The following is a 57671-nucleotide window of genomic DNA, read 5'->3' as shown; positions in this document are numbered from 1 at the left end:
GTCTTCGGTCACGCCGGACCCAAATTCATAGGCGATGTATTCCTCCAGCGTGGCCCGTGCGGATTGGTCGCGATTCCAGTAGAACTGGAGAACGATGGCCTTGCTCATGTCTTCATAGATGCCTTCGCTGTAGGGAAAGCCGCCCTCGACCTTGTGCTTCACCTGGTCCCACAGGCGCTGGAAGCGGGCGGGCAGGGGATGGGCGCCGACACCGCCCCAGGGGGAGTTGCCCCACATGCTGATTTCGGGAAAATTGATGAGGGGCAGGTTGCCCGGCACGGTAACGTCCAGCGGATAGCGGGGGAAGTCCTCGTGGGAATCGGCCAGTATGTAACTTGCCCAGTCATTCTGCCTGGCCAGCACGTCCGTCAGGCCCTGCCACTCGCCTTCGGGTGGCGTGTCAAACATCCAGGTGCTCACGATGGTTTTGAGATTCGGAAAGTACTTCCGGCCAAGCAACGTAAGGTCTCGTGAGATCTTCACGTAGCCATTGCTGCCCCAGGGCGCGCATTGATCGCAGGAGCAGCCCCCTTCGTCGTAGGGCCACATGCAGACCAGATCCAGACCCACATCCGCCAGTCTTTGATAAAGCTTCTCCGTGTTCTCCATGAGGTAGGCGTGCCCTTTGGGATTGCTGGGGCAGATGGGATGGCCGCTGTTGCCCCGCCGCTTTGTCGGGTCGGGCAGGCGACCGGCGCGGATGTCCTGGGGTGCGCCGATGAACATGCAGTTGTTCAATCCGGTGACAAATTGCAGCCCCAGTTCTCGTGCGGAGACCACATACTGGCGCAGCTTCGCCATCGCGGGTTCCGCTTCGGGGTCATCCCAGCCCTGAAGATTGATCATGGGGAAGATGACCATGATGGCGTTCACGCCCCAGAGCGAGAGGTCTTCCATGTAACGAATCACTTCCGCCTCCGGCGCCTCGTGATACCAGTTGTGGAAGTGAGAGGCAAAGTACATGCCCCGCAGGGAGCCCTGCGGCGCCGAAGTGCCGCGCCAGCTCGAGGGCTGAAAGCCGCCATCGTAGCCGCTGGTGCGAAGGAACTTCCCAATGCCATAGAGCAGGCCGCTCGGCGAGCCCCCCGCGACACGAACCGCGCCACGCTTCTCATCAATACGGAAAGCCTCCGGGGGAAGCTTCTCGTCCACCGTCAGGATAACCGTTGCACCGCTTCGACCTTCGACAACGCGAACCGCGCATCGCTGCTCGATTCGATCCTTCAAGATTGCAAAGCCTCGGGCGACGAGGGGCTCCCCGTCCGCCTTGATTCGAACCTTCAGGGTCGATTCGGTGGAGATCTTCTCAGCCCCGTAGGCGGCGCGGGTCACGTCGGCAAAGCCGGCCAGGCCCAGCGCGGTGGCGCCCTTCAGGAACGTTCTGCGGTTGTGTGCATTCATGGATTGCTCTCTCCTTTTTCTTGGAGCCCCGATTCGCTCCAGTATCCCCCGTGTATCGCTGGGCCTGCGCCCGAGACGCGTCGGCCTATTGTAACCCATGGAACTCGGATACGCGATCACGACGCTGTCGCCACCTTGCCTCGCGCAGGAAAAAGATTTCCCGCTTGCTCGCCGGGGGAGGCGTGCCGTAGACTAAGGGCGCGCTGTGTAATCGCAACGATCACAAGGCCCGACGGGCGCGCATCGACGGGGGAGTCGATGTCGATGGACCGCCGTCGAACCGGGGAGACCCCTATGAAGTCCATTCGTGAAAAAATCAAAGAAAAAGGCGTCCTCGTGTCCGACGGCGCCTGGGGAACCCTGCTGATGGCCCAGGGCCTGAAAGCGGGGGAGTGCCCGGAGCTCTGGAATGTGGAGCATCCCGATGCGGTGCGCAGCATTGCCCGGCGCTATGTGGATGCCGGCTCCGATATCGTGACCACGAACAGCTTTGGCGGCTCGCGCATCAAGCTGGCCGCCTATGGCCTCGACGGAAGAATGGCCGAACTCAATCGCGCGGCCGCACGACTCTCCCGTGAGGCCGCGGGCGACGAGGTGAACGTGGCGGCCTCCATCGGGCCAACCGGTAAGATTTTGATGATGGGTGACACCAGCGAAGAGGAGCTGGCGGAGGTATTCGGCGCCCAGGCCCGCGCACTGGAAGAGGGCGGCGCGGATGCCTGCATTATCGAGACCTTTTCGGCCATCGACGAGGCCGTGGTGGCGGTGAAGGCGGTGAAGGCCTGCACCGCCCTCGAAATCATCTGCTCCTTTACCTACGACAGTTGTGCGGGTGAAACCTACTACACGATGATGGGCGCATCGCCCGCCGACATGGCGGCGGCCCTGGTGGCGGCCGGCGCCGATATTCTGGGCACCAATTGCAGCCAGGGTTCCGAGCCCATGATCGGTGTGGTCCAGGCCCTGCGCGCGGCCGCGCCCGACACCCCCATTCTCGTACATCCCAATGCCGGGCTGCCCGTGCTGACCGCCGAAGGCGAGTCTTATCCGGAGACCCCCGATTTCATGTCGGGTTGCGTGCCCGCCATGATCGCCGCTGGAGCAAATATCATAGGCGGCTGCTGCGGCACGTCACCGGACCACATTCGCGCCATCCGCGAGGCCATCGCCCGGGCATGATGACCCGGTAAAGGAGCCGCCATGAGCACAACCACGGAAGCCACCCTGTCCACCGTCGGCCAGTTGCGCAGCTTTATTGCGCCCGCCGCCCCGGCCACGCGCACCCCCTGTGATGGCTCGGAGTCCGACTTGCGCGTCGAGTATGGTTTCACTCCGCTCTGGTACAGGGCGAACTGCGACGTGGATTTTTCGGAGCGCTGGCACCTCGATCCCCTCTATCGCGGCGAAACGCTCGTGCGCATGCGCCGGGAACTGAATCGCCGTTTTCCCAGCCTGCAACTCGGCGGCGCCAACCCCGACGCGGCGCCGTCCACGCTGGATGGTGTGCACGGGGCAGTGACCATGTCGCGTATCTTCGGTGTAGGCGCGGAGTACTACCCCGACAACTGGCCCGCTGCCCGACACGAGTACCTGAGCGAAGCCCGGATCAAGTCGCTGGAAGTGCCGGATCTTTCCGCGAATCCGGTCTTTGTGCAGATTATGGAGCAGGCGGATCTTATCGAGCGCCACTTCGGACGCATCGAGGGCTACATCAACTGGCAGGGCGTGCTGAACAACGCCTTTCGGATTCGGGGCGACCAGATCTTTATCGACCTGATGATGGATCCCGCACTGGCGTGCCACCTGTTTGAGGTGGTAACCCGGACCATGATCAGCGGCATGAAGTTGCTCTATGCCCGGCAACGTGAATCGGGCGTCATCGTACGCCATGCCACCGTGAGCAATTGCGTGGTGAACATGGTTTCGCCGGATCAGTATCGCGAGTTCATTCTTCCATACGACCGGATGCTCTCCGAGGCCTTCGAGCATTTTGGAATCCACAATTGCGCATGGAATGTCGACCCCTATATCGAGGACTACGCGAGTATAGATAAGCTCGGCTACGTTGATATGGGAATGGATTCCGACCTCCGGCGCGCGCGGGATCTGTGCCCTCGGGCACGGCGGGCGGTGATGTATCGCCCGACCGACCTTACGGGCAAGTCCCTGGACGAATTGGCTGCGGATCTGGCCCGCATACGCCGAGAACTGAGTCCCTGCGACATTGTTATGGCGGATATCGAAGCGGACACGCCCGATGAACGGGTGCTGGACCTCGCCCGCCTCGTGGAAGCAACGCTGGATATCCCGCCCGACGCGTGAGTGACAGGTCGGGCCTCAGTGTGAGCGGGCGTAGTCCCGAAGGCACTCCACGTTGGCCAGCGGTGTCCCGCGAGGCACCTCGCAACCGGCCCCTACGATGTAAAGGGGGCCGGCATCTCGGTAGCAGTTATCAAGCGTGTCCGTAACCGTGCCCACGGAACTGTTGCGCAGCACCGAAACCGGATCCATATTCCCGAGAAGCACCTGCCGGGCCGGCATGGCGTGACGAGCGTCCGCAAGGGAAGCCATGTAGTCCAGATCCACGATGTCGCAGCCCAGACGGCCCATCCCCGCGAGGATGGCGGAAGTATTGCCGCAGATATGCAGGCGGACCAGGGTGCCCATGGCATGCAGGCCGTCCACCAGTTGCTTTTCATACGGAAAGACAAACTCTTCATAGAGGTGCGGGCCGATGAGGGACGCCGCGGCATCACCCACGCCAATAATACCGGCTCCGGCATCCACCTGCGCCTTCGCGAAGGCGAGGGCCATTTCGACATTGAAGGCGAAGAGATCGTGGATGAAGGCGGGGTCGTCGTAGAAGTCCATCATGAGGGTATTGATACCCCGCAGGTCGGCACCCTCGGCGCAGGGGCCCTCCACCCAGCCCTCAATGAGTTTCTCCCCACCCACGCGCTCCTTGAACAAAGCCGCGGCGAGCACCCGATCGTGCATTCGGCCGCCACCAAGCGGATCGGGCAATTTCAGCGTGAGCAGGTCGGCCTTGTTGGCGAGCCGCGCATTGATCTCGTCAATCGCGGGGGGCTGGTCGTCAAAATAGACCACCGTCGCGCCACAATCCGCGGCCTCCCGGCCGGGATCGGAGATGCACGACACGTGATCGAAGTCGAAGCGCTCCGCCGTGCAAATCTGGGCCTCCACGAGAACGCGGTGGTCATTCGCATAGTCGCGGTAATGCACGCCCGTCTGGTCGGCGGCAAACATCATGGTGATAGGCATCAGGGGGAGTGAATCCGGGGTTTTTCCGGAAAGCATGGCCAGAACCCGTTCGCGACCTGTCATTGTTGTCTTTCTCCCTCGATTTTCCTAGAAGGACAGCAGGCATTGCCAGACATACATGTTGGCAAGGCTGTCCACGTTGTCCCAGATTCGCTCCAGTATGCGTTCGTCGCCCTGGACTGGCGCCAGTTCTTTGCGCTTTTCGGGCCAGGGCATGCACGCCCCGGCCTTCAGATTCGGGACTGGAATCCTGGCCATGGCCTCGGCGACAGAGATGGGCGGGTTCAGGCCTGGGTTGGCGGGGACTGTAGAGGAACCCGTTGTGCTGTATACCCCGTAAGATCGGGTGAATTCGGTCATGGCGCGAACGTTTTCAACGCGGGCGTCGTTCTGGATGATCGCGCTCGCATCCATGATATAGCCGCCGTCGCCCGCGACCGCGTCAATGACATCTTTACAGCGGGCCGTCACCTGCTCCGGAGTGCCGTAGGAAAGAAGAGCGTTGGGAATGCCGCCGCTGATGCAGAACTTCTTGCCGAGCACCCGGTGGGCTTGGAGAATGTCACCGCGATCCACATGGTACTGGATGCTGCCGGGCGGCAGCTCCGCAAACGCTTCGAGGTGGGCATCCCAGTCGCCCTCGGCATAGAAGAGGGTCTGGTGGCCATGAGCCCACAGGGCTTCGATGATCGGCTTCAGCGTCGGCCAGTTGATCGTGTTGAAATGCTCCAGTTTCACGAAAGGCGCGCCGCCGCGATGGAGCCAGAATCCGATGGGAACATTCTTGTCCGGGTCGGCCGTCGTCAACGCCACGTGGAGCAGGTGCGGCATGAGGGCCTTGCAGGCTTCCAGCACCAGTTCCGGCCGCTCCAGCAGGTCCATCGTCAGGCCCATATAGCCCCGGAGCTTGTCGCCAAGAATGTCCAGGGGGGACTTGAAGATGCCCGCGATGGCGGAGACGGTGCCGCATTCCGCCTTCAATTGCTCGATGGCGGGTGGAAAGGCGTTGAAGTAGGCCAGCATGGCCATTCCGCCCTTGAGGAACGACAGGTTGTTGCGTGTCGTGACGGGCTCGCCAATGGGACACACATCCCGCGAAACGCGGGGGAGCCAGACATTCATCAGAAATCCCGTGGGATCGGCGATGAGTTGCTCGTACTCATCGGCCTGCATGAAGGATTGCCCCTCGGGAGGTTCGAGGAACTGGAAGGCGGTATCGGCGGGAATCTCGACGCCCGGCGTGGCGTAATACTTCAGGCCAATCGCCTGCGTGAGGCCGGTCCAGACGTAGACCATGCTGGCGGGGACTGCGTCCCAGTCAAAATCGGTGGCGCATTTTCGCATGGCGCGAAAGGCCAGATCGTAGTCGTGGGTGACCTGCTGGCAGGTGTAGCCCGCGTATTTGGCGGTGAACTCGGCGGCAAACGGGCGAATCGGAATGCGGTCCGGCTTGCCGTTTCTAAGCGCGGTCACATAGCGGTCGAAGCGTTCCGCATAGCGTTGGGCGGGATCGTTCCCCATCGTACTGTTCCCCAGTATTTCGTGACGCTCCCACTTCCCCAAGTCGGAGCCATTGCCTCTATCATAGATCGGCGGAGACGCGTTTACAATCATAATCTGCAACCGTACTTATCTCCGTGGCGACCGGGTGGATTTTAGGGTGGCCCCGACGGTCCCGCGAGGAGTATGATCAGGTCAGACGCTCCGCCCGGGAGTACCCGACACGGCAACGAGGCCGAGTCCCCGATCTCCCTCGCGGTGGGGCCGCCACGGAGAGAAGGGAATATGGACTCGCTGCTAGAACTGATTGCACTCCACACCGAACGGGGAAAAGTAAACCGGGACGCACCCTATCCGCCCGACCTCAAGGGTCAGGAGGGGGTGGACGAATTGACGGCCAGGGCCCTCGCCGAGGGCCTGGATCCGAACAGCGTCCTCAATGAAGGGTTGATGGCCGGCATGAGCCGTATCGGCGATAAGTTCAGCCGGCATCAGGCCTTTGTTCCCGATCTGCTCATGGCCGCCCGCGCCATGAGCGCCGGCATGGCCCACCTGAAGCCCTTCTTCGACTCCGGCGTCACGAAGCACAAGGGCACACTCGTGATCGGCACGGTCCAGGGGGATCTTCACGACATCGGAAAAAACCTCGTGGCCATGATCATGGAGGGTGGCGGCTGGGAAGTCATCGATATTGGGGTGGACGTATCCGCCGAGAAGTTTATCGCCGCGATCGACGCCCACCCGGGTTGTGTGGTGGGGCTGAGCGCCCTGCTGACCACGACCATGATGAACATGGAAAAGATTGTCCAGGCGATCAAGACGCAGCGGCCCGACACCAGAGTGATCGTGGGCGGCGCACCCCTGACCCAGGAATTCAGCGAGAAAATTGGCGCGGACCATTATTCCCGCGATCCGCAATCCGCGCTCCAGTTTCTGTCGGCTTCGAGCGCCTGAGCCACCGGATTGGAAAGCGTGTCCGCCATGTGCGAAGCGACGACAACCTGCGGCCCGGAAACCTATCACTTTCGTCTTGACGCGGCGTCCCTCGGTCTGACCGCAGATGAAGTCGCCCGGGGGATGGGCTATGCCGGTGGCGCGGCATCGACGCATTTCGCCGAGGACCTCGACCGGCTCCTGCTTGAGGCGCCGGCCCGCGCGCAGATCGAAGGCGGCTTTCGCGTTTTCTCTCCGGAAGACATTCTGCTGGAGACGGAAGGCTTTCGCGCATGCGGAAATGAATTCCACACGGGGCGTGTCATCGCCAGGCCCCTTCAAGGCGCTGCGACACTTGCGTTCTTCGTAGTGACCGCGGGCAAAGGGATGACCGATTGGTCTCAGGAGCTCATGGGGGGCGGGGATCACTTGCAGGCATATTTCGTGGACGCCCTTGGCTCGGAGCTTGTGGAGAAGGCCGCCGACCGGGTCGAGGAGCAAATCGTCGCGTGGGCCCTTAATCGGGGTCGGGGCACGACGAATCGGTACAGTCCCGGATACTGCGGCTGGAGTGTCTCGGAACAGCACAAGTTGTTCTCTCTGCTGCCGCCCGACTTTTGCGGAATCACGCTCACGGAGTCGGCATTGATGCAGCCGGAGAAGTCGGTGAGCGGTGTCATTGGAATTGGGGGCGCGGTGAGGAAGGAGGCCTACGGGTGCAAGATATGCTCCATGGAGGACTGCTTCCGGCGCGTGATCGACCGCGCACCAGGCGAGCAGGAAACGCTTGCCTGATCTTAAGGGCGATTGAATCGTGGCGGCGATCGCCGGGGAAAACCTGAACACAATCGTACAGCATGCGAATCGGGACGTTGACTGTGACGAACCCGGAGCGGCGCATGTCGAATACGGCAAAAGAAGGAGCGTGTCATGAAATGGAAAACAGATGAAGGCGCATGGAATCCCTACCTCGCGGGGGCGCTGGTGGGTTTGCTGGCGATAGCCTCGGCCGTGGCAACGACCTACGTGATTCCGAAAACCCAGTTTCTCGGCGCATCCACCACCTTTGTCCGCGCCGCCGGTCTGGTGGAAATGTGCGTCGTGCCCGACCACGTCGAGGGCAATGCCTATTTCACCAAAGAGAAAGTGAAAGTGGACTGGCAGTTCATGTTTGTTGTCGGCATCTTCCTGGGGGCGCTGATTTCCTCGCTCACCAGCGCCAGCTTCAAATTGGAAAGCGTCCCGCCAACCTGGAAGGCGCGTTTCGGCGACTCCATTGGTAAACGGGCCCTGGGTGCCCTTGGCGGGGGCGCTGTCGCCATGTTCGGCGCACGCCTCGCGGACGGATGCCCCAGCGGCCATGGGTTGAGCGGTCTGATGCAATTGTCGGTCAGCGGCCTGGTCGCAATGGCCATGTTCTTTGGCGCGGGGGCTCTTGTGGCCCATTTCATCTACAAGGAATCCTGACATGGGCGTACTGTTACTCGGGCTCATCACCGGTGTCATCTTTGGCGTGCTGTTGCAGAAGGGGCGCGTGCTTCGATTTGAGAAGCAGGTGGGCGCCATGCTCCTGAAAGACATGACCATCCTCAAGTTCATGATGTCCGCAATTCTGGTGGGGCTTGTCGGGCTGTATGCCTTGTCGGATCTGGGCATCATCACCCTCAGTCACAAATCCATGAACGTCGGCGGTGTTGTTCTGGGCGGCCTGCTCTTCGGCGCAGGCTGGGCCGTCATGGGGTACTGCCCCGGAACCTCCGTCGGCGCGTTGGCCGAAGGACGCTGGCATGCCATCTTCGCCGTAGTCGGCATGCTCATCGGTGCGGCCGTGTACGCCGAAGTCTACCCGGTGCTGTTGACCTCGGTATTGGCCTGGAAAGACTTCGGCAAAGTCGGTATTTCGGAGTCCCTCGGCGTTTCACACTGGGTGGTCATTCCCATTTTCGTAGCGGGAACGCTGGCGATGTTCGCCTGGTTTGAGAAGAAGAAATTGTAGTTCGGGAGTCATGCCCAAGTTGTCTTTGCGCCTTCGCGCCTTTGCGTGCGAATAATCTGAAAAATAGCGATTAACGCCTTTCTGAGGGCGGGTCGGAGAGTCAAATGCAAGTCTATCCCAGATTTTTCGGTCCGCTCTTGCAGAGCGCGATGCTATCGCTCTGTCTGATGGCAGGCGCAACCGCGGAGGAGGTGGCAGGCAACGAACCCAAAGCTTTTTCTCCCGCGCTCGGCGAGCGACAGTTGTTTCTCGATGATGCAGGTATCGCGATCATCGAGAATCTTTCGCGCACGATGCACACGCCCGTGAAACGGGGCGCGGTGCTCCGACCCACGCCGCCCGACGAGACTTCGCTCCAGACCCGGAGCGCGCCCGCATGGGACCCGGAGGCGAAGGTCTTCAAACTCTGGCTGTTGGCCTCGCGGACGGACGGGAGCAGCGGAACCGCCTACGCTGAGAGCGTCGATGGGCTTCACTGGACCAAACCCGCCCTGCGACAGAAGGAAGTGCGGGGTTCGCTGGAGAACAATCTGGTGACGCCCGATCCCGCGCGGGAGTGGCCGGCAAATGCCATTGAGAATGTGGTCTACGATCCGGACGACCCCGATCCCGCCCGTCGATTCAAGGGCTTCGCCCATTGCTACGACCGGGAGCCGATGGTGAGCCCGGATGGCATTCACTGGACCCTGCTCGATGTTCCAAAGCTGAAGTCGAGCGATGAGTCCAATCTGAGCTACGATACCCGGACCCATACCTTCATCGCCACGTTGAAAACGTGGGGTCCCCACGGGCGTTCCCATGTGATTATCACCAGCCAGGATTTCGAGCACTGGACGGAACCGGTATTGACCTTTCACGCGGACGATCTCGATCAGGAGATCGGCCGAAAGAACATCGCCGCCCGCTTCGCCGACCCTGCGCTTCAGCAGCCTTCCCACAATATCCCGGAAACCTACAATGTGGATGTGTACAACGTTTCCGTGTTTCGATATGAGGGGCTATATATTGCCATGCCGTCCTTCTATCATCAGACCGGTAAGGTCCCGAAGGACTGGCCAGGCTTTGACGACCCGCGTATCCCACCGGACATGGTAAAGGGCTACAAGGAAAGTGGAGACTGGAGCGGCTTCCACGAAGTGCAACTGATGGCCAGCCGTGACCTCAAAGAGTGGCAACGTCTCGGCGATCGCCAGCCCTTTCTCGCCTCCTCCAAACTCGGTAGCGGGGCCTATGATCTGGCCTGCGTGCTGCCCCCTTCGTTTCCCATAGTCCGCGGGGACGAGCTCTGGTTCTACTACACCGGCGGAATGAATTACGGGCTCGCCTTGAACAAGGGCGTGGCCTCGGACGCCTTTGCGGTCTGCCTCGCGGTGCTCCGTCGAGATGGCTTCATCTCGCTCGACGCGGGCGAAACCCCCGGGACCGTTAAGACGCCGCCATTCACGATGCCGGAGGGCGCTCTGTGGGTAAACGTGGATGCCTACGGCGGCGAAATTCGCGCGGAAGTGCTAATGGATGGGGGAGAGGCGCTCGCGGAGTCGACGGTGATTTCAGGCGATCATCCGCAGGCCGAACTGGTCTGGGAGCGTGGGGCGCTGGATACGATCCGGGGAAAAGAGGTGCGCCTGCGATTCACCCTGAGGAAGGGCAGCTTTTATTCTTGGTGGTTTGGCGAAAAATAGCGAGATTACCCTGCTGCAGGCCTTCGGAGGGCGCTCGGTAAATCCTTGTATGCATTCTAAATCCAAGCTGACCCACCGGCAATGCCGGCGAGAATTCAGCAGGCTCCACCGCTCCACCGTCAATCTTTGAGACAATAATGCACGAGGCTAACCGCCTTTGACAGTATATACTTCCACCGCGGCCCCTTTCAGGGGCCTTCCTCATACCACCGGTTCTACCGGTGGTTACTGAATTTCCCGCAAGCGAAGGCGCAAAGACAAGTAAGAATTGACGTGGAACTGGAATTGCCTGGCTCGCAGGAGGAATCGCAGTCGGGGGGTGATTTCTTTCCTCCCGATTCTTCTTCGTGCTCTTTGTGGCCGTCGTCGTGAAACATTGGGCCGCGGTCCGAGCAACCGGACGCGAAAACATAGTTGGATCGCGGTCGCGGGCGTGCTAAGATCCACACAATGGCAGGTTGGCAGCTAACCTTTCGAAAGGGAATGCCGCCATGCGTGCGCGCTCTATGCTGGTTACGCTATCACTGACCACCCTGGGGGTACTGGGGAACGCCATGTCCGAGGACTTGTCTGAACTTCGCACCCTCTTTGCCAATCCCACCCGCGAGTACACCACCGGTCCGCTCTGGGTCTGGAACGACATGCTGACCGAGGAGCAGATCGTCTCCACGCTGGAGGATCTCGCATCCCAGAATGTCCGACAGCCCTTCATCCATCCCCGCCCCGGTCTCATGACGCCCTACCTGTCCGACGATTGGTTCCGGCTCTGGAAAAAGGCGCTGGAGACCGCTGAGCGTCTGGACATGAACATCTGGATCTACGACGAAAACTCCTACCCGTCCGGGTTTGCCGGGGGCTACGTGCCCCAGGCGATGCCGGAGTCCCGTGGCATCGGACTGAAATTCGAGCCCCTCGATGCGCCACCGGCGTGGACGGAGGACATGCTGGCCGTCTTTCGAATTGACGGCGAGCAGAGCACGGAGGTTACGGCTTCGGTCAAGTCCGGCGCCCTATCGGGGCCAGGTTCCTACCTCGCCGTGCGCATCGAATTGGCCAAAGAGTCGCCCTGGTTCGGCGGATGGAGCTATGTAGACCTGCTGCACCCCGGTGTAACCCAGAAGTTTCTCGAAATTACCATGGGCGCTTACGAGCGTGAAATCGGTGACCAGTTTGGCAAGCGCATGCCGGGCGTATTCACTGACGAACCCCACCTGCGTCCCGGCGGACAGCTTCACTGGACCCCCGATCTGCCGGAGCAGTTTTCGAAGCGCTGGGGCTACAGCCTCACGGAGAATCTGGCGAGCCTTTCGAAGCCGGTGGGGGATTGGCGTCGGGTTCGTCACAACTATTACCAGACCCTGCTGGACCTTTTTGTCGAGCGCTGGGCCAGGCCCTACTACGACTACTGCGAATCCAAAGGCATCGAATTTACCGGGCACTACTGGGAACACGGCTGGCCGGACGCCACCACGGCGCCGGACAACATGGCGATGTATGCCTGGCACCAGCGCCCGGCCATCGACACCCTGTTCAACCAGTATGACGAAGGCGTCCACGCCCAGTTTGGCAACACGCGGTCGGTGCTGGAGCTCTCCAGCGTGGCCAATCAGCTCGGCAAGGAGCGCACCCTCTGCGAGGCCTACGGAGGCGCAGGATGGGAAACGCGCTTTGAAGACATGAAGCGCATCGGCGACTGGCTCTATGTGCTGGGTGTCAACACCATGGACGAGCACCTGTCGCGCATCTCCATGCGCGGCGCGCGCAAGGCCGATTACCCGCCGTCCTTCTCCTATCACAGCCCCTGGTGGGAGGCCTACCACGTCCCCGCAACCTACTTCGCGCGCCTCTCCGCTGCACTTACCCACGGCGAACAGGTCAATGAAATCCTCGTGCTGGAGCCCACCACAACGGCGTGGATGTACCAGGGAGAACCGGCGGATACCCGCGCGGCCCTGGGCGACGCCTTTCAGGCGCTCGTGGTGAAGCTGGCCCAGGCCCAGGTGGAGTTTGATCTGGGCTGCGAAGACATTATCGCCGATCACGGTGCGGTAAAGGGCAACCGCTTCGTCGTGGGCGAGCGGGCATACCATACCATCGTCATTCCGCCCCTGCTGGAAAATCTCAACAAGGAAACCGCCGCGCTGCTGGAGAAGTTTGTTAAGAACGGCGGCATCGTCTACTCCTGTGCGGGCGACTCGCCCAGCTATATCGGTGGTGTGAAGTCCGAAGCGGTCGCGAAGATGGCCGCCGGATGGACCGTAGCCTCTACCGATACCATCGCAGACACGCTCCTGGGGGACAGTGCAATCGTTCAACGCGCCGCAGGGGATCAAGGGATACTCTATCATCATCGGCGCCAGTTCGACGGCGGGCAACTGCTCTTCCTGGTCAACAGCAGTTTGGAGAATCCGACTCGGGGCACCCTGTCGAGTGGCGGACTTGCCGTGCGGCAATGGAATCTGGAAAGTGGCGAGATTGCGCCCTACGCCGCCGCCGGCGAACCGGTCACTTTTGAACTACCCCCTGCGGGAAGTCTGCTGCTCGAATGGCAAACCAACGGCGAGGACGCCGCGCCGGTGGTGACCAGAATCGCAGGCGGTCCGGTGGCAGCCACGGCGCCAATGGCTGTCAAGGCCACCGAGCCCAACGTACTCACCGTTGACTTTGTCGATGTGTCGGCCCAGGGCAAATCCCTGCAAGGCATCCACTATAGCCGCGCGGCCGAGTTCGCCTTTCAGCAGCACGGCCTCGATCACAATCCCTGGGATCACGCCGTCCAATTCAAAGACGACCTCATCAGCAAGTCCTTTCCCGAAGGGAGCGGCTTCACGGCGACCTATCGCTTCAACATCGCCGGGACCCCGCCCGCGGGCCTGCGTGTTGTGGTGGAGAGTCCGGATCTTTACACGATGACCTTCAATGGAAAGGCGGTCGGCGCCCTTCCCGGAGTCTGGTGGTTTGACAAGTCCTTTGGCGTGATTGACGTCGGGCAATTGGCGCGCGAAGGGGAGAACACGCTGGAGTTGGCGGCCACGCCCTTCACCATGCTGCACGAAATCGCGGCGATCTATGTGCTCGGAGACTTCGCACTGGAGGCCGTTGAGAAGGGATTCAGCATAACCACCGCCAAAGCGCTCCAGCCCGGCCCCTGGCGCGATCAGGGTATGCCCATGTACGGTGACACCGTGTGCTACGCCCAGACCTATGAGATCGCGGATGCAGCCGGTATCTATCGTGTCGCACTCTCGGATTGGTGTGGCAGCGTGGCCGAGGTGCGTGTCAATGGGACTTCCGCGGGTTACATCTGGCGTCAGCCTTGGACCTGCGATCTGAAAGGACTAATCAAATCGGGCGCCAACACCGTGGAGGTGCTCGTCATCGGTACGCCCCGCAACACCATGGGTCCCTTCCACGGCAATGCCGCGCCGGGACTTGCCGGGCCGGAGCACTTCCGTAAGGCCCCTGAAGCGGGGCCGCCCGCCGGAACGGAGTACAGCAACGTGGCCTATGGGCTGTTCAGCCCCTTCGAGTTAATACCCGTCACCACGGAATAATCGTCTGCCCTGAATGTCTGAGCTCCCGGTGACTGGCGCCTGCCAGACACCGGGAGTCGCGGGCCGGAATGAGGAGGACCACAACATGGCACAGGTGAACCTGAGTCGGCGCGGATTTCTGAGAAATGTGGGCGTGGCCACGGCCCTGGCGGGCGCGGGGCCGTCGATCAATGTCGCGGGTGCGAATGATCGCGTGATTATCGGCTTCATGGGTTGCGGCGGTCGCGGCCAGTTTCTCATGGACGAGTTTGCGCGCCGTGACGACGTGGAGATTCGCTGGCTGACCGATTGCGACGCGAACCGGCTCGCGGATGCGGCGAAGAAATTGCAAGGCATCACGGGCAGGGAAGTGAAGACCTCCCAGGATTTTCGCCACATGCTGGACGACCCGGAAGTGAACGGGGTCGTGGGCGCGCTGCCGGATCACTGGCACGCCCTGGCCACGATTCTGGCGTGTCAGGCGGGCAAGGACATGTACGTGGAGAAGCCCACGGCCCACAGCATCTGGGAGAGCCAGAAGATGGTCGAGACCGCGCGCAAATACAACCGCGTGGTTCAGGTGGGTGCTCAGAATCGAAGTAACGACTATGTGTACGCCGCCTTCGACTACCTGAGATCGGCGGACTTCGGCGATCTGCACTTTGTGCGTGTGCTGAACAGCAAGGAGCGAAGCAACATAGGGCGACCGGAGGATAGCGAGGTGCCCGCCGGTGTTGATTACGACATGTGGCTCGGGCCCGCGCCGGAGCGGCCCTTTAATAAGAATCGCTTCCACTATGCGTGGCACTGGTTCTGGGACTATTCGGGTGGCGACATCATCAACGACGGCGTGCACCAGATCGACGTCGCGCGATGGTTGATCGACCGGGATTACCCGAAGTCAGTGTCGTCCGCGGGCGGCCTCTATCATTTTGACGACGCCCAGGAGACACCCGACACTCACAGCGTAATCTGGAACTACGACGGGCTGACGATGGTTTTCGAGCAGGCGAACTGGGCGCCCTACATGAAGAAGACGCCGCTGGAAGTGCGCGATCTGGATATTCTGCCCAACTGGCCCTTCAGCGGAACGCGTATCGAGTTCTACGGCACAAAACAGGTCATGTACTTCAGCCGGCACGGCGGGGGATGGCAGTGTTTCGACGCCGACGGGCAATCCGTGAAAATCCACCACGGAAAATTCAGCCCGTCCAACACCGCCCACATCGCCAACTATATCGAATGCATCCGCTCACGACAGCAGCCCACGGCGGACATCGAGAAGCTGCACAAGTCGACCCTGCTCTGCCTCTACGGAAACGCCGCCTTTCGTTCTGGCCAGACGTTGACGATCAACCCGGAAACAGAGTACTTCAACGAGGAAGCGGGCAATCAATACGTGAAGCGTACCTATCGCGATCCCTGGGTGGTGCCGGAACAGGTCTGAAACCGTCGTCGGCCACGCCGCTGCCACGTCAGAATATGGAACGGGCGCCTGAAATCCTTCCGCGGAAGGGATCCAGGCGCCCTGGAGTTCTATACGGTTTCAGGAATGACCCACGGCGTCCGGTAATTCGCCCGCAGAAGCCGGTTCGCGTCATCGTTGTCGATGAAGACTTCCTTCTCACCATCCCAACGCAACTTCTGGTTGTTCAGCCGGTTCGAAAGATTGGCCAGGTGGCACAAGTTCATGGAGAGATGCCCATCGGCCACGTCCGCATTCGGCGCCTTGCGATCACGAATGCACTGGAAGAAATTCTCGAAGTGGAGCGGCGTCATCTCGTCCCACTTGTACTCCGAAAGCTCCGAGGCCACGGGGTGGGTGGAGCGTGTCTTCTCGTCGCCCTCATACACTTCCCAGCCGCCGCCATGGCGTCCGAAATACATGAGCCCCTGGGTGCCGAGGATCTCGATCTTCGTCGCACAGAATTCCCAGTCCGGAAATTTGCTCTTGTCCGGCAGCAGCACGATGCGGTGGTTGTAGGGGCACCAGAAGCCGCCCTCGATCATCATCGTGACCTTGTCAAACTCCAGTGTGGAGAATTGGGTGTCGGGCTGTTCCCGACCGTCGTTGTAGCGGTATACCCCGCCCGCGCTGAAGACGCTGTTCGGTGCCTTCTTGCCGATTAACAGACGCGCCAGATCCACCTGATGAATCAGGTCGCCCGTCAGTTCGCCGTTGTAGAAATCCCAGTAATTCTGGAACCAGCGACCCGGCCGGTAGGGCATCATGGGGGAGGGGCCGCACCAGAGATCATAGTCAATACCCTCGGGGACCGGCTCTTCCGGAGGCAAGGCGTTGGGTCCGCCCGCCTGCATGAGATAGACCCGCGCCAGCATCACATCGCCGAGTTTCCCGCTCTGAATGTATTCCAGCGCCGACTGGAGGTAGGGGCCGCTTCGGGTCTGCATGCCCACCTGCACGATGCGCTCATACTTCCGAGCCGCCGCGATCATCTGCTGGCCGTCCCAGATGCTCATCGACTGGGGCTTCTCGACGTAGACGTCCTTGCCCGCCTGGCAGGCCATAATCGTCGCCAGGGCGTGCCACCGATCCGAAGTGGCCACCACAATCGCATCCACCTCGGGATCTTCCAGCATTTTCCGAAAGTCCTGCACGAAGGTCGGCCGGTACTCGTGCCCCTCCATCACAATTTCGGTGGCAGGTCCCGCACAGCGCGTGTCGGCGTCGCAGATGTACTTGATGTGAACATTGGAGCTCATGACGAGGCTGGTCAGCAGGGAACGTCCACGCCCGCCGAGGCCCATCACCCCCACCACCACCTTGTCCTGGGCCGCGGTTGATCGCGCCGCGCTCAGAGCGGCCAGCGTCGCCGCCGCGCCCAGTGACCCTTTGATGAAGCTTCTTCGTTTCAACGTGCTCATTGTGTCGCCCTTTCAAGGTGATCGACGCGGCGCGGGTTCAGCGTCGCGTCGTTAAGGTCAGGGTGCCGGAGACGGCGCATACACGCCGCGAAAGCCCATCGTGCCGCCTTCCTTCAACGGCAGGGTGGTCGCGCCCGACACACCGTCGCAGCCTTCCGGCAAGTCGAGCCACGAGCCGCCGCGCACCACACGATAACCGTCAAGGCCCGTATGGTACGGCGTGGTGTACCAGTTCAGTGTCCACTCGTTCACGTTGCCCGCCATGTCGTGGACGCCGTACGGGCTGGTGTACGCCGCAAAACTGCCCACGGGCGCCGTACTGGCGAAGCCGTCCCCTTCGCCGTCGTAGTTGCAACGCTGTATGCCGCCGTCGTTCGGAAGCTCGTCGCCCCAGGGATACCGGCGATTCACATTCGGATTCGGTTCCTGCTTCTGTTCGTCGCCATCCAGAAAGTTCCCTCCCCGATAGGCTTTTTCCCACTCCGCTTCATCCGGGAGGCGCAGGCCGCACCACCGCAGAAATCCGGCGGCGTCGTACCACGATACATACGACACGGGATAGTTTTCCCGGCCCGGCGCGGCGGTGAAGACGCCATCCGCGCCTTTCACAATGCCGCATCGCTCCAGATTTTCCATCTTCGTGTTGAAGCCCGTTCCACCGATGCCGGCCTCATTGAGATAGTCCACGTACATGCCTGTCGTGGTTTCGTAGCGCCCGATGTGATAGAGCGGAAGGGACGACCTCTGCGGGTTCTTGCCGGATTGATCGCGGCCCTGTCCCGCGAGGCTCTTCATGGCGAATTCGCCACCGGGCACCCGCGCCATGGCGATGGCGCGCACGCGAAACTCCGCGCCGGCCAGGGCGGGGAAATCGCGCTCCGCCGTGCCCCACCAGATCACCTTTTTCGCGCCCGCTTCTTCCACGATGCCCACGCCGTTTCCCTGAAGATTTTCCGGCGAAAGCAATCGCCAGGGGGCCTCGGGCGCGATCCGGTAGTGAATGAAAACGTAGGCGGGCGTCTTCGGTGAGAGGTCCGCGCCATTCAGCGTGTATTCGATGATGACACGCGGCCCCGCCAACTCGGTGGGTTCCTCCCAGGCGTTGGCGCCGTCGACGGGCAGCCACTGGGCACTGCTTTGAATCGAAAATCCAGCCGCAAGGGCCAGCACAACCATGGAAGCACGTAACATCGCAGGTTCCCCGAACTTGATCCAATGCGCTTGAGTGAACGGGGTGAGTATACACCCCTTCAACGCGATGGAGAAGCAAAAACGATACCCGGAAACTCGGCGCCGCGCGGCCTTCCTGTACTGGCATGGTAAATGCATCAATAAAGACAGATTCCAGAGAAAAGCCGCTCCCGCTTTCACCAACCGCCAAAGTATACAGGCCCCAGGACGCGGGAATGGCCCGGAAGGAAGCAACGATCAGTGTTCGGCAGGCAGGTCACTGTCCGGCTGATGGCAACAATTGAACAAAAGTGTATTGAACATATCTGACCCCGCTGCTTGACGGTCTGTCGACTATGGAGGCTTTGCAGTCATGATCGGAATCGGAATTAACCTGGAATTTGTCCGCCACGCGGACAAGCCCTTCGAGTGGGCGGTGGAAAAAGCCGCAAGCCTCGGCTATGAGTTCGTGGAGCCCATGGTTCACTGGGGGCGAGAGTTGCTTAGTGAAGCGGGCTACTTTCACAGCGTCTCGATGCTGGACGATCCCTACCGGATCAAGCGCGCCTGCGAGCGCGCGGGGGTGCGCCTCTCCGGTCTGTCCACGCACACGCCCCTCTGTAAACCGGAAATCAGCACCGAGTATCTCAAGCAGGCAGTCCGCTTCGCCGCGGAGTGCGGCGCTCCGGTCGTCAACACCGACGAAGGACCGAAACCTGTCTGGACCACGGCGGAGGAGGATCACGTCCTCATGCGCTACGTGCTGCGGGAGGCGGCCCCACTGGCCGAGTCCCGTGGAATTCTCATCGGCATTGAACCCCACCAGCAATACAGCAAGACCCCCGAAGGGCTGGACCGGATCTGGGGGCTCGTCGAATCGCCATCCATCGGGATCAACTTCGACACGGGCAACAGCTACCTGTCGGGTGAAGATCCCATAGACTGGCTGAACCGCGTCCTGGACCGCCTGGTCCATCTCCATGCGAAGGACATCTCCATGGAGCAGTCCCACACCGAGCGCGGGCGCGTTACCGGTACGCCGGTGGGCTGTGCCTGCGGCGATGGCGTAATCGACTGGGCCGAGGTCATCGACTCGTGTCGGAAGGCCCCCCGCGACATCGTGCTCTCCGTCGAGTGCGGGACGGTGGAGCAGGCCGCGCGGAGCATCGCTCACTTGCGGAATCTGGTGAAGGGCTGAAGCGGCCCGGCGTCTTCCGCCGGGGCGAGGACGGCCATCCGCCCCCGAAGGGGAGCGCGAATTGTAAGTGTCGTTGAAGTATCTGGAAACCTGGTAGTTTTGGGGATTCCAACATGTTTTGCAGTACGGGAATATCAAGCTCGCCCTGTGGCATTTCCAAGGGTTGGGTCCATGCCGCCGAAGGCCGCTGGAGCGAGCGTCAGCGTCTCCTGAACGCCCTGTGGAAACACCCCTTCACAGTTGGAAGCTGGATCGGAGGATTTGAACGCAATGGAATTCGCGCAACCCTGTTCGCCCGGCGCATTTCCCGCACCCTGCGCGCGCACCGCTTTGTGGCGGTGGTCCTGGCCGTCGTTGCGTCTCTTCCCATGGCCCTGGCGCCGAGCCATCCGCTCTCGGTCTACGCTTTCCTGGCCCAACGCTATGCGGCGTGCTTCTTCGCGCCGGGCGAGGGCGGGAATGAACTCTCGGCTTTCCTCACTTCGGAGGTGCAGGTGGCCCGCTATCGAGAGGAGATCTGCGGCGATATGCGCGATTCAAGCGGAGGAATGATTTTCGCCATCGTCCGCGCGCCCGACGGCGGCTACCGGCACGTGGCACTGCGCACTTGGAACGCATTGCTGCCCGATGCGCTCGCCCAATCGCTCGGGACCTATATGGACTACAAGGAAATACCCTATCTGGGCGACGAAGTGGCCTTGTGGCTGCGGGGAGAAGCCATCGTGGCGATGGGGCACTATCACCCCTTCGGCGGCGGCCCCTCACGGGGCGACCGGCTGGCGCGGCGCTTCTCGGCGACCTCCGAGGTGGTGGTTTCCAACGGCCTGATTCCCTTTATCTACCTGGACGGAGCGTTGCTTTCCTATGGCGACGCGGGCCAGTTGAACACGGACGTTTTCAGAAGTATCAGGATGATGGAGAAGTCCCTGACCATGGCCCTGGGTGAGTTGCCCGTCGATGCGGGACAGCCCACCGCCGGGCTGCGGACTTTCCTCGCTTATCTGAAAGATAGTCGCCATGTCGACATCTGGGATAAGGCGGCTATAGGCGCGGAAGTGACGGGGCTGTGCGATGAGTTTCGGCGGACCTACGCCCCGGCATTTACCGCCGGCTTCTCACCTTCGAGCTACCCGGGGGACCTCGATCGGGCGTCCATGCTCGGTAACTTATCGTCGACAGAGATGTGGGCCCGCAGCCTCCGCGCCGTGAAGGTGGCTTCGGTCCGGCGCCCCAATCGAATGGCGGGTGGTAACGGCGTCACAGATTACGCGTGGAAAAAGAGCGAGCTTTCAAGGCTCAAGATTCCCATCGAAGCGGAGTACTGATCGAGGGTATACACAATGCGCGTCCATACAATCTCAATCTGGTCTTTGGCCCTGGTGGTCGTTTGCCTGGTTGCCCCCGCATTCGCCGATCCGCTTCAGGTGCTGCTCCTGAGCGGACAGAATAACCACGAGTGGCGGGAGACGACGCCGAAGCTGCGCGAGATCCTGGAAAAGGAGGGTGGGGCCGAGGTCGCGGTGCTCGATAAACCCGAGACCATGACAGCCGAGTACCTCGCTGGATTCGACGTGATCCTGAGCAACTGGAACAACTGGGGCGATGCCGCCGCCACAGGCTGGCCCGAAGCGGCGCGGAGCGCGCTGATCGAGTTCGTCGCCGGAGGTAAGGGCTTCGTCTCCGTCCACGCCGGGTCTTCCTCGTTCTACGATTGGGCGGACTACCAGAAGATGGCGATCACCGCCTGGGACCTCCAGAACACGGGACACGGGAAGCAGCATCACTTTACCGTGAAATCATCCGGCGTGGCGCATCCCATCACCGAAGGCATGGCGGACTTCACCACCTTCGACGAGCTCTGGCACAAGGTTCCCGTTCCCCCGGAGGCCCAGGTGCTCGCCACGGCCTGGTCCGACCCGGAATTTCGCGGCACCGGAAACGAAGAGCCGATTCTCTTCAGTCGAGACTTCGGCAAGGGCCGCAGCGTGAACTTCCTCCTCGGCCATCACGTCCGCGCCATGAGCCATCCCGCCTTTGCCACGCTGCTCCGGCGCGCGGTGGCCTGGGCCGCAACGGGCTCCGTTCCACCAGCGCCCCGGAACCTCGAATGGACTCAGACGGGTGAAGCACTAGCGTTGAAACTGAACGGCGCCACCCTCTGGCAGTTGAACTTCGGGAAGGACGCCCGGAAGCCCTATTTTCACCCCCTGGCCCTGGCTGAAGGCCCGGCCTTGACTTGGGAAGCCCCGCCGGATCACCCCTGGCACCACGCGCTGTGGTTCTCCTGGAAGTTTATCAATGGCGTTAACTTCTGGGAAGAGAGCCGGGAAACTGGACTGCCCGACGGCAGGACGCTCTGGGACGCGCCCGTCATTGACACACAGGCCGATGGTTCCGCCGTCGTTCAATTCAACCTGCGCTACGAAATCGATCCGGGAAAGCCTGTGCTGGCAGAGTCGCGGACGCTACATCTTTCTCCACCGGACTGGATGGGCGCCTGCACCATCGACTGGGATGCGACTTTCAAGGCCCTGAATGCCGATGTGGTGCTGGACCGCACGCCCATCGAGGGCGAGCCGGAAGGAAAATCCTGGGGCGGCTACGCCGGTCTTTCCATGCGCTTCAGCCTGATGATCGACGCGGAAGTAAACTCGGAAGCGGGCCCTGTGGCATTGGACGCGCCCCAGGCGAATCTCGACGCCCGCGCTCTGGATTTCAGTGGCGTGATTGATGGCCACCCCGTGGGTCTTGCCATGCTGTTGCGCGAGGGAAGCAACGCCCCGTCGTCACCCTGGTATGTCATCGCGCAGCCGGACAACAACTTTCATTACTTCAGTCCCGCTCTGCTCTACCGCGCGCCCCGCACCCTCAAAGTGGGGGAGACGCTCGCCCTTCACTACCGTATTGTCGTCCATCCCGGCGTGTGGAACAGCCACCGGCTCCGTCAGGAAATGGCCGTCATGAACGCCGCTCAACCGAAACAATAACAGGTCCCCGGGAGTTACACCATGAAAACGCACCCGTCTTCACGCAGGGATTTCTTGAAATGGTCGTCGGCCGCGCTCGCGGTGCCCCTGATTCTTCCCGCGCGCGCCTGGGGCAACGATGCGCCCAGCAATCGCGTTAACATCGCCCTCATCGGCGCGGGCGGGCGCGGAAGCGGTCTGCTCAATGACGCCGTGCACCGACCGGAGGCCCAGTTTCTCGCCGTGAGCGATTGCTACACGGATCGGCGGGAATCCACTCGGGACAAGCTGAATACCTTTTACAAAGGCAACATGGTCCAGGCCTATGCCGACTTTCGCGAGGTGCTCGCCCGGAAGGACATCGACGCCGTGATCATCGCCACGCCCGATCACTGGCACGTGCCCATCGCGATTGCGGCGGCGCGCGCGGGCAAGGCGATCTATGTGGAGAAGCCCCTGGGCGTGAGCATGGAGTGGGCCTGGGAATTGCGCCGCGTCGCGGCGGAGCACAGAACCGTCATCCAGTATGGCACCCAGCAACGCTCCGCGCCCCAGTTCCGCCAGGCCTGCGAACTCGTCCGCAACGGCTACATCGGCGAGGTTTCCCGCGTGGATGCGTGGTGCGCCGATATTTCCAGCCAGTACGCCGCCTTCAGTGTGCCCCAGTACGGCAGTACGGAGCCTGCGCCGGTCCCCGAAGGATTTGATTTTGATCGCTGGACCGGCCCGTCGCCCGAGCGAACCTACACCGTCGATCGCTGTACCTGCTACGGCACCTATCACCTCTACGACTACGCCCTGGGCTTTATCGCGGGGTGGGGCGCCCACCCCCTCGATATCGTCCAATGGGGGCTTGGCACAGACCACACGAGCCCCGTGCAGTACAGCGGCACGGGAAGCCTCCCTACACAGGGACTCTACGACACCATCGAGTCCTGGGACACGGAATGCGTCTATGAAAGCGGCGTGAAGCTCCGCTTCATGGGACACCGCGTAGCGGAGCCGATTGTTTCGGTCTACCGCCCCTGGAAGGACCACGGCACGACCTTCTTCGGAAGCGAGGGCTGGGTCAGCGTCGATCGCGGCGGTATCCTGGCCAGCAACCCTGACATCCTGAAGGTGAAATTCAAAGAGAGCGATGTACGCCTGAAAGAGACCACGAGCCACATGGGCGATCTCCTGCACTGCGCGAAGACGGGAGAGACACCCGTGAGCCCCCTCGAAGCCGCCATTCGCTCCGACACGATAAGCCATCTGTGCGACATCGCGATCCGGCTCAACCGCCCGCTGCGCTGGAACCCGGAAAAGGAGCAGATCCTCGACGATACCGAAGCCACCGCCATGCTCAGCCGGCCCGTCCGCGCGCCCTGGGATCTACACAAGGACATGGTGAGCTGAAGCGATTGAACATGCGCCCCCAAGAGAGGCAACACCAAAGGGGCTTAGTCATTCCTGCCTGAGATAACGCCCATCTTAATGTTCAAAGGGCACAGTGAATTAGTGAAGCAATCTGGGGGGTGTCATCCTTATGAAAGTGGGGATGGCGAGAACTTGCGACGTGTACTTCGCCGCTTTCTGGATTCCCACTTTCGTGGGAATGACTTCGATTACGATGTAGTGGCACTGGACCTCCTGTTGGGCGCTGTCGACCGAGGCGCACTCTGCCTCAGACATGTCCGAGGCCCTTTAAGATATAGCGCTCTCAATCTCGGCAGCCGGACCGAAGCACGGCAGTTCGGTTGCTTTGTGCCGCTATCGTGTTACAAGATCCCGGTTCGTAATTCGACTGTAATCGTGAGGAGAGCATGATGATTCGACGTTTGTTCCCCGCCATCTTGTCTGTGGCGACATTTTTCGTATTGGGTCTGTTCATCACGGTCACCGCCGCCGCCACGGCGGCGGAAGCCCCCGCCGCAGGCGCCGTGCGTACCCTGGAACTGCCGGGTGGCGTTCCCCTGGAAATGGTCTGGATTCCGGCGGGCAGTTTCGAGATGGGCCAGGCCCCGGGCGAGCGCGACGCCTACCCCAACAAGGAAACGCCCCGGCACCCAGTAACCCTCACCCGCGGCTTCTGGATGGGCAAGTATGAAATCACCAAGGCCCAGTGGCAGTCGGTCATGGGCACGAGTCCCTGGGGCGGCCGTGAGCAGGTGTCGGACGACCCCGCATCGCCTGCCGTGTACATATCCTGGGAGGCGGCGCAAGCCTTCAACGAGAAGCTCGCGGATCACTTGAATGAAGACCTCCGCCTGCCCACCGAGGCGGAGTGGGAATACGCGTGCCGCGCCGGCACCACCACGCGCTTTCCCTGGGGCGACGACCTCGACTACGTGGAGATCGATGCCCACGCATGGTGGCGTGGAACCGTCCCCGCCGGTAAAGACGCCAGCGCACAGCCCGTGGGAAAGAAACTCCCCAATCCGTGGGGCCTTCACGATATGAGCGGCAATGTCTCCGAATGGTGCCAGGACTGGCACGGCTACTACTTCGACGGCGAATCGGTGGACCCCGCCGGGCCGTCCTTCGCCGCGCACCGCGTGCTGCGCGGCGGGGGCTGGACCGCCACCGGCGGGCGATGCCGTTCATCGCGGCGCGACCACGAAGAACCCAAGGCGGAGCACAGCCACATCGGCTTTCGCGTCGCCATGGGCGCGCCCGCGCCGCGCCCGGCCGGTGAACCCGTCTTTACTGATGTCTTTGTGGCTGGGGAGGGCGGCGTGAGCACCTACCGCATCCCCGCCATGATCACCGCGTCCGACGGCAGCCTGCTGGCCTTCTGCGAGGCGCGGAAGATCGCGCAGGACGATGCCAGCCCGACCGACATGGTGCTGCGGCGCAGTCTCGACGAAGGCAAGAGCTGGCTCCCCGTCCAGACCCTCGTGCCGGGAACCGGCGCGGAAGCCCTCATGAATCCCTGTGTCGTGATAAACCGGAAAACGGACGAGGTGGTGCTCGTGGGGATCAACGCCCACAAGACTGCCCCCGGCCACCACCGCTGCCTCGTCCTCAAGAGCGCGGACAACGGCAAGACCTGGTCCGCGCCCCGCGATATTACCGAGGCCATCGTCAACGCGGACGATAGCTTCGTGCCCGGCCCCGGCATCGGCGTCCAGATGGACAACGGCCGCCTGATCATTCCCGGCTATACCGGCGAGGCCACCATCGAAATGGAAGAAAACTTTCGCTCCTGCGTCATGTTCAGCGACGACGGCGGCGACACCTGGACCATGGGTGCGCCCGTGGCCGAGCTTTCCGACGAGTCCCAGGTGGTGTCTTTGAAGGATGGGCGCCTCATGCTCAACATGCGCGGCAACATGGGCCGGAGCTGCCGCGGCGTGGCCACCAGTGCCGACGGCGGCGCGAGCTGGTCCACCGTGCGCTGGGACGCCGCCCTCAACGAGTGCCCCTGCCAGGCCAGCATCCTGCGCTACAGCGCCGGAAAGACAGGCGGGAAAGACGGCCTCCTCTTCGCCAACCCGGACAACTTCGGCGAGCTCTACGGCGTCGTGGAGCGAACAAAGATGACGGTGCGCATGAGTTACGACGAAGGCGCCACCTGGCCCGTAAAGAGACTCATCCACGCCGGCCCTTCGTCCTACTCCACTTTGGTGCAGCTCTCCAACGGCGACATCGGCATCCTCTTCGAAGGCGGAGAAAAGCACCGCCGAGAATGGATACGCTTCGCCCGCTTTTCCATGGCCTGGCTCACGGGCGAAATGCTTCCCTGAGCATGGTATTGGATTCAACGAACATGCAAGTATGGAGCGGGGATTCCCCAGTCCTGGTTCAGGGCATGAGAGATATGGAGCGGGGGCTTTCCAGCCCCCGAAGTCCCAAGGGTGTTACGACGTTGGTGTATAAGATTGTCGGAGCGGGGCATGTGAGGTATGGAGCGGGGGCTTTCCAGCCCCCGAATTAAGAGGGCATAAGCATGACGTACGGCGAGGCTGAAGGCCATGAAATAGAAAATCCGCTCGCGAAGCAACTCCCCTCCACGGAGCCAGACGATTGTTCCCCATCCTTCTTTCAGCGAGGCGGCGAAATCGATATCAAGCACAACCGGCTCCCTCACTGGCAGCAGGGAGATGTCTGGTGCTTCGTAACATGGCGATTGGGCGATTCCTTGCCGGCTGCGCTGCTTCGGCAGTGGCGGCAAGAAAAAGATGCGTGGTTGAAACACAATCCGCGCCCCTGGGGTGTTGCTACCGAGCGCGAATACTATGGGATCTTCATGGAGCGCATCGACGGCTGGCTGGACAAGGGAATGGGCTCGTGCCTTCTGCGAGATTCAAGCAATGCGGAAATCGTGGCGGGTGCATTGCGTCATTTTGATGGCGAGCGTTGTGATGTTGCATCTTTTGTGGTGATGCCAAACCATGTGCACGTGCTCTTTCGACCCTTGGGCGAGTATAAGTTGCGAGCGATTCTTCAATCGTGGAAGGGCTTCACGGCGCGCGAAATCAACAAACGTATGAACCGGAAGGGCGCCCTCTGGCAGGAGGACTATTGGGACCGGCTGGTAAGGAGCGATCACCACTTCGAATACTACTTCGGATATATCAAGGAGAATCCGAATAGAGCTGGACTAAAACCGGGGGAGTTTATCTACCTCGAAAAAGACAATTAATAGCGAGAGTATGGAGAGGGAGCTTTCCAGCTCCCCATTTTCTTGGTCTATACGTGAGTCGCGGGCACCTGCCAGATCGCAGTTCACGTTGGCAGTTCCACTGTGGGCCTGGAAAGGCCCCCCTCCATAGCGCGGTGGACTGATAGTATGGAGTGGGAGCTTTCCAGCTCCCCATTTTGAGTTTTGCACGGGAGTCGCGGGCACCTGTCACACCGCAGTTCGCGTTGGTGGTTCTCATGTGGGCCTGGAAAGGCCCCCCTCCATAGCGCTGTGGACTGATAGTATGGAGAGGGAGCTTTCCAGCTCCCCATTTTGAGTTTTACACGGGAGTCGCGGGCGTCTGCAATACCGAAGTTCACGTTGGTAGTTTAGATGTGGGCCTGGAAAGGCCCCCCTCCATAACGCGCCTACTCGGAGCCCTTCTCCAGCATCCGATACCGGATCTTCACGCCGCGCGGTTCTTCATCGTCGAAGCCCAGAATCTGGACAATGCCCAAACCGCCCTCGCGCGTCTTGAAGGTCCACGTCGCAGGCAGCTCGCCCTTCGCGCTGAGGTAGACCGGATTGCCGGGCTTGCCATACTTGAAAGCGTCGTGTTTCAGCGCGCCATTAGTCGCCGCCTCGTCCCAGATCGCATTTGCTTCGGGATTGAGAACTATATCTATGCCGATCAGGCCGCGCACCTCGTCCTGATTGCCGCCGCCCGCGTCAATGCCATTCTTCGCGCACCACGCGAAGGCGTCTTCCGTGCCGTTGAAATTCGGCGGCGTGAAAAGTTTACCGGTGTCGAAGTCGATCATGCAGTTTTCCCCCGAATGACGGATGGTGACTTCGACTTCAGGGCCGAGGGTCGGCGCCGTGCTGGGTTGCATGAACGGTGCCTTCGTGTCGAGCGCATTGGCCGCTCGAATCTCTGAAATCATCGATTCGGCCACGTCCTTGCTGAATTTACCTCCCACGACAAATTTCCCGTCGCCCACTGGGCCATTCAGGGTGGGCGCGGCGAGAATCATTTCCTGGTACATGCAGGCCATCCGGTGGCCGATATTTTCTTCGGTGGCAAGCGCGAGTCGTTCGGAGGCCTTTTCATTCAATCTGATTTCAATTGCGTACTCATTCGGAGTAGCGCCTGGCACCGCCCCGACAGCGGCAAGGTCGCCCTCACCGACCAACACGTCATCAAGTAGCCAGAGTTCGTCGACTTCATCAGGCGGCCTGTTGCTCGCCTCCCGCGGAAATGCCTTCGCGCCTTTGTCGTCGGGCTTGGCTGCAACCATACGAATCTGGAAGACGGAATGAGCACGGAACAGTTCAGGATCGTCAACAAATTCTATAGTCCGCTCCCCTGTCATCAAAGTGCCGGTCCAGTCGTCAGGCCGGGGTGCGTTATCCCCCGACCTCGCATACGTGTCGGGGAAGTGGACCCTGAACTGCACCTTGTGAATGCCGGCATGAGAACGTGCCCACGTGGCCACAGGGTGTAAAGGGGAGCGGCCTGATGCTTCCGGCATAATCGTGAAACTCGCGCTCTCGATCGCCCCGACTTCTCCCGGCGCGAGTTTGACGCGACGTACTGGATTGAGGCCAGTGCCTTGCGATGTGCCGCCCGCCCGTTTCTTCCCCTGATCGTCGGTAACGAAGCACTGGTCACCATTTCGCCATTTGCTGGACAAGAACTCCAGCGGAATTGGCCCGATATTGCGCACCAGGTATTCCATCCCAATCGTTTCGCCCAGGGCATACGTCTCTTTTTCAGGAATGAAACGCACGGCGGCCTGAAGACCATCCACGACGGGGCCCCAAGACGTGTCTGCCGCCGGAGGCGTGATGGCGTCACCCGCGATGCGCGTCAGAAGATTGGGGTCTTCGAGCAGGGTGCCTAGATAGTCATGATTGAAAACTGAGTAGGGTGAATCGCTTGAGTTGGCGCTGCTTTGCTCCCCATTGGATTGGGCTGATTTCTCATGAGGATAGAGCGCAATCCCATGTATCGTTCGCCATTCGTAGTCGCGAATCTGGATCTCAAGTTCCTCCGCCTCCTCTGGCGCGATACCGTCAAATATCCACTCGGATTGCGACATTTCCTCACCATCTCTGCTTACTGTCATTCGGAGAGGGTGGGCGGCGCTGGCTGCGTCGATAGCGACCACTCGGCGTTCTTGTTCAAGCGACTTGTGAGTAACGGTGATCCGCTTTGCGCCGTCTTGGTCAAAGACGTCACTGAATGTAGCGCTGAATTCACTATCCGATACGCCGGTGTCGCATCCAATGCAACCGCTGAACACGGTTTTCCAAGGTCCGGCAGCGACTCCGACTTTGACCGAGGCATCTTTTGCGTTCATAGGAAATGTTGCATCAAATGCGTTTCTGAGGGACGCTCCGGAACCGCTACTGCCTATCGTCGAGCTGGAGCCCGGCCGTTCAATTTTGCACATAAACGTAACACCCGTCATGGAGTGGCTATTGAGCGGCGGTAGCAACTCGACAAGGAACTTGCGTCCGATGGTTTCGGGTAGGAGCGTGACGTTGCTTACGTCGGCCGTTACTCCCTCCGGTGCCAATGCCATTGGAGAACCGTCTGCCGCCCAGAATATACCACTGGCCTCGCCGATTGTATCGCCGACACCGATGACGTGCGCCCGGTAGCCGCCGGGGAATTCGACGCTGAACGCACCGTCGGGGCGATCTGCATCGGGTTCGCTGTCATTCTGCGTTTCCGGACTCACCGGGCTTTCCGGTATGCTCTCGGTGCGTGGGTTCAGCGCAATCGGCGTATCGCCGCTCGCATTCGCCGTAGAAGGATTATCGCCAGAGGCTTCCGTTGGCGCCGCGAGGAGCGGATCCAGAGCTATCCCGTCAAAATAGAAAGTCTTCCGAAAGTCGGTCGGGTCCGCGACCTGCCCGAATTCGAGTTCGAGCAGTTGATCTGCAGGTAATGGGAAATTCACCACTTCTAATTCCGCGCGATCAAAATCCACGAAGTGGATTGATTGCGGCCAATAGGTGTTTCCCCGCTGATCCTTGGCGGAAACCGTCAGGCGTCCGCCTTCCCAGTCACCCGAGCGCCGGAGCACCACGGTACAGTGCGATTCCGATTCGGGATTCAACGCGAGCCATGTGACCTCTCCGCCCCCCTCGGAATACTCGACGTTCCATGAACCGGCGCGGACCTCCTCGATTTCGACCCAACCGGTGCCCCCGGTCGTGATGGCCATGTCAGTCTTGCCGACGGGGAGGTGATGGTGGGCGGACGGCGAATCCTTCAGCAGATCGACGCGAAACCAGAGGTCGATATTTTCGGGCCATTTTCCGCCGCGCCGCGCAAGGAACACCGCGTTGTTGAGAGCGGAAACGAAACCGCCCGTGAATTCTACGTCCTGTTCCAATTTGTGATAGCGCGAATCACTGTCCCAGAGCACGCTTCGAGTTTCGTGGTCGAAGACGCGGATCTGAACCACGTCGAAGTCTTTTGGGAACTGTTGCCTTCCGCCGATATCGACGAGCAGGCAATCCCAGTCCCCTTCTTCTAACTCGGGGAATCGGCCGCGGTGCGGGAACTCATGGGGCCATGCGGGGAATTCGAGTAGCTCCAAGGCCTCGGGCGCGTCCATGCGCCGCACCTTGGTCAGTTGGAAGTCCCTGCCGCTTACCCTGACCACTCCCGCTGCGTCGGAAGCGACTGCCTGTTCGTACGCGCCGCCCACAATTCCCACGCCCGCCGTAGGCAGCATCGCGGCCTTTCCCCGACTCTCGAACCAGCCAAGCTTCGGGTAACTAACGTCGAATCCTTCAGGAAAGCTCCTGGTGCTCGTCCTGTACACGGTGTCATAAACGGGCAGATAGACGCAGCCTTCAGAATCCGTGGTTAAATCGAAGTACTTCAGATTCAGGCTTGGATCCAAGCTTCCGCCCTGGACGCGATTGCACTCGATCTCAAACTTGCGGATGGCAGCGCCCACGATCGGACTTCCGTCCGCATGCTCGTAACGTTGAATGAGCACCACGGGAGCGTGGCGGTACGAGCGCAGGAAATAGTCTTCGGCCACGGCCGTGTTGCCATTCATTTGGTGCCAGGTGCCCAGCAAGTGCTCCACATAGAAAAATTCTGGATGTTTCGACAAAAGCGCTTCGAGCGATTCCCGAACTTCTGGAAGTGAGTATCGATTCACACGGTTGTGGATTGCGTTGTACCTCTGGGTCAGTTCGAGACACTGGGCGATGGCTTCCGCATCTCCGTCGCTCAATTTGAACGGGAGATTTCTCCAACCGCCGAAGAAACTCTCCAGGGAAGTCTTCTTAACAGGCTTCGCAATAGCCAGGAGATCACCGGTCGTGGAAATTTCTCGTGTTACGGCCACGGCACCCAGCACACTCACGACCACGCTTAGGGTGGCGATACAAATCACAGCGAATTTTCGGGTGACGAGTCCCCGATTCCGCGCGGCGTCGAGGACCGCCAGCAGTCGCCCCTCAAGTTGGCTTTTCTGGGCCATGGTGATGGCGGCGGCGCTGACGACGGTGCTTGCGCGCAACGTACGGGCGATTTCGAGGAGGTTTTCGGCGTAGGCGGAGGGGCGTTCGCCGGCGGCGAGGACGAGGTCGTCGCAGGCGTGTTCGCGCTCGATGCGGAGCTGGCGGAGGGCGAGCCAGGCGAGGGGGTTGAACCAATGGAGGGAGGTGGCGGTGCGGGCGATGGCGTGGGCCAGGCAGTCCCGGCGTTTGACGTGCGCGAGTTCGTGGAGCAGCACGACGCGGCGCTTTTCTTCGGACCACGCGAGGGCGTCGTCGGGTAGGAAGACGGCGGGCTTGATGAAGCCGGTGGCCATGGGCATGGAGCCCGCCGGGCTGCGCAACAGCCGCGCCGTACGCTTCAGGCCGATGCATCGGCCTAGGGCGGTGGCCAGCGCCTGGAGGTCGCCCTCGGAAAAGGCTTCAGCGCGGCGGCGCATGCGCGCGACGGCCACGACCCCTGCGGCGAAGGGCGCGAGGGAGAGCAGGGCGAAAGAGAGCCACGTTGCCAGCAGCCATACGCCGTAGTTCATCGGGGCTTGCGCGGATTCAGGCGGCGTTGCGTCGATTGGCGCGGCTGGCCGCTCGCTGCGTGCCGCAGGGGGGATGACATTGGGTGCCACTGGCGCGATTTCGGTCATGGGCGTCGAAACGACAACGGGTGCTGCGGGTGCCGTCGCGATTGGCGGCGTAGCGGCAATCGGCGCCACGGCGGGGGCCTCAATCGCAGGCAGAATAGGAAGGGTCCACTTCGGCATCATCAGCGACACCACGGGCAGGATCAGCAACCCACACAGGGCCAGCATCCACACGAGGTGTCGTGCCGCGGCGGCGTTGCGTCGCAGTGCCGCCGCGGCCAGGCCTGCCGCAGCCATCAGGATAAGCCCTTTGGCCCCGGTGTCCACCAGCGCCACCAGCAGGCGCGGCCACACGCCGCCGCCCAATTCGTCCTGGAGTAGATTCCACATGGTCAGCGCCCCTTCTGCTTGGCTTCCTCGATCAGGGCCGACAGCCGGTCGAGATCGTCGTTGCTGAGTTTGTTTACATCCATCTCGATGAGGGACGCGGCGGCCTGGGCGGCGGACCCATTGAAGAAGGTGCTGACCATCCGCTTGAGTACAGAGTGTCGCGCATTCTCGGGGGAGACCGTGGGTACGTAGAGAAATTTCTTGCCGAGTTTCTTCCGCTGGAGGTGGCCCTTTTCTTCAAGGGAATTGAGGATGGCCCGCACGGTGGAGTAGCTGGGCGGGTCGGGGATGGCCTCCAGCACGTCGGTGACGGAGGCCTGGCCGCAGGCATAGACGGCCTCCATAATCTGGCGCTCGCGCCGCCCGAGATCGAGGGGGGTAGATTTGTTCATGGTGATAGATTCCTTAACAGCCGCAGACCGCGCCCATACGGCGGCCATGTGCTAAGGATATAGCACTTGCTGCGGCTTGTCAAGGGAAATGCTACTGGGTTAGCACTTGGGGGCCAACCGGACCCAGAACTCCATACGACCCATACGACCCATACGACTCATACGACCCATACGACCCATACGACCCATACGACCCATACGACCCATACGACCCATAACCCTCCCGGCCCCTAACTCAGCCCCACCATCCCAACGCCAAGCCCTTCGACCTCCACCGGAACACTGGACCCCCGCCACCGCACTTGAAAAGTCTCTCTGCCCTCGCCCAGGTTCCAGAGCAGCACGCTGCCCACTTCCGGATACCACGCGCAAACCACAGGCTTTTCGTCGATCACATGGGGCACATCGAGGCCCGCTTGGAGCATCTCGCGCTTCAGCGCCCACAGCCCCTCAAGGGACTCGTCCACGGCGCGCAGGCCTTCGGGCACCCGGCCCGCGCTGGCGCGGCACACGAGCTGGCCAGTGGTCTGGCGTGCTTTCTCGCTCAGGTTCCGCGCATCGAAATCGGCCAGGAAAGTCCATCCATCCGTTGCGATCTGGTCCGTCACTTCGAAGGGAATCCCCATCGCCAGAAAGAGGCTGAAGGGTTTGTCTTCCCCCACATAACGCTCGGCTTCGCCCCAGTAATGCTTGAGGGGACCCTGAGGACGGCTGTCGCCGATCAGGTCGTGTATCCGGGCGTTCTCTTTCATGGCCGGAGCGAGCACATCCCAGTGTGCGGCGGGGAAGGGCGTCAGGCCGGACATGAACATGGTGTTGGGCACACCGGTGATCGTCGACACCACAAGCTTCGCCGCCATGTTGCGGGCGGAGAGCTGATCGGCGGGGTAGGCCGTAGTCTCGCTGAAAGCCAGGTCCCGCCGGGCATAGCGCCGGTGAAAGAGGGCGCTGAAAAGTTCGTCGGTCTTGCCTTTGACCGGGCCGAAGCCCTTGTCGTGAAACATCAACTCTCCCACACGAAAGGGCACGTCCGTGTATTCGGAAAGTCGGATACCGGCCTTCTCCGCGCCAAGGTACATGATCATATTGCCCAGGGCCACCTCGGGCGCGGCGGCCTGCTGCGCGCGGAAGCTGGCGGTGAGTTGATCGCAGGTGTAGTTCACCCACGCGCGAAGCACCTCCGAGAGGCGCCGGTCGCGCACATCGCCGAGCAGTTCTTCCCAGCGTGCGTCGGCATAGCCGTGCCGCGTCAGAAAATCGTTGCGGTGGGTGTCGCAGAAGCACCCGCCGATGACGCCGGGTCCCGTGGCCAGGCGGAAGTCGTCGTCGAGGAAAATGCAGTCCGGCTTCAGCCCCGCCAGCAGGCCAAGGGCCGCCACGTTCTCTTCCGTCGCCGGCGGATGGAGGGAGGTGCCGGAATACTTCGTGCCATCGGGCCGTTGCGCCATCTGCCAGTGGGCGGGCGGGGTGAGGGCGGTCGAGCCCGATTTGTCGCCGAGGGAATCACCGGGATGGCCCAGGGGCACATTGACCAGGTGCCAGCGCAGCCCCAGGTATTCAAGGCGCGCCGCCGTCGCGCGCAGGCGCTCCGGGGTTTCATACCAATAGCCGTAGAAATAGGCGGCCAGCCAGATATCGGTTACACCGGCCTGTCGCACAATGTCCAGCAGGGCTGGGTTTTCTTCCATCGCCTTCGGCGTGAGGCAGAGGTGATAACGGCGCGCCATAGCGCGTTCGGCGACCAGGGCTTGAGGGGCAAGGGGCAGGCTGGTGGAGCCCGCGGCGGCACACAGTGCCAGGAAACTTCTTCGGGTCAACATGGCGGGGTACTCTCCAGGAACTACCCGGATATTCTGCGCGCGAACGTGCAAACGAATCAATAGAATTCGGTGTCCGGAAGACTGATCGAAATCAGTTCAACCACGGAGGACAAAGCGCAGGCTGCGGTCGCAACCAAATTTTTCCACCACGAAGATACGAAGGGCACGAAGATGGGGGAGGGAAAAAACCGTTCCGCGACAATGATCCCCCCTGCAATTAAGGCACAGTCAAATTTGATTTTTCTTTGCGCCTTCGCGCCTTTGCGTGCATTACATCGGCAAGAAGACGTGCCAAAAGTGACCCAATGACCGACGAAGCCCTGCAACGCAGCAAGCTGTCTTCTATTCCTATTCTCTGTGCCTCCGTGGACCAGATCGCATCCACTCATTACGGTGGTACCGAACCGCGCCAGCCCTCGCGCAATATCGACATCATCGCCGCGAGCGTCTCCGCCTGGGCGGGGTCATCCGCGATGTTCGTGGTCTCGCCGGGATCGCTTACATAGTCATAGAGCTCCACCTCTTCCACCTTCGCAGGATCCAGCACGTGTTCCCAGACGATGAGCCGATACCGGTCCGTGCGGATCGTCCGGCCCATAAGATCACCCGGCGCGGCGAGTACCTCCGGTCGGCTCACGCGCACGGGATCGGGAAACTGGCTGAAGGTCGCGCGCTTCCAGGGGCGCTCGGGCGTATCCAGCAGCCTTGCGAAGCTGCTGCCTTCCAGACGCTCCGGCGCGGGCAGCGCGGCAAGTTCGCACAGCGTGGGGAAGAGGTCCACAAACTCCACGAGGGCCTTCGTGTGCTTCCCGGCCGCCTTCGTGCCCGGCGCGGACACAATCAGCGGCGCGCGCGTCGCTGTCTCGTAGCACGTTTGCTTCCCCCAGCGACCATTCTCTCCCAGGTGATAGCCGTGATCGCCCAGAAAGACCACGATCGTATTCTCCGCAAGGCCGAGACGTTTCAGTTCCTCCAGCACACGCCCGGCCTGGGCATCCACAAAGCTCACGCAGGCCGCGTAACCGTGCATCAGCTCCCGGGCCTTGTCGTCGTCAAGGGGACCCTCCGGCGGCGCGCCTTCATAAGCCCCGTGATCGTGCATTGCGGGGTAAGTCGCCCGGGAAAGGTTGGCCGGGGCCTTCCCATTGCGCACCGGGCTGAAGGCCTCGCGCTGATAGAGATCCCAGTACTTCTTCGGGGCAACAAAGGGAACATGAGGACGAAGAAAGCCCACGGCGAGAAAGAAGGGCTTGCCCTTCATCTGCTGCAAGGCTTCAATCGCCCGGTCCGCGATCTGTCCGTCGCCCAGTTCATTGTCGGGCACGTCGGGCGCCTCGCAGAGCGCCGCCTGCACGAAGTGGCGCTTCCACTCGCCGCCCCCGTACAACGACCGCTGTGCCGGGGTGAGTTCCGCAGCCTCCTGAAGGCGATTGTGCATGCACGTGGCGCCCTGATACATCCCGCAGCCGGGATGGCGCAGAAAGATCGATTCCGCCAGCGCCATCCCGCTACCCGTGTGGTAATACTGGGGCGGAGGATACCACGTGGGCTCGCTCCACGAGGGTAAGTCATCCATCCGCGCGCCGACATAGGCCTGGGCAAAGCTGGGGTGAAAGATTTTGCCAATCGCCTGCGTGCGATAGCCGTGTTCGCGAAAAAGCTGGGGCAGCGTCACAATCGACGGGTTGTGGGTGCGGAAATGGGTGTCGTTGTCGAAGATGCGCGTCGTGTCCGGACGCAGCCCCGTCAGCAGACTCGCGCGCGAGGGACCGCAGACGGCATTCTGGCAGTAAGCACGCTCAAAGACCAGTCCCGCGTCCGCAAGCCGATCCAGGTGGGGCGTCCGCAGCCCGCTTTCGCCATAAGCGCCGAGCCACGGCCGCATATCGTCCGCCATGATCAGGAGCACGTTGGGCCTGCCGTCGGCGCAAACTTCCACGGCACGGGCGAAGCAGAACGCGCCGATTGTCAGTCCGACGACGAGGCGAAGCAGGCACAGTCTCATTTCACGGCCCTTTGCAGTGGAAAGTTCGAGAATTGATCTTGAGTGTATCACGGTCGTCTCCTCTCCGGTCTCATGGTCTTATTCGGTCCAACAGTATCGATAGAAAAGACTATATCGATATAGTACGGGGCGTTCAAGCGGGGTTCGCCTGCGTGGAAATAGCAGATTTATTGGGTTTTGTTTTCATTTTTATTTCGTTTGGAAAGTGCTTGACAAGCGGCATGGCTTATGATAATTTGACTGGGTCGATACACTAAGTCGTGGTGGTGTTCGGCAAATGAGGGTAGGTGCGGACCATCGCTCCGGGTAGTCACAGCGGGGAGCGAAGCCGCTGGATCTGTCGCGTTTCAATGAAGACGGTCAGTTTTCATTCCTTAATCCGGTGTCTTGATTCAAACCAAGGAGAACGTGTCATGGCAGGCAGAAGGCGAGGTTTCACATTGATCGAGCTGTTGGTGGTGATCGCCATCATCGGCATACTGGCGGCGATTCTGCTCCCGGCGCTGGCGCGCGCCCGGGAGGCGGCGCGGCGGGCCAGTTGTCAGAACAACCTGAAGCAGTGGGGCTTGATCTTCAAGCTCTATGCGAACGAAAGTAAAGGTCAGAAGTTTCCCATGGGTTCGCAGTGGATCGCGGGCGGCTGGATCTGGTCCATGGGCGTGGACAGCGAATCGCTCTATCCCGAGTATTGGACCGATCCCAACATCATGATCTGCCCTTCCGATTCGCGCAATGACCGCCCCCCGATCTCCAACGGCGCTTCAATCTGGTTCACGGGCTCCGTCGGCATCAAGCAGGATATCGCCGCCCAGGTGAACAGCATCCAGGGCAACACGCCCGCCGCCAATGCCGTGCGCCACGGAATCCTGTCCTGGCCGGTGTCCTACTTCTACATGCCCTATGCCGTAAGCACGGGCTCCCAGATTATGGACGCCTACTACGGCACCTGCTGGTGGTACAACGACCCCGCGACCCCGAGCCAGCCGGAGATTAGTTTCTCCGCGGCCCAGGTGCAGGCGGTCGGCGGACCGCCCGAGTGGAGTCGCGTGGTCAAGTGGCAGAACCGCTCCCAGCACGACATCCCCGCCGGAGCGTCCTACCTGCCCCAGACCTATCTGAGCTTCCTCCCGGTGGGCGATGACAACGGAGGAAAGCTGCCCGCGGGCTACAAGATCTGCCGCGAAGGCATCGAGCGCTTCTTCATCACGGACATCAACAACGCCGGCGCTTCCGCCAAGGCCCAGAGCAGTGTCATCACCATGTGGGACGGCTGGTCCGGCAATGAGAGCCAGTCGGTGGAAGGCATTTCCTCCACCGCCCAGTTCAACCACATCCCCGGCGGCGTGAATGTACTCTACATGGACGGCCATGTCAGCTACATGAAATACAAGGACGGCGCCCCGGTCAACCCGGCCGACGGTCCCGGCAGCAACGGCGTATGGCCCCTGAGCACCTTCCTCGTGGGCGACCTTACCCGCGGGGCCGGCTTCGGTTGATTTGAACAGCGTACCTGAACCATCGTGGCGCGGGGGACCCAGGGCCCCCGCGCCGTTAAGATCAAGATTCTGATTGGAGCATTTGTTGTGGAAGAAACAGCGAAGCGGCGGCGTAAACGAAAGAAGGACCACCATGCCGAATCGCCGGACGGTCCGAAACCGTCCAGATTCTGGAGGAAACTCACCAGGCCCCTTAGAAAAATTTCCAAGGCCGTCTTGCCCTCCGGCACGCGATCCCGCAAGCGGGAGGAAGAAGCGCCCAGGGCGGTTCCCTCCAGTGCTTCACGGCTGCCACGGCTCCCCTTAATCATTTGCGCCCTTGGCGCAGGCCTCCTGCTGGCGATATATCTGCGGGGCTGCACCTCCACGGAAGTGGTCATTGAAGAGAGTGCGGAGACGCAGAAGGTGAGGCAGTTGATGAACGAGGTCGTGCAGCAGCAGCAGCAAAACGACATGACCAATGGAATGGCGCCCGTGGCGGCTCCGGCTGCGGGCCCGCCCTCGGCGGAATCACCGAATCCCGCACCTTGACCGCGCGGCGCACCAGAGCCCCGCGTTTCATAGCGCATCGGGATTCCGAAAATTTCTTGCGGGGGCGAAAGGAAAAATCCATGGGCCGTGTTATTGCATGTCTCGTCGCGGCGCTGGCGCTCGGCTCCTCCGCCTGCGGAAGGGACGCCACGGCGGCGGAGCTTGCCGATGTGGTCGGGATCAACCACATCAACAGTTTCTATCATCTAACCGAAGACGACTACATCAACGAAGGCGCGGACCAGGTCCTGGCGCTGGGCAGCCGGGTGATTAAGCTCATCATTCGCGATCGGCTGGACGGCTATTACAAATTCAATACGGAATGGCCGGAAATTACGAGCCTGGTGCAGGCGGCGCAAACCCCATATTTCGAAAAAGTCTTCGCCAAGCCCTTCACCTCCTTCGTGCTCATGACCTTCGCGCCGGGCCGGGAAATCCACTACTTCACCCAGGGCATGACCCCCGAAGACGAAGCCCATGAGCGGGATTCCTATTACGAATTCACAAAATACCTGCTGACCCGCTACAAGGGTACGGGAAAGACCTTCGTATTCCAGAACTGGGAAGGCGACTGGGTGTTGACCCATCCGCCCCTGGATATGGAGAAGAAGCCCGACCCTGTCGCCGTGGAGGGCATGATCGAATGGCTCAACGCGCGCCAGGACGGCGTTGATCGCGCGCGCCGGGAAGTCGGTATGGACGGCGTCCATGTTTACCACGCGGCGGAGGTGAATCTGGTGGAAAAGGCGCAACTGGGCCACCCGACGGTGACCAACGATGTGCTGCCCCGCACCCACTGCGATTTGTACTCCTATTCGGCCTACGATACCATGGGCCAGAGCGAGGAGAAATACCGTTCCGCGCTCCAGTATCTGCTGGACAAAGCCCCCGACAGTGCGACCTTTGGCGCGAAAAACGTCTATATCGGCGAGTTCGGCTGGCCCGAGAGTCTCGTGAGCGAGGAACAGCGGCTGAACATGATACGCTACAGCGTGGAAGGCGCTCTCGATATAGGCGCGCCGTACATCCTCTTCTGGGAGCTCTATTGCGATGGCCCGAAAGCGGAGAGTACACCGCCCTACGGCAACGACGAGATGGTGGGCAATTGGCTCATACGCCCCGACGGGTCCAAATCACCCGCCTGGAATTATTTCAAGCAACTCTTGTCCCCATCGGGGCCGTAAGTGGAACATACTGTAATTTCCTGTTGAAGTCTTGGAAAGGTTTGGGTATGCGCTCTATCTTATACAGACGAGCAAAAAACTTGATGGCGGGCGTGGCTGTCGCGGGCCTTTGCGCGGCCATGGCCGGGTGTCAACCGCGGCCAAAGGAGGACGACGGGCGCGTCACCATCGGCGCCATCGTCTTTCAGGAAGACCAGTACTTTCACCTCATTCAGCAGGGCATGCGGGATGCCGCCGACCGACTGAAAGTGGAACTGATGGTCAACAACAGCTTCGGCGCGCTCGATAAGGAGATTGCCATCGTCGATACGTATCTGGCGAATCAAGTCGACGCCCTCGTCGTCGCGCCCCTGAGTCCCCAAAGCTCCATTCCCGCACTGAAGCGCGCCCACGACAAAGGTATTCCCGTCGTCACCTACGACGCCCACGTGGACGCCGACTTCCCGGCGAGCAACATCCGCAGCGATCAGGTGGAGCTGGGGCGCATCACGGGCGAGGCCGCCCGCGTCTTTATTGAAACGAAACTGGGTGGAAAGGCAAAGGTCGCCATCGTGCAGTACATCGCCCTGGCGCCCGAGACCGCGAGCCAGCGCGTGAAGGGCTTCAAGGACGAAATCACCAAACTGCCCGGTGTGGAAATCGTCACCGAGCAGGACGCCTGGCTTGCGCCCGAGGCCACCTCCCTCGTGGAAAACATGCTCACGGCCAATCCCGCCATCGATCTTATCTGGGCCGCCAATGAGGGCGGTACCGTGGGCGCGGTCAACGCCGCCGCCACCGCGAACAAAAAGAACACGGGCCATCATGTATACGTCTTCGGTACCGATATGAGCGAGCAGATCGGGACTTTCCTGCTCTCGGAGGAAGACGTCCTCCAGGCCGTCACCGGACAGAAACCCTTTGACATCGGGGCCCAGGCCATCACAACCGCCCTGGCGGCCTTGAAGAAGGAACCTGTGGAGAAGAAAGTGGCCCTGCCGGGTATTCTCTTTTCCAGGGCCGACGCGGTGGGCACGCGGGAGTACATGGCCAGGCTGAAGGAGCTCGCGCAGTAACCGCCATGACCTCCACACCCAATCTTGAAGCAAGAAATATTCGCAAGGTCTATCCCGGCACCGTCGCGCTGAACGACGTGAGCCTGTCGTTCATGCCCGGAGAAGTGCACGCCCTCATCGGCAAGAACGGTGCCGGAAAGAGCTCCCTGGTCAAGATCCTCTCCGGAGCCTCGCGCCCCACCGCAGGCGGCATCTATGTTGCGGGAGAGCCGGTGGAGCTCCGCTCGCCCCGCGACGCCTTCCAAAAGGGGATTGCCACCGTATATCAGGAGCTCAGCCTCGTGCCCGGGCTTACCGTCGCCCACAACATGCTCCTGGCCGATCTGCCCACGAAATTCGGGGGCCTTTGCATCGACTGGACCGCCGTTTATGATCGCGCCGCGGAAATCCTGGAAAGCCTGAATCTCGAGATTAATCCCCATCGACCGGTGAACACCCTGGGCATGGCGGGGCAACAGATGGTCGAGATAGCCAAGGCCATGTCCTTCCGCCCAAAGGTCCTTATGCTGGACGAGCCGACCTCGTCGCTGGCGAACGACGAGACCGAGAGCCTGTTTCGACTCATTCGCGAACTTTCCGCACGGGGAGTCGCCATCGTCTATATTTCCCACCGACTTCAGGAGTTGAAGCGCATCGCCCACAAGGTGTCCGCCCTGCGCGATGGCGACCTCGTAGGCACGATCCCCATCGAAGAGGCCGACCCCGCCACCATTGCCCACATGATGTTTGGCGAGGTCGTCCCGCGCCACCGGCCGGAAAACCTGGTGGTGGGAGAGGGCACCGTACTCGAAGCGCGCAATCTCAATCGCGCGGGCAAGCTTCACGATGTGTCGCTCTCCGTGAAACGCGGCGAAATCCTGGGCATCGCGGGGCTCGTCGGCGCCGGGCGTACGGAGCTGCTCCGCACCCTGTGCGGCGCGGACCGGCTCGACTCGGGCGAGATCCTGGTGGAGGGAAAGACCGTTGAGCGGCCCACCCCCGCGAGGATGAAAGAGTTCGGCATAGGGCTTACCCCGGAAAACCGCAAAGAGGAGGGCCTCGTGCTCAACCTCAACACACGGGAAAACATTTGCCTCGCCAGCCTGCGCCGCTTCTCGTGGCACGGCGTCACATCGAGAGCCCGGCAGGAGCCCACGGTGAAGCGAAACATCGAGGAACTCCACATCCGCGTACCCAATGTGGAGGCACCCGTGGCCACCTTGAGCGGCGGCAATCAGCAGAAGGTGGTGGTGGGAAAGTGGCTCAACACCGAGCCACGCATCCTCCTCCTCGACGAGCCCACCCGGGGCATCGACATTCAGGCCAAGCAGCAGATCTTCCAGTTGATCTGGGATCTCAGCAAGAAAGGCATCAGCACCATTTTTGTTTCAAGTGAACTGGAGGAGCTGGTGGACGTGTGCCACCGAATCCTCGTCATGCGGGAAGGCCGGATCGTGGGCGAAGTTCAGCCCGATTCGGTGACGCCCCAGAAATTGTTTGAGTATTGTGTGGACGCGGACGCGTCGCTAGAAAGTGCATCCCATGGGTAACGAAGTACTGGTCGGCCAGGCGCGTGCGTGGCTCTCTCGCTCGGTAATGGATATTGTCCTCCTCGCAATTTGCGTCGGTCTGGCGCTCAGCGCGCCAAACTTTCTGTCCCTGGAGAATTTCCTCAACATCCTGCGCTCCGTGTCGATGATGGGGCTTATCGCCTTCGGCATGACCATGATCATCATCGCCAGGGAGATCGATCTCAGCGTCGGTTCCGCCGTGGCGCTCTCGGGTTGTATCGCCGCGAAACTCATCGAGGCCGGCATGCCCATCCCCTTCGCCATGCTCCTCACCGTCGTCTCGGGTGCGCTCCTCGGCGCATTCACCGGATTCATGCGCGTGAAGTTTGAGGTCCCCTCGTTCATCACCACCCTCGCCCTCTTCACCGCCGAGCGCGGTTTCGCCCTCATGATTACCAAGGGCTTTCCCATCGCCATCGCGTCGGAGTGGTACAGCTTTCTGGGTGGCGGCTACCTCTTCGGGGTGCCCTTTCCCGCCATCATCTTTGTAATTGCCTTCGCAGCGATTCACTTCCTCATGAAGTATACGGTCTTCGGCGGCGCCGTCTATGCCGTCGGGGGAAACGACGAAGCCGCCCGTCTCTCCGGTATCAACGTGGCATTCGTCCGGGTCATGGTATTCGCCATCACGGGCGGACTCGCCGCGGTCAGCGGGCTGCTCATGTCCTCCCGCATCGCCAGCGGATCGCCCACCCTGGCCCAGGGGCTGGAGCTGGACGTCATCGCCGCCGTCATCATCGGCGGCACCAGCTTCTCCGGCGGCATCGGCACGGTTCGCGGCACCCTCATCGGCATTCTGTTCATCGGCGTCATCTCGAACGGCATGACAATCCTCAATCTGGACCCATTCTTTCAATATATCGTGCGCGGCGGCCTGATCCTGGCCGCGGTATTGGCAAACCGACTGCAGGAGGTCAAGAAATGATGAAGAAAAAACTGGTGGCGACATTTGCCCTCGTGGCGGCGTGTCTGGCCGGGACCCTGGCCCCGGGCGCGTGCGCGGAAGAAAAGACATCATCCTGGAACAAGCCCCCGATGATTGGCATGTACGTGCACCAGCACTGGTCCTACAACCATCCCTATGCCGCCCGGACCTGGACCCTCGAAGACTGGAAGGGCTATCTGGACGGTCTGAAGAAACTGGGCTTCAACACCGTGTTGATTTGGCCCGTTCTCGAAACCATGCCGGATCCGCTCACAAAGAGCGACGAGGAGAATCTGGAAAAAATGGCCGAGGTGGTCGATTTCGCCCACGCCCAGGACATGCGCGTGCTCATCGCCTTGTGCCCCAATGTAATCGCGAAGAACGAAGAGGCCGCCAAGTACACCTTCGTGAAGCGCCCCTTCTTCTTTACCGACCAGCGCGTGAACCCGGCCGATGCCATCGCCATGGGCAAGATGCTCGAATTTCGCCGGAAGATCTTCACGCCGCTGAAGAAGATTGATGGCGTGCTCATCATCGATAGCGATCCGGGTGGCTATCCCGGCTCGGACAACGTGGAGTTCGTTTCGCTGCTGAACTCCCACCGCACCATGTTCAATGAACTGAATCCCAATATCGAGCTCTATTATTGGATCCACGCGGGCTGGGAGGCCTATTGCCGCTTCTACGCCACCGCCGAATTCGCCATGGGCGAAAACCCCGAGATTCAGGAAGCCATCAAGCTCCTCGCCAAGGTCAATCCCGAACCCTGGGGCCTGGCAAGCGGCCGTGGACCCAATGTCGCCGATGAAATCGGCATGCCGGATCGCGTGCTTAACTACCAGTACGGCGCAATCGAGGGCGAGCCCAGCTTCCCCATGCTGAACTTCGGCACCGAGTTCGCCTATCAGGCCGGGAAAAATCTTGGCGTGCGCGGCACCCTGGGCAATTCCCAGACCCACTGTCTCCAGCTCCCCAATGCCTTCCTCTTCTCGCGCGGCGCAACCGGACAACCCATGCCCACGCGCGAAGACTATGTGGCCTTTGCGGAGCGGCTGTTGCCCGGTCACGGTGAGACGATTGTCGCCGGCTGGGAGGCCGTCAATCAGGTCGACCCCGCAATCATCGAAGCGGCCGAGAAGAACGTATCCGCCATGGCCGACACCGACCTGAAGCCCGGCGATCTGGAAGGCCTCCTCTTCGGCAGCCCCAAGCGCTTCGTGACCGATCTGGGCCATGTGCTCCGCTTCCGTGCCACGCTGGAGCGCTTCCGCACCGCCGCCCTGGACGGCGCGGACAAAAAAGTCGTCGCCGAGACCATGGCCGCCTTTGTGAAGGAAGCGACGGATTGGCAGAAGGTCCACGACTACAAGAACAACTGGTACATGCCGCGCATGGAAGAGGCGCTCGTAAAGGTTGACGAAGCGACCTACAAGCCATTCTTTGTCCGGGACCAGAACTCCTACAAAGGCGAAGGCGCCACGCCCTTTGAACAGGTGACCAACGCCTACAAGAAAGTGGAGACCTTTACGCCCAGCCTGCTGGAGACGATGAAAAAGACGGTGGCGGCGTTGCAGAAATAGTCTTCCAAGCCGTGCTCCTTTACAGGGTCACGTCGCGGGGCGGCGGCGAGGCGCAACCGCCCGCCGCCCCGCATACAAATAATCTTAAGACGTGAGCGGGCGTTGCACGTTACATAGGGCACTACCGAGGTGCTTTCGAATGCCGGGAGTGCCTGCTAACCAATGGAGGCAGCAAATTGTGTTAAGCAGAATCGTCGGACTCATACTTCTCTCGGCAGGAATCGAGTTCACGGCCCATGCCGCGCCGCCGACCCCCGAAACCCCTATGCTGGGGATGTACGTCCATCAGCACTGGTCCTACAATCACCCCTACAACGCGCGCACCTGGACCCTGGACGACTGGCGGGGTTACCTCGACGGCATAAAGCGCCTGGGCTACAACACCGTGCTTATCTGGCCCGTGCTGGAGACGGTCCCCGAGCCCATGACACCGAGCGACCACGAAAACCTGAACCGTATCGGCCAGGTTATAGACATGGCCCACAGCGACTTTTCCATGCGCGCCTACTTCGTGCTCTGTCCCAACAATCGAGGCAAGGACGAGGCCGCGAAATACACCTTTGAGGAGCGTCCCTTCTTCGGCACCGAGCGGCGCGTGAATCCTGCCGACGCCGTGGAGTGGGGGAAGCTGATGGCCTTCCGCAAGGAACTCATCACCCCCCTGAAGAACGCCGACGGCATCTTTATCATCGACAGCGATCCCGGCGGATGGCCCTTCTCTACGAACCTGGATTTTGTCTCCATTCTCCGCAGTCACCGCTACATCATGAACGAATTAAACCCGGAAATGGAACTGATCTACTGGGCCGGCTTCGGCTGGGAGGCCTACGCGCGTTTCTATGAAACCGGCGAGATCAAACGCGGTACCGAAGACGAATTTGACCAGACCGTCCACATGATCGCAGCGAACCATCTCGAACCCTGGTGGATCGCCAGCATGAACGAGCCTAACCTGACCAGCACGCTCAACATGCCCCAGCGCATTCTAAGTTTCAACTACGGAAAGATCGAGGGCGAACCCAGCTTTCCCCTCACCAATTTCGGTGACACCACGGCCTTTGAGGGCGGCAAACTCAAAGGACAACTCGGCGTGCTCGGCAATTCGCAAACCCACTGCGTGCAGTTGCCCAATACCTTCGCCTTCGCCCGGGGAGCCCAGGGACTGACCTGCACCCGCGACGACTACGTCGCCTTCGCAAACGACCTGATTACGGGACAGGGCGAGACCATCGTCCGGGCCTGGGAAGCCTTGCGCGGTGGCAACGTGGCCGCGATCGATGCCGCACGCACCTCCCTCGCGTCCCTGAAGAAAACCACCTTAGTTCCCGGCCCACTCAAGGGGCTGCTCTTCGGAGACCCGGCCCGATTCATCCTCGATCTGGAGCTTCAACTCAACATGATGGGCACGCTGGAAACGCTCTATCAGGGCGCGATTGCCCAGCCGCAGGACCCCGCCGCAATTAAAGTAGCCTTCGCGGCCTTCATCGACGCCCACGTGGCCTGGCAACAGCAGCACGCGTATAAAAACAACTGGTACGACGGAAAGCTCTGGGCCGCTATCGGGGCGATCAACGCGCCGGCTTCGCAGGTAACCTTGAAGAACAACGTCTTCGTGGGCGAGGGCGAAACCATGTTCGACAAAGTGCAGGACGGACTCCGGCGCATGGAGACCTTCACCCCGCGCCTTATCGAATCCATGAAAAAAGACCTGGAAGCCATGCCCTGACCCTGTGGAGCGGGGGCTTTCCAGCCCCCGTAGCAGGATAAGACCGGGCATACTGAAGCAACACCAAACGTCCCCTCGAAGGAGGAATTCAGATGAATCGCAGGGAATTTCATAAAGCATGCGCCATCGCCGCCGTCTCCGCCCTGGCGGGGTCCCAAGCCCTCGCAAAGCCGGATGAAAACCCGAGGAAGCCCTTCAAGCTCCGGGGCGTCTACTTTCACGACGGATTCACCGTCGATCCCGAGCACCACGCCCCCCTGCACTGGGGCCGCGAAGAGTGGCTGCGCCAGATTCGCTGGCTTCACGCCTGTGGTGTGAACGCCGTCGAGTTCGCCACCATGCTGGAGTTCAATCGCATACCCCAGACGGCCATGGAACGCGAGAAGATCGAAGATCGCAAACTGGTGCTGGAGCTGGCCCACTCGCTGGGCCTGGAATTCGGCTATATCCTCACAAACACCGTCGTCAGCACCGTGCCCGACGGCGAAGAGCCGGGCCACCAGTTGCTGAACCGCGCGGTACAGCTCTGTCCGAAAGAACCCGGCAATTTCGAAAAGACCATCGCCCTCCAGGAATGGTATATGGATACCTATAAGGAGGCCAACTTCTTCGATGAGTTCGCGGCGGACTGGGGCGCCTGCCACTGCGGAAAATGTGCCGTGCCGGACTACATGCACTACGTGGACACCCTCGCAAAAAAGCTTGCGGAGAAGAACCCCGCCGCACGCATGTATGCAAACACCTGGTGCATCGCCTACTGGGGCCCCGGTCCCGAGGAGCAGGGCTGGGAGAAAGTCTTCGATAACGAAATTCGCGGCTCCCGCGAGGTCATCGAACTCCTCGACGCCATGCCGAAGAATGTGAACCTCGCCCTGCCCTGTCATCACCTTTATCGACCGCTCGTCTACACGACCAAAGGCGGAAAGAAGAACACACCTGTGTTCCCCACGCGCGACGACATCAAGAAAGTCGAGGCCATGGGTCGGGGCGTGCTGGCCTGGCCCCATTTCGTAATGGACGACGACACGGGCCGCGCGCCTCAGTGGGGTCTGGTGCACAGCGAAGTGCGCTACATCCGCGATCTCCTCCAGCGCCTGCAGGAAACGGGCATCGATCAGGTCATGGGCAATCTTTACTTACCGTATCTGCAACTCTCCAATACCTACGCCTATGGCCGCCTGCTCGACGCACCCGACACCGAACCCGCCACGATACTGAGGGACTTCGCGAAGCTCGTTGCCCACAAGGACGATGCCGAGTCGCTGGCCGAAGTGATGGCGTGGATAGAGAATCACAGCTACTGGGAGGAGCAGATGCCCGAAGATGGACGTCTCCCCGAACTGCCCTGCACGCTCGACAAAGCCGGCGCAGTGAAGGCACTGGCGGCAGTGCGCCCGAACCCATCACCCGAAATGCCCTTGCCCTATCCGCCCGCGGACTGGCTGAAGGATCTGGCAAGATCGATTGACAAGATGGCTTGGGTGTCGGCGTGAAATGGCGTTTCGATTCCTAAGCAGGAATGTGGCATTCGCTGCGGCAAATCACCGCCTGTGATTCACAGCTCAACAACGCGCCGTGCGAGCACCGACCTCCCGGAGAATGATATGAATAAGTGGCCATCTTGTTGGCTTAAACGCCTAACTTGCAGCGTATTGATGGTGTTGTCCGCTGAAGTGTGCGCCGATACGCCTGCCATGCAGGTCATCCTGCCCGAGGATCTCGCGGCGGCGCTGGCGGGCAAGCTACCGGCCAACCTGGAGCCCGTGCCGCGCTCCGCACTCAACGCGGAAGACCTCGTCACCCATGCGGCGGAGGGCGGCTCTTTCGTCTGGATCGGTTCGCCTGAGGGCTTGCCCTCCGATTTCTGGATCGGTAACTTCGAGTTGTCGCCAGACCCTGTAGACATGGCACCGTACAGTGAATCGCCGCTGTCCCTGCCCCCTGGTTTTTCCGCAAAGGGCAAGGCGCGTTCGGCCTTTCTCTACTCGAAGAACGAATTCCCGAAGCACAGCATCGACGAAGAGATTCGCGCCGACTTTCTGCCTGTCCTCGCGGCGAAAGACCGCTTCGGCAAGATCATCGGCTACCCCGGCGTCTTGATGAACCACCTCGCGCCTTCCCTCGTCGGCAATCGCTTCGAAGGATGCCAGGGCTATTTCTTCTTCTTGGAAGATCCCCTCGCCGCCATGCCCGCGGAACAGTGGACGGTATTGCTGAGCCAGATTGCCAGGCGAAACGAAAGCGCGCTGCGCGTCGAATACGTCGAAACAAATTACGCATCCTACCAGCCCGGAGAGCGCGCCCAAATCCGTGCCCGCGTGTACAACGGACGTGATGTGTCCGCGTCGCTGACGCTCCGCTTTTCCGTGCAGGGTCCAGGCGAGACGGTGTACCGACCCATCGCAACGATGCGCCGCGTGGCAGGGGCAAACAGCGCCACCGAGGCCGTGTGCGATTTTCCCGTCTCCGGACCAGACGGCCTGCACCGGATTCGCGTGGAAATCCTGCAGGACGTTGCCCAGGCAGAAAAGACGGCGCTTCTCGGCGCGCCCGAAGTAATTGAAGTGCGCGAAACGGCCATCGTGGTCCTCTCCGAAGGCTGGACCACGCCGAAAATCATGACCATCGACGGCCCGAACTTCGCCTTCGACGGTAAACCGGGTTTCTATGCGGGTACCCACTACTACCCCTCCAATGTCTGGTGGGAATGGGCCTGGCGCGATTTCCGTCCCGCGCTGGCTGAGCGCGACTTCGCGGGCATGCGCCAGGCCGGCAACCGCATCGTGCGCGTATGGGCCGACCCGACACTCGACGAGATCTCCTTGCGCGCCAAGGACGCCGCCGTGTGGATCGCCGCGTCCCACGGGATCGTACTCGACCTGTGCGTATTCAATCAGTGGGTCCGCGATTTGAGCTATGAGCGGCAGGACGGAACCATGGTGGATTTCGAATTCCGACACCCGAAGGATTTCAACATCTACAGCTTCTCCCTCCGCAATCTCGCGAATCAGCGCGCGTATCTTCAGACCCTCTCGCGGCGCTGGCAGCGCGCGGGGAATGTGATCTACAACCTTGCCAACGAGACCTACATCAAAGATCCCGACGAAACCCAGATGGATCCCGAAGCCCGCGAATGGGAAGAAGCGAAGCTCCCCTTGGGCGAGCGACGCGACTCATTGCTCTTCCAACGCTGGGGTCTGGAGATGGAGAAGGCCGTGCGCGAGAGTGGGGGAAAGCAGCCCGTCTTTCCGGGCTACATGTTTTCCCTCAGTGAAGGTGGCGACGCCTACCTGGGCAACGCGAAAGCGCCAATAATGACCTGGCACGGCTATTTCTCCCCCGAAGGCATCGGCGAAACCGTGCATTACTTCGATCCACTCCACTCGTCCCGGCCACTCCTCCTGGAAGAATTCGGCAACCTCGGGTGGAACAATCCCGTCCACTACGACGGCGCCATGCACTATGCCGTGGCCTCGGGCGCGGGCGCGGCCATGTCCTACGAATGGGGGATCAGTTGGATGTCCCGCGAATCGTCCTTCGTGCCGCTGCCCATGCGTGACGCACTGGAAGGCACGGACCCGCGTTGGTTTCAACCCATCGTGGACTATGCCCGAGAGAACGCCAGCGAGAGCGGCGTAGGCATCGCGCCCTGGCCCAGTGGTTGGGGCTATGGTTCCATCTACCACGGTACTCCCTTCCCAGCCGCGGCGGCAGAGGCCATTCAGCGAATGTCGTGGTTCGGCGAACAGTTCGCGCGTGTCGTGCAGCCGGAATCGGTCTATGTCGTGATACCGGAATCCAGCACCAAGACCCTGCTGGGGCCCGCCATGGGCATGTTCAAGCAGCTCTGGATGGCGGGCGTACGCTTCGGCGTGTGGCAGGAAGCGGGAATAGATTTATTGCCGGAGTCCGCGAAAGTCGTGATCGCGCCAGGGCCCATGTCGACGGATGCCGGCAGGGCCGCATTGGACCAGCTTCAGGCAAAGGGTGTGACGGTGCTGAGTGGCGTGGCGCTGGCGGCAGAGGCCTTGGCGCAAGTGCAGCGCGTGGATTTCACGCCCTCGGACGGAATCAATGTGCTCACGCGCCCCACGGCCAATGGCACCCTGTACGCCTTTTTGAGCGAGCGCACCGGCGTGGATCTGAAAGCCCAGATCGAGGGCAAGGAAATCGACGCGAAACTGGATAGCTATGTACTGGTTCAATCTGGCGCGGAAGGCCCCACTCTCATCGAGGCGGCGGGTAATGTGGCGGTCGGTGGAGAGCCCGTCTTTTTGACCGATGGCGGTCGAATCACGGCGGTCTCGACGGACGGGCAACCCTTACATATTTCGAAGCAGTGGAAAGTATCGGCGGCCACGACGCCGGTCGTGCTGACCATTCCGCGCACCGTATCGACGGTTGAAGTCCTCCTAAACGATGCGGGGGAGACCGCGAAAATCGAAATCACGCCCGGCACAAGAGAGGTGAAGATTGACCGCGAAATGTCCCGCTACCCGGTGTTGGTCAGCTTCGGTGATTGATGCCGAGACGGAACCAACCATCCCTTGGAGGGGAATCGTACAAGCTGGGAGCGCCGGCATCCCTGCCGGCATTGCACAAGCTGGGAGCGCTGGCATCCCTGTCGGCATTGCACAAGCTGGGAGCGCCGGCATCCCTGCCGGCATTGCACAAACTGGGAGCGTCGACATCCCTGTCGGCATCGCACAAACTGGGAGCGTCGACATCCCTGTCGGCATCGCACAAGCTGGGAGCGTCGACATCCCTGCCGGCATCGCACAAGCTGGGAGCGCTGGCATCCCTGTCGGCATTGCACAAGCTGGGAGCGCTGGCATCCCTGCCGGCATTGCACCGAAGGTGCAGATCGAACCCCGCGGATTGCGTAGTTGTGCGAAGAGCCAGCACAACTTCATTCGGCTGAAGTGTAACTTTATGAGGCATTCACCATGAAACAGTACAGCATCCCCCAACACCTCATACATAGTGCGCGAATCGCCCTCGCGCTTGCCGCGTCGGCCTGCATCGTCTCGCCCGCCATGGCCGATCACTTCGTGCCTTCCGCCACATCTCAGATCGCGGGCTCTGCCCTTCCGGGCGACGCCGAGAGCATCGCCGTGCGCAGTTTCACCAGCGCCGTCGTGCGCATCACCGGCGCGTCAATCCCGCAGGTGTGGGGTGCTGCCGTCGCGGAAGGGCGCACGCCGATACACGTGGGCAACGGCGCCACGCTGGCCGAACACTTGAAGTCCATCGTTCTTTCGACGGCTCCTTCGGGCGATGTGGATAATCGCAACCAGTCCTATGTCGTTACCGCGACTCCCGAGGGCGGCATCATCGCCGCCGGCCTCGGCGAAGGCGACACACCGCGCGCCTTCCTCGGCCTGGGCTATGCCCTGGGCGATCTGCTGCGACGCCTGGAGCGGCGCGAAGGGCAATGGGGCTTCGTCCTGCCCGATCAGCCCATCGTGGCTTCGCCCGCCATGCCCAACCGCACGCTCTACCTCATGAACAGCAACCACATGAACCCCGGTCTCTCCCTGGAGTTTTTCTCCGAGCCCGAGCTGGAGGCCTATGTTGATTTCCTTATAGAGGCGCGCTATTCCCGCGTTTCCTTGTGGCAATGGACCGCAAACATGCTCTATCCCGATAACTTCGAGCAGAATCGTCCGCGCAACGAAATGACCCACCGGGCCATGCGCCACCTCTTTCAGTACGCGCGCCAGCGCGGTCTCCATGTCTACCACCAGCTCGCGCCCATGCACGCCAATGTCGATCTGCTGCCGCCCGATCCCCAATTCGCCGCCACGGGTTACTACGGCCGCAACAGCATCTGCTGGGCCCAGCCCGAGGGCCGCGAACTCGCGAAGAATATGGCGCGCTTCGAGATGGAATACTACGGTCCGGTCGATGGCTACATCGTGTGGTTTTACGATCCAGGCGGCTGCTTCTGCGACGTGTGCAAGCCCAACCAGGGCCAACACCTCTTCGAACAATTTTCCATGGTGCGCGATCTCGCGAAGACCATCAGCCCCGGTGCGGAATTCCAGGCCGTGCTCTGGCCCACCTGGTGCTTTCACGAATACACGGATCGCGGTATTCCCTACAAGGACCCCGCCGAAGTGCAGGCTTTCGTAAAGGAGTTCCTGGGCAAGATGCGAACCCTCTTCGGCCCGCGCGAACTCACCATCATGGACACCGGCGAACTGGAAGGCTCCAACATTTACAACGGCCTGGTTGATCCCAAAGAGTTCAAGCGCTCCGCCTTCCTCTATAGCATCATGGGTCTGCCCAGCGAGTCGGTGTTTCCCTTCGCCTCCTTCAAGATCAATGAACTCGCCGAGGTCATGGGCAAGGCCCGGGATCGCGGCGTGGAAGACGCCAACTTCTTCATTCAATACGCCAACATAAACAAGCCGTCGGTCTTTGCCTTTGGCGATATTCTCTACGACAAGAACGCCACCGCCGACGAAACCCTCCGCCGTTTCACGGCCACCATGGCCGCGGGCGAAGCGCGCACATTGCTGTACAACGTGCTGGATCGCCTGGAAGCCATGCAGGCGGCCACCACCTACGACGCCAGGGAAGTCGCCATCGGCGAGGTCCAGGCCGCATGGGACAAGCTGAATGCACATCCCCAGTTCCTCGGCAGCCGCGAATGGCTTTCGGGCTTCGTGCTCGCGCAGAAGTACTATCTGGGTATGGCCCGCGCGACGTCGGTCGAAGCCTTCAACGAGAATCTGAACACGCTGAAGTCGGAGCTGGCCAAGCTCCCGCTCTGGGAAGATTTTGCGCGCGCCGCATTGAGCCCGGAGCTGGCCGCGAGTCACATCGCGACGTACTGGCGCGGTCCCCTGAACGACCCGAACATTGTAGGTTTGCCGAAGTAGGGGAGACCCTAACGGCCACCGCCTTTTGGGCGCCCCGTGGAGGCCCGCTCCACGACGCGTGGAACGATGAGGATTTCCCGCGGGCGAAAGCCCGAGGGCTTCGCGTCCATGCGCTGCAGAATGCACTCCGCCGCCTTGCGCCCGATCTGCTCTTCGTGCTGCTCCACCGTCGTCAGCGGAATCTCCAGGTAGCGCGCCGCCAGCACATCGTCATACCCCATGAGAGAGATATCCCCCGGAATGGCGAACTTGTTGGCCCGCAACACCTGCATCGCCTGCATCGCCAGCATGTCATTCACCGCGAAGAGCGCCGTCAGCTTCTCGCGCCGCACAAATTCGATGAAGTCGTGGCCGAGTTGCTTGTGCGCGCCGACGGGAAAAATCCGCTTCTCGGGAAGCGTCAGCCGGTGTTCCGCCAGCGCCTGTGTAAATCCCTGCAAGCGCGCCCGCGATGTAAACACCCAATCGACATACCCGATCTCGCGATGGCCCTTCTCCGCAAGGTGGGTCCCCGCCTCATAACCACCGCGATAGTGATCGCAATTGATGAAAACACAGCGGTCAACCAGGTCCTCCGGACAGTGGTCGATCACCACCAGCGGTATGGAAGGCGCGGACGAATTGAGTCCCATATCGGATACGCCACCCGAGATCAACACCATCCCCGCCGCGTGCTGTCCCGCCATGATCCGGTTGAACAATTCACGCTCGGTGTCCGCAAGGTAGCCCGTGCACGAAAGCTCCACGATAACCCCGGCCTCGCGCAGATGCTTCTCAACGCTGCCCACCACTTCCACGTTGAAGGGGTTGGCCATGTCCGGAACGATCAGCGCCACGCGCTTGCTCGTCCGCATCTGCAACACACCGGCGTCCTGGTCGCTCACGAAGGTGCCGCGGCCATGTTCGCGCCGCACAAAGCCTTCCGATTCCATCTCCGCCAGCGCGCGCACCGCCGTAACCTTGCTTACGCGGAATTTCTCCATAATCTCGGAGATGGAGTAGATGCGGCTGCCGGGGAGCAGCTCGCCGCCCCGGATCTGGGCCAGGATTTCTTGCTTGATTTGGATGTACTTCGGGGAAGGATCGCTCATTCAATACTTGCCAGCCATTCGGGAACCCGGAGCCGTCTGGAACAGCGCCCAAGGCTCGTGACCGCTCTGTGGTCTATCGGTACTGTGTTATAGCACAACGCAGTCCCCACTACAATTTTTATGGTCGAAAGGTCACACGACCGCCAAAGAAAAGGCGCCAATTTTTTCTCTTGAAAGAAGGTCGATTTTGTGATACTGTACCGACCAAGTTGGATCGGCAAGTACACTTTAGCTGAAATAGCGGTTTTTCAAGGGTCGGCGGGCGATACTGTTGCCGTCTTCGGGCAAGACCCGCAGTGCGGTGGTCTTCGGCAAGGAAAGGGACCGGGTGCCGCGCATCGCTGGTCCGGAATGCGCCATCCTGCGAAGTTCGAACTGGCAATAGCACGGCGAAGGCGCAGCTCGCCGAGTCGGGAGATACAATATGCAAGAACTGGACAAGGCGTTGGGCATCTCCCTCGTGGGCGAGCGCCGTGAAGAGGTCCTGGCCGATTTTTCCCGCCAGTTGTCCTTCTGGAAACAGGCCATGCCCGACGTTCAGCCCCTCGTTCTCGATTTCGGTCTGGGGCGCTTCGACGAAGTCGGCTTGGTCGAAGCATGGATATGCAACGAGGTGGATGCGGGCTATTGCGGGAAATACCTCTTCCTCTTCGACGGCCAGACCTGCCCCATGCACCGCCACAAACTCAAATCGGAAACGTTCTTCATCGCCCGGGGCGCCATCGAAGTCTGCTTGAATGGCAAGACCCGCGTGTTGCGCGAGGGCGATACCCTCTTTATTGAGCCCTGGATTCCCCACAGCATGAAGGGGATCGGGCCCGCCCTGATCCTGGAAATTTCCACGCCCTGTCTTGTCGACGACAACTACTTCGAGAATACCGAGATCCCCATCGGCGGCAACTTCGGTGGCGGCGTTCTCTAGCGCGCTCAACACACCGACTCCGTCGCGATTTCCCCGTTTTTGCACTGCATTACTACCGAAACTTACCCATCAGGAGGCACCACCATGCTTGCCACTCAATCCTCCCTCGACTGGGCGAACGCCCGTTGCGCCGATCTTCCCAATATGGTGGTTCCCGCGCCGGGGCCCATCTCGCAGGATTTTCATGATCGCTGCTGCACCTATTTCAAGGGGCTGAGCGGTCAGGTGAAGCTTTTCCCCGTGACTTTCGAGTCCGGTGAAGGCTGCATGCTGCGCGATGTGGACGGCAACGAATACATCGACTTTTCCTCGGGTATCTACGTCACCACGCTGGGTCACTGCCACCCGAAGATCAGCGAGGCCATCGCGAAATACGCCTTCAAGCTGATGAACGCCCACGACTTCACCACGCCCATCAAGACCATGCTCGTGGAGAAGCTTGCGGAGATACTGCCGGGCGATCTCAATGGCTTCCAGTTCTACGACTCCGGCACCACCGCCGTCGAAGCGGGCATACGCGTTCTCCGCGCCGTGACGAAGAAAAACGAAACCCTCTCCTGCTTCTACGATTACCACGGCAAGACCTATGGCGCCGTGTCCCATGGCCACATTCGCTCCCACGTCTACGGTGCCGTGCGCGCCCCGGGCGTCCACATGCTGCCCCGCCCGGATCTTTACCGCCCCATGTGGACGAAGGCCGATGGCTCCATCGACACCGACGCCTACATCAGCTTCTATCGCGAATACATCGACAAGGGCACGGTTCACGACGTGGCCGGTTGGGTGCTCGAGCCCATCCAGGGCTGGGGCGGCACCATCATGCCGCCCGATGACTTCTTCCCCAAGCTCCGCACGCTGTGTGATGAACTCGGCATCCTTCTCATGGCCGACGAAGTGTTAACAAGCTGGGGCCGCACCGGCAAGTGGCTCTGCATGGAGCACTACGACACCGTGCCCGATATCGTCACCATCGGCAAGGGCTTCGGCAACGGCTTCCCCGTCACCTGCGTGGCCGTGCGCGAGCCCTATAAAGAAGCCTTCGAGGCCATCTCCGCGTCCAGCAGCTACGGCGGCAACCCCATGGCCTGCGCGGCGGCCCTGGCCTCCACCGAGGTCATCGAAGAAGAGCAGTTGAACGAGCACGCCGAATTCCTCGGCGAAGTGGCCAACAAGCGCATGGCGAAGATGAAGGCGGAGCACAAGATCATCGGCGATGTGCGCGCCAAAGGCTGCCTCATGGGCATCGAGCTCGTGAAGGACCGCGACAAGAAAACGCCCTTCGACAAAGCGGGCGAGCTCGTCTACCAGAAGGCCTTCGCCAAGGGCCTGGCCTGGATTCCCGCGGGCCACATCCTGCGCATGAGCCCGCCCATCGTCATGAACGAAGAAACCCTGCTCAAAGGCCTCGACATCATCGACGAGGCCATCGGCGAGACGCAGAAGGAATTGATGGGATGAGCGACAAAGTCTACGGTGTCGGCGTGGTCGGCTGGGGCTTCATGGGCAAGACCCATACCTTCGGCTACCATACCATCCCCTTCTTCTACAGCGAGCCGCCCATCAACTACGCCTTGAAAGGCGTGTGCGTGCGCCGTCCCGAGACGCTGGACGCGGCGGTACGCGAGGGGAAGTTCGAATTCGGCACCACAGACTTCGACGAACTCCTCTCCCGCGACGACATCGACATCATCCACGTGTGCACGCCCAATAATCTCCACCGCGATCAGGTGGTGAAGGCCGCCGAGGCCGGCAAGCACATCTACTGCGACAAGCCCCTCGGCAGCAGCTACGCCGAGTGCCAGGATATGGTCGCGGCGCTGGTGAATTCCTCGCCCGACATCGTGACCCAGGTGGCG

38 protein-coding genes (1 of these 38 only partly in view) are annotated in these 57671 nt (G+C 61.1%); 28 read left to right on the top strand and 10 right to left on the bottom strand.

Features of this window, described 5'->3' with window-relative positions; all coding sequences use genetic code 11:
• Positions 1–1401: the 5' portion of a hypothetical protein gene (locus JNK74_11230; GenBank protein MBL7646751.1), read on the bottom strand. Its footprint begins 342 nt before the window's first position; 1401 of the gene's 1743 nt are visible here — the first part of the coding sequence; its start codon is at positions 1399–1401; its stop codon lies off the left edge, out of view.
• Between the two features lie 294 nt (positions 1402–1695).
• Between JNK74_11230 and JNK74_11225 the strand changes: the two genes are divergently transcribed.
• Positions 1696–2580 (top strand): homocysteine S-methyltransferase family protein, encoded by an 885-nt coding sequence (locus JNK74_11225; GenBank protein ID MBL7646750.1) that lies wholly within the window; start codon positions 1696–1698, stop codon positions 2578–2580.
• Between the two features lie 21 nt (positions 2581–2601).
• Positions 2602–3723, top strand: a complete 1122-nt coding sequence (locus tag JNK74_11220; protein ID MBL7646749.1) for a hypothetical protein — start codon at positions 2602–2604, stop codon at positions 3721–3723.
• Between the two features lie 15 nt (positions 3724–3738).
• Here JNK74_11220 and JNK74_11215 read toward each other — a convergent pair whose 3' ends face one another.
• Together JNK74_11215 and JNK74_11210 are read right to left on the bottom strand one after the other, a co-directional pair.
• The gene (locus JNK74_11215; GenBank protein MBL7646748.1) at positions 3739–4746 is read right to left on the bottom strand and encodes a uroporphyrinogen decarboxylase family protein; all 1008 of its coding nucleotides are present in this window, start codon (positions 4744–4746) and stop codon (positions 3739–3741) included.
• Between the two features lie 24 nt (positions 4747–4770).
• Positions 4771–6204 carry a hypothetical protein gene (locus JNK74_11210; protein ID MBL7646747.1) on the bottom strand — a complete coding sequence of 478 codons (1434 nt, stop codon included), beginning with the start codon at positions 6202–6204 and terminating at the stop codon, positions 4771–4773.
• Positions 6205–6468: 264 nt separating this feature from the next.
• Here JNK74_11210 and JNK74_11205 point away from each other — a divergent pair, with 264 nt between their 5' ends.
• The 7 genes from JNK74_11205 (at position 6469) to JNK74_11175 (ending at position 15774) form a co-directional block, all read left to right on the top strand.
• Positions 6469–7137: a corrinoid protein gene (locus JNK74_11205; protein ID MBL7646746.1), complete on the top strand. Its 669-nt coding sequence runs from the start codon at positions 6469–6471 to the stop codon at positions 7135–7137.
• A gap of 18 nt (positions 7138–7155) precedes the next feature.
• Positions 7156–7911, top strand: a complete 756-nt coding sequence (locus tag JNK74_11200) for a methionine synthase (GenBank protein ID MBL7646745.1) — start codon at positions 7156–7158, stop codon at positions 7909–7911.
• Positions 7912–8046: 135 nt separating this feature from the next.
• Complete coding sequence (locus JNK74_11195; GenBank protein ID MBL7646744.1) at positions 8047–8583, top strand: YeeE/YedE family protein; 537 nt, start codon at positions 8047–8049, stop codon at positions 8581–8583.
• A 1-nt stretch (position 8584) separates the two neighbouring features.
• Positions 8585–9112, top strand: coding sequence for a YeeE/YedE family protein (locus tag JNK74_11190; protein ID MBL7646743.1), 528 nt, complete (start codon positions 8585–8587; stop codon positions 9110–9112).
• A 104-nt stretch (positions 9113–9216) separates the two neighbouring features.
• The gene (locus tag JNK74_11185) at positions 9217–10794 is read left to right on the top strand and encodes a hypothetical protein (GenBank protein ID MBL7646742.1); all 1578 of its coding nucleotides are present in this window, start codon (positions 9217–9219) and stop codon (positions 10792–10794) included.
• 491 nt (positions 10795–11285) lie between these two features.
• Positions 11286–14348, top strand: a complete 3063-nt coding sequence (locus JNK74_11180; protein MBL7646741.1) for a hypothetical protein — start codon at positions 11286–11288, stop codon at positions 14346–14348.
• Positions 14349–14433: 85 nt separating this feature from the next.
• Complete coding sequence (locus JNK74_11175) at positions 14434–15774, top strand: Gfo/Idh/MocA family oxidoreductase (GenBank protein MBL7646740.1); 1341 nt, start codon at positions 14434–14436, stop codon at positions 15772–15774.
• 89 nt (positions 15775–15863) lie between these two features.
• Here JNK74_11175 and JNK74_11170 read toward each other — a convergent pair whose 3' ends face one another.
• Entirely contained in the window at positions 15864–17213 is a 1350-nt protein-coding gene (locus JNK74_11170) for a Gfo/Idh/MocA family oxidoreductase (GenBank protein MBL7646739.1), read from the bottom strand.
• Positions 17214–17270: 57 nt separating this feature from the next.
• Complete coding sequence (locus JNK74_11165) at positions 17271–18038, bottom strand: SUMF1/EgtB/PvdO family nonheme iron enzyme (GenBank protein MBL7646738.1); 768 nt, start codon at positions 18036–18038, stop codon at positions 17271–17273.
• Between the two features lie 718 nt (positions 18039–18756).
• Here JNK74_11165 and JNK74_11160 point away from each other — a divergent pair.
• The 6 genes from JNK74_11160 to JNK74_11135 all read left to right on the top strand — a co-directional run bounded on the left by JNK74_11160 (position 18757) and on the right by JNK74_11135 (position 27174).
• Positions 18757–19581 carry a sugar phosphate isomerase/epimerase gene (locus JNK74_11160; protein MBL7646737.1) on the top strand — a complete coding sequence of 275 codons (825 nt, stop codon included), beginning with the start codon at positions 18757–18759 and terminating at the stop codon, positions 19579–19581.
• A 113-nt stretch (positions 19582–19694) separates the two neighbouring features.
• Complete coding sequence (locus JNK74_11155) at positions 19695–20906, top strand: hypothetical protein (GenBank protein MBL7646736.1); 1212 nt, start codon at positions 19695–19697, stop codon at positions 20904–20906.
• 15 nt (positions 20907–20921) lie between these two features.
• A complete protein-coding gene (locus tag JNK74_11150) occupies positions 20922–22568 on the top strand; it encodes a PmoA family protein (GenBank protein MBL7646735.1) in 1647 nt (548 codons plus the stop codon).
• Positions 22569–22589: 21 nt separating this feature from the next.
• Complete coding sequence (locus tag JNK74_11145) at positions 22590–23945, top strand: Gfo/Idh/MocA family oxidoreductase (GenBank protein MBL7646734.1); 1356 nt, start codon at positions 22590–22592, stop codon at positions 23943–23945.
• A gap of 407 nt (positions 23946–24352) precedes the next feature.
• A complete protein-coding gene (locus JNK74_11140; GenBank protein MBL7646733.1) occupies positions 24353–26275 on the top strand; it encodes an SUMF1/EgtB/PvdO family nonheme iron enzyme in 1923 nt (640 codons plus the stop codon).
• A gap of 203 nt (positions 26276–26478) precedes the next feature.
• Entirely contained in the window at positions 26479–27174 is a 696-nt protein-coding gene (locus JNK74_11135; protein ID MBL7646732.1) for a transposase, read from the top strand.
• A 407-nt stretch (positions 27175–27581) separates the two neighbouring features.
• Here JNK74_11135 and JNK74_11130 read toward each other — a convergent pair whose 3' ends face one another.
• The 4 genes from JNK74_11130 to JNK74_11115 form a co-directional block, all read right to left on the bottom strand.
• Positions 27582–32651, bottom strand: coding sequence for a hypothetical protein (locus JNK74_11130; GenBank protein ID MBL7646731.1), 5070 nt, complete (start codon positions 32649–32651; stop codon positions 27582–27584).
• A gap of 2 nt (positions 32652–32653) precedes the next feature.
• Positions 32654–33043 carry a BlaI/MecI/CopY family transcriptional regulator gene (locus JNK74_11125; GenBank protein ID MBL7646730.1) on the bottom strand — a complete coding sequence of 130 codons (390 nt, stop codon included), beginning with the start codon at positions 33041–33043 and terminating at the stop codon, positions 32654–32656.
• Positions 33044–33273: 230 nt separating this feature from the next.
• A complete protein-coding gene (locus JNK74_11120) occupies positions 33274–34863 on the bottom strand; it encodes a hypothetical protein (protein MBL7646729.1) in 1590 nt (529 codons plus the stop codon).
• Between the two features lie 388 nt (positions 34864–35251).
• Complete coding sequence (locus JNK74_11115) at positions 35252–36919, bottom strand: sulfatase (GenBank protein MBL7646728.1); 1668 nt, start codon at positions 36917–36919, stop codon at positions 35252–35254.
• Positions 36920–37521: 602 nt separating this feature from the next.
• On the opposite strand from JNK74_11115, the gene JNK74_11110 reads away from it, so the two are divergent.
• The 10 genes from JNK74_11110 (at position 37522) to JNK74_11065 (ending at position 53802) form a co-directional block, all read left to right on the top strand.
• Positions 37522–38364, top strand: a complete 843-nt coding sequence (locus tag JNK74_11110; protein MBL7646727.1) for a hypothetical protein — start codon at positions 37522–37524, stop codon at positions 38362–38364.
• Positions 38365–38975: 611 nt separating this feature from the next.
• Positions 38976–40079 (top strand): hypothetical protein, encoded by a 1104-nt coding sequence (locus JNK74_11105; GenBank protein ID MBL7646726.1) that lies wholly within the window; start codon positions 38976–38978, stop codon positions 40077–40079.
• Positions 40080–40126: 47 nt separating this feature from the next.
• The gene (locus JNK74_11100; GenBank protein MBL7646725.1) at positions 40127–41134 is read left to right on the top strand and encodes a substrate-binding domain-containing protein; all 1008 of its coding nucleotides are present in this window, start codon (positions 40127–40129) and stop codon (positions 41132–41134) included.
• A gap of 5 nt (positions 41135–41139) precedes the next feature.
• A complete protein-coding gene (locus tag JNK74_11095; protein MBL7646724.1) occupies positions 41140–42663 on the top strand; it encodes a sugar ABC transporter ATP-binding protein in 1524 nt (507 codons plus the stop codon).
• Positions 42656–43609, top strand: coding sequence for an ABC transporter permease (locus JNK74_11090; GenBank protein MBL7646723.1), 954 nt, complete (start codon positions 42656–42658; stop codon positions 43607–43609). Before JNK74_11095 ends, JNK74_11090 begins: the two co-directional genes overlap by 8 nt.
• A complete protein-coding gene (locus JNK74_11085; GenBank protein MBL7646722.1) occupies positions 43606–45189 on the top strand; it encodes a hypothetical protein in 1584 nt (527 codons plus the stop codon). Before JNK74_11090 ends, JNK74_11085 begins: the two co-directional genes overlap by 4 nt.
• A 178-nt stretch (positions 45190–45367) precedes the next feature.
• Positions 45368–46915: a hypothetical protein gene (locus JNK74_11080; protein ID MBL7646721.1), complete on the top strand. Its 1548-nt coding sequence runs from the start codon at positions 45368–45370 to the stop codon at positions 46913–46915.
• A 92-nt stretch (positions 46916–47007) separates the two neighbouring features.
• A complete protein-coding gene (locus JNK74_11075; GenBank protein ID MBL7646720.1) occupies positions 47008–48408 on the top strand; it encodes a twin-arginine translocation signal domain-containing protein in 1401 nt (466 codons plus the stop codon).
• A gap of 162 nt (positions 48409–48570) precedes the next feature.
• Complete coding sequence (locus JNK74_11070) at positions 48571–51438, top strand: hypothetical protein (GenBank protein MBL7646719.1); 2868 nt, start codon at positions 48571–48573, stop codon at positions 51436–51438.
• 423 nt (positions 51439–51861) lie between these two features.
• Positions 51862–53802, top strand: coding sequence for a hypothetical protein (locus JNK74_11065; GenBank protein ID MBL7646718.1), 1941 nt, complete (start codon positions 51862–51864; stop codon positions 53800–53802).
• 8 nt (positions 53803–53810) lie between these two features.
• Here the strand turns inward: JNK74_11065 and JNK74_11060 are convergent, their stop codons facing one another.
• Positions 53811–54893: a substrate-binding domain-containing protein gene (locus tag JNK74_11060; protein MBL7646717.1), complete on the bottom strand. Its 1083-nt coding sequence runs from the start codon at positions 54891–54893 to the stop codon at positions 53811–53813.
• A 424-nt stretch (positions 54894–55317) separates the two neighbouring features.
• On the opposite strand from JNK74_11060, the gene JNK74_11055 reads away from it, so the two are divergent.
• The 3 genes from JNK74_11055 to JNK74_11045 all read left to right on the top strand — a co-directional run.
• Positions 55318–55815 (top strand): D-lyxose/D-mannose family sugar isomerase, encoded by a 498-nt coding sequence (locus JNK74_11055; protein MBL7646716.1) that lies wholly within the window; start codon positions 55318–55320, stop codon positions 55813–55815.
• A gap of 84 nt (positions 55816–55899) precedes the next feature.
• Positions 55900–57273, top strand: a complete 1374-nt coding sequence (locus JNK74_11050; protein ID MBL7646715.1) for an aspartate aminotransferase family protein — start codon at positions 55900–55902, stop codon at positions 57271–57273.
• A partial coding sequence (locus JNK74_11045; protein ID MBL7646714.1) for a Gfo/Idh/MocA family oxidoreductase occupies positions 57270–57671 on the top strand: 402 nt, incomplete at its 3' end. The genes JNK74_11050 and JNK74_11045, both read left to right, overlap by 4 nt.

This window comes from Candidatus Hydrogenedentota bacterium, from assembly GCA_016791475.1.
Taxonomy (GTDB): Bacteria; Hydrogenedentota; Hydrogenedentia; order Hydrogenedentales; family JAEUWI01; genus JAEUWI01.
The sequence above is the reverse complement of the archived record's forward strand: the minus strand, read 5'-3'. Positions and strand labels throughout refer to the sequence as shown.

What these genes read in the sequence shown, in the direction of transcription:
- JNK74_11225 (MBL7646750.1), top strand. Translation starts at nt 1,696, where the DNA reads ATGAAGTCCATTCGTGAAAAAATCAAAGAAAAAGGCGTCCTCGTGTCC.
- JNK74_11220 (MBL7646749.1), top strand. Translation starts at nt 2,602, where the DNA reads ATGAGCACAACCACGGAAGCCACCCTGTCCACCGTCGGCCAGTTGCGC.
- JNK74_11215 (MBL7646748.1), bottom strand. Translation starts at nt 4,746, where the DNA reads ATGACAGGTCGCGAACGGGTTCTGGCCATGCTTTCCGGAAAAACCCCG.
- JNK74_11210 (MBL7646747.1), bottom strand. Translation starts at nt 6,204, where the DNA reads ATGGGGAACGATCCCGCCCAACGCTATGCGGAACGCTTCGACCGCTAT.
- JNK74_11205 (MBL7646746.1), top strand. Translation starts at nt 6,469, where the DNA reads ATGGACTCGCTGCTAGAACTGATTGCACTCCACACCGAACGGGGAAAA.
- JNK74_11195 (MBL7646744.1), top strand. Translation starts at nt 8,047, where the DNA reads ATGAAATGGAAAACAGATGAAGGCGCATGGAATCCCTACCTCGCGGGG.
- JNK74_11190 (MBL7646743.1), top strand. Translation starts at nt 8,585, where the DNA reads ATGGGCGTACTGTTACTCGGGCTCATCACCGGTGTCATCTTTGGCGTG.
- JNK74_11185 (MBL7646742.1), top strand. Translation starts at nt 9,217, where the DNA reads ATGCAAGTCTATCCCAGATTTTTCGGTCCGCTCTTGCAGAGCGCGATG.
- JNK74_11180 (MBL7646741.1), top strand. Translation starts at nt 11,286, where the DNA reads ATGCGTGCGCGCTCTATGCTGGTTACGCTATCACTGACCACCCTGGGG.
- JNK74_11175 (MBL7646740.1), top strand. Translation starts at nt 14,434, where the DNA reads ATGGCACAGGTGAACCTGAGTCGGCGCGGATTTCTGAGAAATGTGGGC.
- JNK74_11170 (MBL7646739.1), bottom strand. Translation starts at nt 17,213, where the DNA reads ATGAGCACGTTGAAACGAAGAAGCTTCATCAAAGGGTCACTGGGCGCG.
- JNK74_11165 (MBL7646738.1), bottom strand. Translation starts at nt 18,038, where the DNA reads ATGGCGCGGGTGCCCGGTGGCGAATTCGCCATGAAGAGCCTCGCGGGA.
- JNK74_11160 (MBL7646737.1), top strand. Translation starts at nt 18,757, where the DNA reads ATGATCGGAATCGGAATTAACCTGGAATTTGTCCGCCACGCGGACAAG.
- JNK74_11155 (MBL7646736.1), top strand. Translation starts at nt 19,695, where the DNA reads ATGTTTTGCAGTACGGGAATATCAAGCTCGCCCTGTGGCATTTCCAAG.
- JNK74_11150 (MBL7646735.1), top strand. Translation starts at nt 20,922, where the DNA reads ATGCGCGTCCATACAATCTCAATCTGGTCTTTGGCCCTGGTGGTCGTT.
- JNK74_11145 (MBL7646734.1), top strand. Translation starts at nt 22,590, where the DNA reads ATGAAAACGCACCCGTCTTCACGCAGGGATTTCTTGAAATGGTCGTCG.
- JNK74_11140 (MBL7646733.1), top strand. Translation starts at nt 24,353, where the DNA reads ATGATGATTCGACGTTTGTTCCCCGCCATCTTGTCTGTGGCGACATTT.
- JNK74_11135 (MBL7646732.1), top strand. Translation starts at nt 26,479, where the DNA reads ATGACGTACGGCGAGGCTGAAGGCCATGAAATAGAAAATCCGCTCGCG.
- JNK74_11130 (MBL7646731.1), bottom strand. Translation starts at nt 32,651, where the DNA reads ATGTGGAATCTACTCCAGGACGAATTGGGCGGCGGCGTGTGGCCGCGC.
- JNK74_11125 (MBL7646730.1), bottom strand. Translation starts at nt 33,043, where the DNA reads ATGAACAAATCTACCCCCCTCGATCTCGGGCGGCGCGAGCGCCAGATT.
- JNK74_11120 (MBL7646729.1), bottom strand. Translation starts at nt 34,863, where the DNA reads ATGTTGACCCGAAGAAGTTTCCTGGCACTGTGTGCCGCCGCGGGCTCC.
- JNK74_11110 (MBL7646727.1), top strand. Translation starts at nt 37,522, where the DNA reads ATGGGCGTGGACAGCGAATCGCTCTATCCCGAGTATTGGACCGATCCC.
- JNK74_11105 (MBL7646726.1), top strand. Translation starts at nt 38,976, where the DNA reads ATGGGCCGTGTTATTGCATGTCTCGTCGCGGCGCTGGCGCTCGGCTCC.
- JNK74_11100 (MBL7646725.1), top strand. Translation starts at nt 40,127, where the DNA reads ATGCGCTCTATCTTATACAGACGAGCAAAAAACTTGATGGCGGGCGTG.
- JNK74_11095 (MBL7646724.1), top strand. Translation starts at nt 41,140, where the DNA reads ATGACCTCCACACCCAATCTTGAAGCAAGAAATATTCGCAAGGTCTAT.
- JNK74_11090 (MBL7646723.1), top strand. Translation starts at nt 42,656, where the DNA reads ATGGGTAACGAAGTACTGGTCGGCCAGGCGCGTGCGTGGCTCTCTCGC.
- JNK74_11085 (MBL7646722.1), top strand. Translation starts at nt 43,606, where the DNA reads ATGATGAAGAAAAAACTGGTGGCGACATTTGCCCTCGTGGCGGCGTGT.
- JNK74_11075 (MBL7646720.1), top strand. Translation starts at nt 47,008, where the DNA reads ATGAATCGCAGGGAATTTCATAAAGCATGCGCCATCGCCGCCGTCTCC.
- JNK74_11070 (MBL7646719.1), top strand. Translation starts at nt 48,571, where the DNA reads ATGGTGTTGTCCGCTGAAGTGTGCGCCGATACGCCTGCCATGCAGGTC.
- JNK74_11065 (MBL7646718.1), top strand. Translation starts at nt 51,862, where the DNA reads ATGAAACAGTACAGCATCCCCCAACACCTCATACATAGTGCGCGAATC.
- JNK74_11060 (MBL7646717.1), bottom strand. Translation starts at nt 54,893, where the DNA reads ATGAGCGATCCTTCCCCGAAGTACATCCAAATCAAGCAAGAAATCCTG.
- JNK74_11055 (MBL7646716.1), top strand. Translation starts at nt 55,318, where the DNA reads ATGCAAGAACTGGACAAGGCGTTGGGCATCTCCCTCGTGGGCGAGCGC.
- JNK74_11050 (MBL7646715.1), top strand. Translation starts at nt 55,900, where the DNA reads ATGCTTGCCACTCAATCCTCCCTCGACTGGGCGAACGCCCGTTGCGCC.